Source organism: Citrobacter sp. 50677481 (assembly GCF_001463265.1).
GTDB lineage: Bacteria > Pseudomonadota > Gammaproteobacteria > Enterobacterales > Enterobacteriaceae > Citrobacter_A > Citrobacter_A sedlakii.
Genome location: NZ_LNHZ01000002.1, coordinates 57,157 through 111,556 on the forward strand (window position 1 = coordinate 57,157; position 54,400 = coordinate 111,556).

The following is a 54,400-nucleotide window of genomic DNA, read 5'->3' on the forward strand; positions in this document are numbered from 1 at the left end:
CGGCATCGATATGCGCATGGAACGGTGCGCCCAGCTCAAGGTTCAAACGTCGGCCATATTCCGCCACCGTCTGGCAACTGTAGTCAAACGCCTCGCGGTGCAGTTCTGGCGGGGAAAGCGTGGTGCTTTTCCAGTGTTCAAACTGTGCCAGCCAGCGGGAAAATACGTCGTCAAACAGGCGACAGGCGGGCATATCAGGCGCGATCGGCATCGTCGTGATCCTCCTGGCGGTAAAGCACAATCCGTTCCGGTATGACGTCGGTTTCATGTAGCGGCGCGATAACCAGCGGCGTCTCTTTTTCAAACCACTGCGTGGTGAGGGTCAGCGAGAACAGGGCGATGGCGGGGTCGGTTTCCCATTCTCCGCGCTTCTCTGCCGCCAGTGGCGTAATGCCCATGCCGTGCATCCGCTGGCGTCGCAGGATCGCCAGAAACGGCTGGCTGGCAATCAGGCTTTGCCGGAGCCAGGACTCCGCCGACAGCGTGCTGCTGTGCGGCATCAGCACGCCGAGGGTTATCCGTTCCCCGGCGTTAATCCCCGTCGGTAACATCAACGCGAAGTGGTTCTCCTGGTGGCTGAAGTGCAGCCGCAGCAGGCGACGGCGGATACGGGCAAGCTGAGTGTTCAGGTGGGTAAAGAGTGTGGCGAAGCCGGGCAGCATGTCTTGATAGTCAAACCTGGGCAGCAGCGGCAGGGTTTTCTCGTCGCTGAGGATTGCCGTCTGGCCGGTAAACAGACAGAGCGCGCGCCAGAGGTCGAGCGGGTGCGGCTTGCCGCTGTTCAACAGGCACTCCAGCAGCGGCAATGCTCCCTGCAGGCTTTGCAGCGACAGGGCCAGCCTGAGCCAGTCGGTAGTCTGCTGATTCTGCTGCGCTAACTGCATCTCCCGGCTAAGAAAAAGGATTTTTTCCCGCGCCTGTAGACAGAGGTGACGGGTATGGCGAATCAGATAGCTGCTTTCGCTCAACGCCGGCGTGGGAGCGAACCAGTCGTTTTGCCGGAAGCCGCCTTCGGTATAAACAACCTGAAGCAGCGGCAGACAGACGGAGTCGGTACGTTCGTGCTGGCTGATTAGCCGCGGCGCGGGCTGCCAGAGCGGAATGCTTTCGGGAAACTCGCCGCTGGCGAGATCGGGCAGCGGCGCGCTGTTAATGGAGCGATAGCGGGTATTCATGAGTTGCCAGATCCCCGCGCGGTTTGCCGGAGCAACGGCCAGCCAAAGCGCGTGCGCGCTGTCGGGAGAGGCTGGCAGCAGGGCGGCGCAGTCAAATTCCAGCGGCGGATCGCGGCTGATATCGTAGTCCACCGGCAGACCGTCGGGCATGATCGCTTCCAGGCGCAGCAGTCGCAGCGTTCCTGCGCACAGCGCCGCGTCATCCACTTCCATCCGGATGACGCCCCAGAAACAGGGGTTGGCGCAGTGGGCGAGGGCGGCAGCGAGGGCGTCGTTACGCAGCGACTGTAACTGAAAATGCTGGGGCAGCATCGCCATCCCTTCATACCAGCAAACCATTTCGGGAATTGCGTTCATATTACTTTCCTTGAGCAGACGCGATAACCGCCTCATCCGTCATCAACAGCAAATGCAGAGAATCCCGTTTGTCCAGCCGTAACCGGTGATCGCCTTCACTGCGGTAGCGGGCGAACAGCACCAGCGCTTCCGCCGGCGCGCCGCGAAGCGGGTTATCTTCGGCGACAAAGCGCGAACCGGGGACCAGTTCCAGAGACCAGACGCGGAGTCCGCCGGGGGCGTCGCGTAGCAACTGCGATCTGGCGTTAAACCATTGTGCCGCCGAAAGCGCCTGAATGGTGGGAACCAGCGAGGCGTCGGCAATAGCGACAATATCCACGGCGACAGGCGCGTTATCATTGGCATCGGGCGCCGTATCAATGGTGACTGCATTTAAATGCACTTGGGATTGCCACAATGAACAGGCGCAAATTTGCATGCAGAATAAACTGAATAAAATAATGTACAGCGAACGGCACAGGCTGGAAGTCATATAAAATCCTTTTATATCCCCGCTAAGAAAATAGTTAATGCAGGGAAAAGGTTTTTTGATTTAAATCATTATTTGGCACGGCATACAAAAGATAAATGTTAAATTTAACATATTCAAAGAGCGAATGTTTTCATCCCAAATTATTTTTTTTGATTTTTGTTTGTTTGTAATTTATTGATTTTTATATATTAATTTTTTGTTGATTGATTTTAATCAAATGGGAATGTCATGATGAATAAGTAAAAATTAGGTTGAAATTTATTTGTTGTTGTGTTTTTTATAACAGAAAGCGTTATTCAGGAGTCGTGCTCGCGAATTAAAAGGTGTCATATCTTTGACATCAGGAATATTTTTGCATAAAAAAGGATTGATCATGGCAGAAAGCATTCAGCATAAACTCAACAGAATAAGGCCGCCGCGCGTTCAAATTACTTATGATGTTGAAACCGGTGGTGCCATCGAGAAAAAAGAATTGCCTCTGGTTGTGGGTATTCTGGCTGATTTATCCGGCCAGCCCATTTCTCCGCCGGAAAAACTCCGCGAGCGTCGGTTCGTTGAAATCGACCGCGATAACTTTGATGACGTGCTCGCGTCCATCTCTCCCCGGTTGGCGATGCAGGTGAACAACCGTCTGGCGAACGATGGCAGCAAATTCAACGTCGAGCTGAATTTCAAAACCTTCGAAGACTTCACGCCCCTCAACATTATCAACCAGATTAAGCCCCTCCAGCGCCTGCTTCTTGCCCGCCAGCGTCTGCGCGATCTGCTGACCAAGCTGGACGGCAATGACGATCTGGACATGTTGTTGCAGAAGGTGATCACCGACAACGCCGAGCTACAGGCGCTGCGCCCGGCAACGGAAGACACTCCGGTGGATAACGCGTAACCGAAAAGGAGACGGACAATGGATAATGTTCAGGAACAGGTTGAAACCGGCGGGCAGACGGTCACGCTAAGCGTACTGGATCGTATCATTCAGGAAGGCCGCATGGCGCGCGACGAGCTACAGCAGACCTACGCGCGCGACATGCTGGAAGAGTTGGCGACGCAAATTCTTGACGAAGGCATGGTCGTGGAAAGCGACACCATCGCCATGATCAACTATCGCATTGCGCAAATTGACGAACTGATCAGCGCTCAGCTTAACGAAGTCCTGCACCACCCCGATATGCAGAAGCTGGAAGCCAGTTGGCGCGGCCTGCATCAGTTTGTGATGAATACCGAAACCAGCTCTCGCCTGAAACTGCGCCTGTTGAACGTTTCGCGTAAAGCGCTACAGGACGATCTGGAAAAAGCGGTTGAATTCGACCAGAGCACCTTGTTCAGGAAGCTGTATGAAGAGGAGTACGGCACTTTCGGCGGCAACCCCTACAGCGTGCTGGTTGGCGACTTTGAATTTGGCCGCCACCCGCAGGATGTGGCGCTGCTGGAGAAGATTTCGCAGGTGGCCGCTGCCGCTCACGCGCCGTTTATCGCCGCCGCCAGCCCGCGTCTGTTCGACATGGGATCGTTCGCCGAGCTGAGTGTGCCGCGCGATCTGGCGAAGATTTTCGAGAGCAGCGAGCTGATCAAATGGCGCTCCTTCCGCGAAAGCGAAGATTCCCGCTATGTGTCGCTGGTGTTGCCGCACGTGTTGCAGCGTCTGCCGTATGGGCCGGACACCGTGCCAGTGGAAGGGGTTAACTTTGTTGAGGACGTTGACGGGCTGGACGCCAGCAAATACCTGTGGGGCAACGCCGCCTGGGTGCTGGCTAACCGGATCACCGAAGCGTTCGCGCTCTACGGCTGGTGCGCGGCGATCCGCGGCGCGGAAGGCGGCGGACTGGTGGAGCATCTTCCGGCGCACACGTTCTCCACCCCTTCCGGCGACATCAGCCTGCGCTGCCCGACGGAAATCGCCATTACCGATCGCCGTGAGAAGGAGCTTAACGATCTCGGCTTTATCGCCCTGTGCCACAAGAAGAATACCGATACCGCCGCCTTCTTTGGCGGGCAGACCACCAACCAGGCGAAGATCTACAACACCCCGGAAGCCAACGCCAACGCGCGCATTTCGGCGATGCTGCCCTATATCCTCGCCGCCTCCCGCTTTGCTCACTATCTGAAGGTGATCATGCGCGACAAGATCGGCAGCTTTATGAGCCGCGACGAGGTGGAAAGCTATCTCAACAACTGGATTGCCGACTATGTGCTGCTGCGCGACACCGCCCCGCAGGAGATCAAAGCGCGTTATCCGCTGCGTGAGGCGCGCATCGACGTCAGCGAAGTGCCCGGCAAGCCGGGGGTTTATCGCGCCGTAGTGTTTCTGCGCCCGCACTTCCAGCTCGAAGAGCTGACTACCTCGATTCGCCTGGTGGCGGAACTGCCGCCGCCGGCCGCGGCCTGATCGTTAAGGAGATAAACCATGGATGCGATTTTTTTAAAGCTGGACAACATTACCGGCGAAAGTCAGGTGAAAGGGTTTGAGAAGCAGATCGAGATCATGTCCTACAGCCATAACGTGGCGATGCAGGTCACCAACGACGTCAGCAACACCGAGCGCACCTCCGGGCGCGCTCACGTCGGCGAATTCTCGCTGACCAAGTTTGTCGACCTCGCCACTCCGGTGCTTAACGAATACTGCTGCAGCGGGAAGGTCATTCCCACGGCGTTGCTGACGCTGTGCCGTAACGACAACGGCAATATGCTGCCGTTTATTGTCTACACCTTAAGCAACGTCATTATTTCGCACCTGAGCGTCAGCGGCGGATCCGGCGGCAAGCCGGTGGAGACCATGTCGCTGAACTTCACGAAAATTAAATGGGAAATCACCGCCCAGAAATCGGCAGGGCAGAAAGAGGGGAACTCCTCCTCCGTCTGGGATATGGCGATGAACCAGAAAGATAAATGATGATGTCGTCGTCCGTTCCGGTTGCGCTGCTCGACAGGCTGGGAGATGAGAATGTCCCGCCGCGTGAGTCGGTGCGCCGCGAACTGATCCGCCTGTTCAATGCCCGCGCCCCGCAGGAGACCGAAGAGCTGCCGCCGCTGCTTGTTTGGGGTATGCCGGAATGGCACGGACTGAATGCGGACGACGAACGGGCGCTCAGCCAGTTCTGTCGCCAGCTGCGCAGCGCGATTTTGCGCCTTGAGCCGCGGATCGTGGCGCTGACGGTGAGCGTGAAGGATGCGCGCCAGCAGACGCTGGCGCTGCATATCGACGCGCAGCTATGGAATGACGACGCGCCGCTGCTACTGGAGTTGTGCTGGCGCAACGGCAACTGGCAATAGGCGATACAAGGGAAGATCAATGGACGATCGGCTGCTTGATGATTACCTGCAAGAACTGCGGTGGCTGCGTGCGGCCAGCGGCGAGTTTGCCCGTCGCCATCCGCAGGTGGCGGCCCGCCTGCGTTTAAGCGAGTTTGACTGCCCGGACCCTCACGTTGAGCGGTTGCTGGAGGGCTTCGCGCTACAAAGCGCCCGCTTGCACCAGCGGCTGGACGACGGCTTTGGCGAGCTGAGCGAGTCGCTGCTGGAGCAGCTTTCTCCGCACCTGATGCGTCCTTTTCCCTCGACCGCGACCGCCTGTTTTACCCCCGATCCGCTGGCGGGCGACCTGACGCGCGGCTATGTCCTGTCCGCCGGAACGCCGCTCTATGCGCTGACCGCGGAGGGGAAAACGGTCTGGTGGCGCACCGCCCTGGAGCAGACCCTGTGGCCGGTGGCGATTGACTCGCTTGAATGGTGCGATGCCGCGGCCGCGCAGCATTACTGCGGGCAGCCCCACGCGCGCGGCGCGTTGCGCATTCGCCTGCGCTGCCTGGCGCCGCACCGCTTTTCGCAGTTGGCGATGACCTCGCTGCGCGTACATCTTTGCGCTTCGCCGCAGATTAACGCTGTGCTTTTTGATTTGTTCTACGCTCACGTTATCGGGCCGCGGCGCCCGCAGCCGGTGGGCGTACAGAATGCGGCGCGCATTTTGCCGTTTGATGCCGCCGCCCCCGCCAGTGGGCTGGCGCTGAGCGCGTGGATGCACTGTCCGCAGGCGCTGATGTATTTCGATTTGCCGTTGCCGCCGGGGCCGGATGACGACGCGATGACCCTGTGGATCCCCTTTGACCGCGCCCCGCAAACGGCGCTGCCTTTGCAACTGGGCGATATTCGTACCGGCTGTGCGCCGCTGGTCAACTTATTTACCCGTACCTCAGAACCGCTGATCGCCGAACATACCCGCAGCGAACAGCGGCTGGTGGCGGATCACAACGACAGCGCCATGCAGATCTATCGTCTCCAGGATCTGTGGATGAGCAGCCGCGACGCGGCGTGGCGCGTGCCGCCTTATTATTCAGCGCAGGGGCATAGCGACGCCCGCTGGTTCTGGCATGCGCGGCGCCATCGCGCGCAGGGCAATACGCTGTGGCTCACCCTGGTGGACAGCCGCTTCGACCCGGCGGAACCGCCGGAAGAGGCCAGCCTGACGGCCAGGCTATGGTGCAGCAACGGCGAGACGCCCCTGACGCTGGCGGCTGGCACGTCGCTCACTTTCGAACAGCCCGGCCCGGTGGCGCAGGTGCGTCTGCTGGGTACGCCGACAACGCCTTCCGCCCCCGCTGCGCAGGGCGACGCGCGCTGGCGGCTGGTCTCTTCGCTGGCGCTCAACCACCTGTCGCTCACCGAAGGCGAAACGGCGCGGGCGTCGCTGAAGGAGATGCTGGCGCTTTACGCTCCGTCCGGCGCGTCGCCTGCCTTCTGGCAACAGATTAACGGTATCAGCGCCCTGCGCTGCGAGCGGGTAAGCGAACATCGCGGCGGCGAGGCCTGGCGCGGCTGGCGCAACGGTATTCGGGTGACGCTGACGCTTGATCCACAGGCCTTTACCGCCAGCAGTCGCCTGTTGTTTGCCGCGATTATCGCCTGCTATCTGGCGCAAAACGCGACGGCGAACTGCTTTGTACAGTGTGTCTTACAGGATGAAGGGGAGGCGCTGCCGCTATGGCGCGATACCGGAGAAACGGCGCTGACAGTATAGCTGAGCGACTGCGGCGCGAGCCGTGGCGTTTTTCGCTCGAGCAGTACGTCAGGCTGGCTGAACTGCGCGGAGAGATCCCCAAGCTGTGCGGCGACTATAGGCTGGCCTTTGCGCCCGCGGAGATCGGCGTGCAGCGCGATGGCCGCCTGCGGGTATGCAGCCTCGGACCGGGCGGCGCCGACGGCGTGCTGCCCTACGGCTGGCTGGAGTGGCTGCAGCAGGCGACCCAGGACAAAAACGCCGCGCCGCAGGATTTTCTCAACCTGTTTCAGCGGCGGCTGATTGAACACCACTGCCGCAGCCTGAGCCTCTGGCGGCTGGCGACGCCCTATGCCGCGCGGGAGCATGCGCCGGGCTTCGCCATCATGCGCGCGCTGTGTGGCTTTGACTCGACGACCATGCAGGGGCGCGGGTCGCCCCGCCTGCTGGCGCAGAGCGGGCTGCTGGCGAACCGCAGGCGATCGACGGAGGGCTTTATCGCCCTTGCGGCGGCGATGCTTAACGTCACGTTGCGCACAGAAGCGTTTATCGGACGCTGGCAGACGCTGCCGCCCGCGTCGCAGGGGCGCACCGGCAGCCGCCTGGGCCGCGACAGCGTGGCGGGCAGACGCGCCTGGAACCAGCATGCGGCGCTGCGGGTATATCTGGATATTGCTGACGCCACGCAGTGGCGGGCATTTTTGCCCGGCGGCGAGGGGTTTCAGGCCCTCTGCCAGTTGGGGCAAATCTGGTTTGGCGCAGGCGTGTCGCTGGAACTGATGATGCGCGGCGCGCTGACGCTGGACACCACGTTAACCCGCGACCACCCGCCGCTTCTCGGGCGCACCGCGCAGCTCAGGGGGCGCGGAACGTCATCGTTCTGCAACCGACAACATCTTAAGGATTAAGGAGAACGCCGCATGGATTTAAAAGCGCTGGTACAACGACTGAACCCGATCTGCTTTCGCGCGCTGGAACAGGCCGCGGAGCGTAGCCGGGCGCAGGGACACTGGTTTGTGGAGCCTGAGCATCTGCTGCTGGCCCTGCTGGACGACGAGCACAGCGATCTGGCGTGCTGCCTCAGTGGCGCGGGGATTGCCGCCGACGCGCTGCGCGACGAAATCCGACGCGCCCTGGCGCAGTTCAAAACTGGCTGTACGCGGATGCCGATCTTTTCCATACAACTGGCAGAACTGCTGGAAGGGACGCTGCTGTTGGCCTCCCTCCGCCAGATGAAGAACGTACGTTCCGCGCTGCTGCTGCTGACGCTACTTACCCGAGAGCGCCTGCGCGCCCAGCTGGCGCTGGGGATGCCGCTGCTGCTGAAGATCCCCGCCGAAACGCTGGAAGAACAGTGGCAGAGCTGGTGTCGCGGCTCCGCTGAAACGGTGTGCGATGCGCCAGGCGAAGCCCCGGCGGTTGGCGATGAGAACGTGCTGGAACAGTACACCCATGATCTCACCCACGACGCCAGAGAGGGGCGGATCGATCCGATTATCGGGCGCGACGCCGAGATCCGCCAGTGCATTGATATTCTGCTGCGCCGTCGGCAAAACAACCCGATTCTGGTGGGCGCGCCCGGCGTCGGCAAAACCGCCGTCGCCGAAGGGCTGGCGCTGCGCATCGCTGAAGGCAGCGTGCCGCCGCCGTTGCGCGACGTGGCGCTGCTGGCGCTCGATCTCGGCCTGTTGCAGGCGGGCGCAGGGGTGAAGGGGGAATTTGAGCAGCGGCTGAAAAGGGTGATCGAGGCGGTAAAAAAATCCCCGCAGCCGATCATTTTATTTATCGACGAGGCCCACACGCTGATTGGCGCGGGCGGCGCCGAGGGCGGCAGCGACGCCGCCAACCTGCTGAAACCCGCATTAGCGCGCGGCGAGCTGCGCACCATCGCCGCCACGACATGGCAGGAGTACAAAAAGTATTTCGAGAAGGACCCGGCGCTGGACCGCCGTTTTCAGCGTATTCAGATCGAAGAGCCGGACGAGGAGAGCGCGGTGGTGATGCTGCGGGCGGTGGCCGACAGGCTGGAGGCGCATCACGGGGTGCAAATCCTGGATACCGCTATTCGCGAGGCGGTGCGCCTGTCGCAGCGCTACATCTCCGGACGTCAACTGCCGGACAAGGCCATCAGCGTGCTCGACACCGCCTGCGCGCGGGTGGCGCTGGCGCAGCATGACGTGCCGCCCGCGCTGGAAGAGATCCGTCAGCAGCAGGCGGCCATCGAAGAAGAGAGCGCGCGCCTGAACCGCGAGCTGCTGGTGGGCGTCGATCATCACGACCGGCTGTGCGAACTGGAGGCGCAGGCGCAGAAGTTACAGCTGCAGGCGCGGGAGGTGGAAGAGCGCTGGCAGGATGAGCGTCAGCGGGTCGGCGAGTTACTGGCCGCCCGCCAACGGATGCTGGATTTGAGCGCGCAGCCGGAAGACGACGAGCTGGAGCAGGCGCTGGTGGAGTGCGCGGCGCTGATCGGCAAGCTGGAAACCGCCGCCGCCCAGCTGCGCGACGAAGTGCCGCTGGTGCCGGACTGCGTGGATGCCGCCACCGTTGCGGCGGTGATCGGCGGCTGGACGGGTATTCCGCTCGGGCAGATGCTCACCGACGAAGCCCACGCCCTGCGCACGCTGGTCGAACGGATGAGCGAGCGGGTGATGGGGCAACAGGCAGCGCTGGAAACCATCGCCCAGCGGCTGCGCGCTTACCGCAGCGGCCTGACCGATCCGCAAAAGCCGGTCGGCGTGTTTTTGCTGGTGGGACCCACCGGCGTCGGCAAAACTGAAACCGCGTATGCGCTGGCCGACGCCCTGTACGGCGGCGAACGCAATCTCATCACGATTAATCTTTCTGAATATCAGGAAGCGCACACCGTCAGCCAACTGAAAGGCGCGCCGCCGGGCTACGTTGGCTACGGCAGCGGCGGGGCGTTAACCGAAGCGGTACGCCGCCGTCCTTACTCCGTGGTGCTGCTCGACGAAATCGAAAAGGCGCACCCGGACGTGCTGGAGGCGTTTTATAACGTCTTCGATAAAGGGGTGATGGAAGACGGCACGGGGCTGATTGTTGATTTTAAAAACACGGTAATGCTGGCGACCAGCAACGTCGGCGCGGAATTAATTCTCGACACGCCTGCTTCTGAATTAAATAGCGAGCGGTTTAACGAGGCGTTGCGCGAGGAGTTGTTAAAGCATTTTCGTCCGGCGTTTTTAGCAAGGATGACCACGGTGGTCTATCGGGCGCTGGATGAGGAGATATTAAAAGGGATTGTGCTGGCGAAACTGGAGAAATTAGCGCAGCGGTATTTTGTGGCGACGGGAGAGAGGTTGAATATGGATGATGGGTTGGTCGAAAGGGTGATGGAGAAATGTAAGGGAGTCGGGGCCAGAGATGTTGAGAACCTGGTGGTTGGGGAAGTGATGGGGTTTGGTTACGGTGGTGTATTATGATTAAAAAGATATATATGCCTGCTGATTATAAATACGCTATTGATTTAGCAGATATAATTATCCATACAGTAAAAAACGTTTTAAGGTATGGGGCTGGAAATCAGGTTCATTTTAATACTCCAATAACGTTTTCATACAGTAGTAAAGCGCGAATAACAACTAACTTTCCAGCTCATTATCTGGTTGATGAAACAAGGAGTATAGCAAAGGTACTATCTGCTGGAATGGGGCAAGGAAAAAGTGGAACAAGGCGTTCGGCATTGGCTGCAAAAATGGTTGGTGCTGGTAATTGTGGGGAACATGCTGATTTAGCATATGTCTTGTGTCGGGAATATTTTTCTTCAGAGTGGACTGTATGTAACGTTTCCTCAAAAAAAATGGATCATGCTTTTGTTCTTCTTTGGAAAGGGGATAATCCGGAAATGATTTATCATTCAAGAGGAACATTGCGCTATAAAAGTAGAGGGATAATTGTTATTGATCCATGGCCAATAAAAGCACAATCTGTTCTTTGGCATGATCATTTTTTATATGATCGAGGTCCAATTGACAGTCTCGTTAACTATCATTCGCGTAAAAGGTGTTTAGGGCATCGTATTTATTCAGGTGTAGATACTAATGCAAAAGTCATACAGAGTTTACGGATAGGAAGTGCAGTAGTTTCGTCTCCAATAGTTCTACAATCAAAATTTTTAGGTAAGGATAAATATTCAATTATGGTGAGAGGAATAGCTAAACAGAAAGAGATAATTGAATATGAAACATATAGAAAAATTAGATCTGAACATCTGTCTGGCACGAGTCTTAGTTACCAGTATAACCATCAGTTTGTAACAGGAAATGATGATGTTCTTATATATGACTCATATTAAGTATGGTTTATATCCATCAAATGGTTTAGGGAACCGTTATTTTTGTTGAATAATAAGGACTTCCCCATGCCCGATACCACCATTATAAAACTCACCACCCCAGCGCTAACCGATCTTACCACCGCCGCTGCGCAAGTATTCTTAATGATGCTTATAAAGGCACTTTTAATGGTCTATAATAAAACCTCATCAACGAGGAAAAAACCATGCCATTTCATATCCTGACCAAAACCGCCGCCAGCATTACCGACCTGAAACGTAACCCAATGGGGACGGTCAATGCCGGGGAGGGGGAAGCGGTAGCGATTCTTAACCGCAACGAGCCTGCCTTTTACTGCGTGCCGCCAGCGGTTTATGCGTACCTGCTGGAGCTGGCGGAAGATGCTGAACTGAATCGTATCGCCGACGAGCGTGAAGGTGGAAAGCGAATAAAGGTGTCTTTAAATGACCTATAGCCTGGAGTTTTTAGACGTGGCGCTCAAGGAGTGGCGCAAGCTTTCCCCAACTTTACGCGAACAGTTTAAAAAGAAACTGGCGGAACGGCTGGAAAATCCCCATGTTCCTGCCGCCCGCCTTTCCGGCAAATTACACCGTTATAAAATCAAGCTACGCAGCGCCGGGTATCGCCTTGTCTATCAGGTCGAGGATGAGAAGGTTGTCGTTCTTGTGATCGCCGTGGGCAGACGTGATGGTGATGAGGTTTATCATCAGGCTAACCGGCGTTAGCGCTGCTGCTGAAAAAGGAATTCCCCATGCCTAACACCACCATTATCAAACTCACCACCCCAGCGTTGACCGGTCTCACCGCCACTACCGCGCAAACCGAATCGCAACTTAACGCCTTGACCACCGCCACCGTCGCCGCAACCTCCGCCGCGCCGTTAACCCTCGATGCCGCGCTGGCGACCCATCTGACCGCCACCCTCAACAACGCCGACTATGACGGACTGATTGCCGAAGCGCACCAGCTTCCGGCGACCAGCAACGCCGATCGCTATCAGTTTGTGCTACGCCCGTGGCTGTGGTGGCTGACGCTCGCCAGCAATAACCGCGTGTTTCAGAACCTCAGTGCGCAGGAGATTGTCGAGAAGGTGTTTAAGGACGCCGGGTTTACCGACTACAAATTTCAGCTCAAGACCACACCAATAAAACGGGAATATTGCCTGCAATACAACGAAAGCGATTTTAATTTTGTCTCGCGACTGCTGGAGCAGGAGGGGATCTTCTGGTTCTTCACTCATGCGCAAGGTAAGCACACGCTGATGCTGGCGGATGATAACAGCGCCTTTCCGCCCATTGCAGGCGACAAAAAGGTGAAGTATCAGGCGGCAGCAAGCGGCACACGGGAAACCGGGGCGATTCGCTCGGTAGAGCTGCGTCTACAGGCTACTTCGCAGGGGGTCCAGAGCAGCAACTTTAACTATGAGCAGCCAAAAGCGGCGCTGTTCGCCCAGGCCGGTGAGAAGAAGGGCGGCATGCAGTATCAGCACCCCGGCAGGTTCAGTGAAAAAGCGCAGGGCGACGCGCTGGCGGCGTGGAAGGTCAATGCCCTGAAGGCGCAGGCGAAACAGCTGGTGGGTGAAAGCGACTGCGCGGCGCTGATGGCCGGACACTGGTTTTCCTTAACCGATCACGATGACAAATCCCTGAACATCGACTGGCTGGTCACCGCTGTCAGTCATGAATACGATGGTGAACGCTATCGCAACCGCTTTACCGCCATTCCAAAGGCCACGCCGTATCGCCCGCTCGCCGTGACGCCGCAGCCCTTTATGCATACGCAAACGGCGACGGTGGTCGGCAAAAGTGGCGAGGAGATCTGGACCGATAAACTCGGGCGGGTAAAAGTGCAGTTCTCGTGGGACAGAGAAGGCAAAAGCGACGAAACCAGCTCCTGCTGGTTGCGGGTGGCTACCGCCTGGAGCGGCAACGGCTTTGGCGCGCAGTTTATCCCGCGCATTGGCCAGGAAGTGGTGGTGAGCTTTATCGACGGCGACCCGGATAAGCCGCTCATTACCGGCTGCGTGTACAACGGCGCGAATGCATTGCCGTATGCCCTTCCGGCGAACCAGACCCAGTCCGGCATCAAGACTCACAGCGAAAAAGGTTTTAACGAACTGCGCTTTGACGATAAAAAAGACGCCGAGCTGCTGGCGATGCAGGCGCAGAAAGATTTCCAACTTACGGTGCTCAACGACAGTAAAACAACGATCGGCCACGACGACATTCAGAGCGTAAAAAACGATCGCACCCGCACCGTTGAAGAGGGTAACGAAACCGTCACCCTGAAAAAGGGCAACCGTGCGGTGAAAATTGAGAAGGGCAGCGACACCCTGGAGGTGAAGGACAAGCGTAGCGTGACGGTGAAGGGCGATCAGGAACATGCCATCGACGGCAACGACACACATAGGGTGAAGGGCGACTACACGCTTAACGTCGACGGCAATTTGACCATCAAGGTCAGCGGCACGCTAACCCTGGAGAGCGGCAAAACCCTGAAAGTGAAAAGCGGGGCGGATCTTAACGCCAGCGCCTCGGGCAGCCTAAAGCTGGACGCGACCAACATCGCCAGTGAAGCAAAAGCCTCGTTGACCCAGAAAGCGGCAACCATCAGTCAGGAAGCAAAAGCGACCCTGACCAGCAAAGCCAGTGCCACCCAGACCGTGGACGGTGGCGGCATGCTAATTATTAAAGGCGGGATGGTGAAGATCAACTGACGGAGACGTGATGAACGAAACGCTGGAGCTTCAGCAGGATCGTACCCGCATTCAGGCCGGGCTGAGCGGCGGCCTGCTTAACGGCGAGACGCGCATTGAAGAGCGCGGTCGACTGCTGGCGATCCTGCGTTATCAGCAGGGGTTACTGCACGGCAAAATGGAGAACTGGCACCCTAACGGACACCTGGCGCTGGAACAGGTGTTTCAGTACGGCAGGCTCCACGGCGTCGCACGCTATTATTCGCCAGAAGGAATGCTGGTGCGGGAAGAACACTGGCATGACGGCGAACTGCATGGCGAATGTCGCAGCTTTTACCCCTCCGGCGCGCTGCACCTGCGCGAGCAGTGGCAACATGGCCTGAGGCATCAGTGCAGCGAACAGTTTTATCCCGACGGCGCACGGGCGCTGCGGCAATATTATGATTGCGGGAAGCTGACAAAAGAGACTGAGCGCTGGCTGCCGGACGGTCGTGCAGTGAGTGCCGACGGCAAGCCCCAGTCGCGGTTGAGTAAATGGACCGAGCGGCTGTAATCTGACGTCCTTGTAATGGGTGGGGGAGGTGGTTGAGTTTGTTAGGGATTTTGATTTTTTGCGAGGAAGGGAAGGCGCAAAAAGAGTGGCGATGATGTTGATATGGAAGGGTTTTTTTATCTGATTGATTTTTAAATTGATTGTTGGGGGCGGGATTTTGCGTGTTGGTAGAGGCTCTGATGGAAGATGTAGGCTTGTCGCTTATAACAGATCTGACTGGTCTTACAAACAGGCCGCTCTGTGCCAGGAGCGGACATTCATAACCCTGTTGCAATTAAAGCTATATCTGGCACATTCATCAACCAGTAAACATATGTAAAACCGAACCCTCTCTACAGGAGAAGGTTCACTGTAAAAGTATCCTCGGATCTTACAGTTCCTGCGCTGTTGGGCGGAAAATAATTTCGTTTACGCCAACATCCTCCGGCTCACCTATGGCAAATGCAACCATACGGGCATAGGTTTCAGGAGGGATGCCAACCTTACCGACATAATCCTGGTTAGCAGCCTGGACATCCTTATCGCTGATATGGTCCAGTAATTCGGTTGATACCGCTCCCGGAGAAATGATCGTGGCACGGACATTGTATGTGCTAGCCTCCTTTCTTAGCCCCTCGGTCAGGGCGCGTACCGCAAACTTAGTGGCTGAATAAACTGCAGAAGTCGGAAATACAAGATGACCTGCAACCGAAGCTGTATTTATGATGTGACCGGACTGCTGGGCTTTCATTATAGGGAGCGCCGCAGCGATACCGTGCAGGACTCCTCTCAGATTGACGTCAATCATCATGTCCCATTCATTTACCTTTGCCTGATCAAGGGATGAAAGCGGCATTACTCCCGCATTGTTGATGAGTACATCAATGCGTCCCCATTTTGCCACGGCAGTATCGACCAGTTTTTTCACATCCTCCAGACGCGTGACATCAGTAGTCTGTGCCAGCGCCTCACCACCCTGTCCGTTAATATCATTCGCGATAACATCAATTCGCTCAGCACGCCGGGCCGCCAGTACGACCCGGCCACCTTGTTTTGCCAGATACCGTGCTGCAGCTTCGCCCATCCCGCTTGACGCACCGGTAATAACGATAACTTTACCTTTAATATTCTCTCTCATAAGGGTTACCTTCAGTAATTAGTTGAACACATAACGGGAATAAGCCCAGGTGAGACAAGTTGTCTGATAGCAACTGTATCTTCCTGTTTTCTAAATACCACTCCGGGCCGTTAACGACCGACAAGCTTCATACCCCCTTCCCGATAACGTTCGCCTTTAACAGGCCATCTCTCAAAAATCGCTTCTATCTGAAGATAATCATCCGGCGTAATGTTCACCTCCACGGCCCCGATATTTTCCTGCAGCCGTTCCGGCTTCGGAAAGACCGAAATGTTTAACTTTACCCTCAGAAATCAAGTCTTTTACCGTTCCGGCAACATCCTCAATAGGAACCGCCGGATCAACCCGATGCTGATAGAACAGATCAATACAGTCGGTACGTAAGCGTCTGAGCGACTGCTCGGCAACCTGCCGTATACGTTCCGGGCGACTGTCCAGTTTACCCAGGCTGGCATCACCCTCTTTCCAGCCAAATTTAGTGGCAATGATGACGTTCTGCCTGAAAGGCTGAACGGCTTCCCCCAGCCACTCTTCGTTATCTGCGCCATAAGCCTCAGCCGTGTCAAAAAATGTTATGCCCTCTTCAAAGGCCGAGCGGATAAGGTCAATTGCTACCTTCTTGCTCTGGCTGGGGCCATAGCCATAGGAGAGTCCCATACATCCCAACCCCATCTCTGAAACTCTTAATCCCATACTGCCAAGTGTCCTGTATTTCATAACTTAATCCTCACGTCTGTTTATCACTTAGCGGTTAGTAGATGCCTTGCTGATCCCAGAATGCACAGTGATGATCATCAGAAAAACGTCCTGAAACCATCGTCGCCGCTGGCAAAGCAAAAGTCATGAAGTTATCGCGTTGCGGGCTGTATCGGGACCAGGCTTGTTCGCGTGATGACATTTTTTCCATTGCAACAAAATAGCTAACCATTTCGTCCGATAATTTTTCCTGCAACGGATTTAATGTGATATGAGCTGAGCTTCCCCCATGGAATCCGGGAAACAGATACGCCAGTTCAAAGGTATGCGCCGCAAGCAGCGGGAAAGTCGTTGGGCCTACATAGGATGGTGCCGTACGATCGCTGAACTCATAAGCATATACAGTTATTTTGTCTGAGAGCGCCTGGTTCAGGGCGCGAGCCGGGCACGAGAACAAGCTGTCGGTGACCGTAGCGGCAAATGCCTCACTCGGGTTTTCATAGTCGCTGAGCGGATACTCGGCAAGAACCCTGGATTTCAGCGTGTCTCCATACTGGTGACCGATCCACTCCGGGTAGGCTTTTGCCTGCAGAGACTTACCATTCATTAACTCTGGCAAGGCCACAAAGAAATGACCTTCGTCGCGCGTCGTACCGTTAATCAGCGTGACAGGGTTAATATTGCCGTTTTTATAAGCGTCTGCCGGATGTATGGGGATGACGCTGCCATCAATGATGAGCTGGTTCTGCAGATACGGCGTCTGCATTTTCAGTATCCGCTGTGTCGGTACCGCCCTCAGGCAGCTTGAATCTTCTGGGTTGCAACCCAACGCCCGTGCAAACACTGCACCGGTCTCCTGCGCCACTTTGAGAGGATGCGGTGCGCCAAAAGCGGGGTAGCGGGACATAATGGCTGCGCCACTCATTGAGAGCACATGCTGGAACAATCCTGCCGAGCCTGGCGCGACGATATGCGCCATAACACTATTGCCGCCTGATGATTCTCCGGCAATTGTCACGTGTGAAGGATCGCCGCCAAACGCAGAAATATTTTTCTGTACCCAGCGTAGCGCAGCCTGCTGATCCATTAGCCCGTAGTTAACTGATTCATGGCCTTCCGAATCAAGTCCCGACACAGACAGGAAGCCAAACACGCCCAAACGGTAATTCAGCGTGACCACTACGGCTTTGCCCTGGGTGACCAGCTTTGAAGGGTCATAATCGGCGCCCTGGCCTACCTGAAGCGCACCACCATGGATCCAGACAAAAACAGGCAGCCTCTTATCTTCCTTACCAGAGACAGCAGGGCGATAGACGTTAAGATAAAGACAATCTTCGCTACCGCCAGCGCTGGCAAAATCACCGAGATCGGCATTTTGTGCACAACGGTTCGCCAGCGCGTTTGCTTTTCTCGGCGTGGACCATGAAGCGACGGCATGGGGCGGCTGCCAGCGAAGCTGATTGACCGGGGGCGCGGCATAAGGCAGACCGAGCCACGAAATGACACCTTCTTTTTCTGTTCCGATCACCGGGCCAGAATGCGTACGAATCAAAGTGGGATCTTTTGCCGGGGCAGAAGCACTGAACAGCCCCGCTGCGCTAATGATAACCGCTGCCGCAATTTTACTAGCGGGGGAGTGAGATTTCATACTAAATCCTGAGACTGAAAAAACATGGCAAAACTATAGAGGCTCAGCGCTAAGGAAATTAGTCGGGTAATATTGGTTAGAATCATGAAGAATTCTCATAAATTGGTCAGTGGTGGTAAGGTAAACAGGAAAGGCCGACAAACGTCTTTTCAGTCATGGCACAAAGGGGCAATGCAGATTCATTGGTCAAGAGGAGATGCCAGTGGTACGAAATAATATTAATGATTTGGCCGCATTTCTCACCGTAGCGCGGGAGCGAAGCTTCACAAAGGCGGCGGCAAAGATGAGCATCTCACAATCTGCCCTGAGCCATACGATCCGTAATCTCGAGAAAAGGCTTGGCATCCGGCTGTTGACTCGCACTACCCGTTCGGTAACCCCAACGGAAGCCGGAGAGCGTTTGTTGGAAGGGATTGGCGCGCACTTTGATGGGATCGAAGCGCAGCTTGAGGCGCTCAATGCGTTTAAAGATAAACCTTCAGGGACAATAAGAATTAACGCTCCTGATTTTGCCATCAGTTGCGTGCTGCTGCCCAAATTGCGGGAGTTTATCCCGCGTTATCCGGACGTCACCGTTGAACTGGTGCAGGATAATGGCCTATCAGATATTGTGAACGACCGATTTGATGCGGGCGTCAGAATGGGATATCAGTTAGCCAATGGGATGATATCAGCGCGTATAAGCCCGGATTTTCGTTTTGCGGTAATCGGCGCGAAATCGTATTTCGCCAGCCACGAGGAACCGCAAAAACCTCAGGATTTAATCCACCATAGCTGCATCAATTATCGTTTTCTTACCAGAGGCGGTATCTATGCATGGGAATTTGAGGAAGACGGACGGGAAATAAAAATACGGGTTGATGGCCAGCTGATTTTCAATGATATTTTTCATGTACTTGATGCCGCTGTAGCGGGGCTGGGGCTTGCCTATGTACCGGAAGACATTGCCCAGCCCTGGATTGAAAAAGGTGACGTAATAAGAGTTCTTGAGGAGTTCTCTCCCTTCTGGGACGGATTTTATCTTTATTATCCGCATCGCCATCAGGCTTCACCAGCTTTCAGTGAAGTTCTTAAAGCCTTGCGCGTACAGGATTAAGGTACGATGCTGCATTTTATATGCAGTGCCGAGCGTGGCTACAGATCTTTATATTGCTCATCGCTGACAGGTTCGAACCACTGAGCATTTTTACCATCACGAATTTAGGTCACAGTAAAATGTCGGCGGGTATCAGGCCGACTTTATTACAGGGTCTAAGGTCAGCTTCTCGCTCAAAGCTGCCTTTCAGGAAAGCTTAACGCGAGATTTTACCCGGCCCCAAGAGCGCTACTTTACGAAATAAAGCAAAACAAAGCGTTCATCTTTTGTTAGCACCGGTTTTCCTACGGATATCAATCATCCTGACATACATCTCTCTAAATTCCTTATTCTGCTTGATTACCATTTCCTTGGGCAAGGATGCACGCTCATTATTCCATTGATTAATAATATCCTCGCATTCCTTATAAGCATTATTAACAATATTCTCAGCAGGGATCGTCGTGTTAATATAGGGAATAGTATGTTTGTTCAAGCATCTGGAGATGGGAGGACCATAATCATGGTCTTCGGCATGGAGGGGAAGAGCGAAAAGCAATGTAAACAGTGTTATAAATCTCATTTTCAGTTTCCCCTTGTAGACACAATGTGACCAGAAACGTCTTTCTTCTGCGATAATATCGATTTTATGATGAATAATTAGTCGCTGAAGAAAGATATTATGCATATGCTATGACGGCTTACACAATACCAGCCAAGTGAAAGCCATCCTGTCTCAAAATCAGTATGCGAAAGTTACAATATCCGCTCCTCGCTCATATGGGACAACCATAATCACATCTCCTAACCCAAAGGAGATTGAGCATGACAACATCCCCCTGAAACAAGGGCCGTATTATTGGCCAGAAACGGCCTCTTCAGATCTCTCATATCTGGGGAATCCGTATCAGACTTGAGCTGGAAGGAAAAGTACGCGATTTAGCTCTGTTTAGCATGGCTCTGGACAGTAAACTTCGGGGCTGCTGGTTAAGCTAAAAGTTTCTGATGTGGCCTATGGGCATTCTGTTTCGGGCAGAGCGACAATGCTGCAGCAAAAAACGGGAAGCCCCGTTCAGTTTGAACTGACTAAGGGAACCAGAGAGGCTGTAGCAGCGTGGATCAAAATGGCTCATCTACGTAGTAGCGACTATCTGTTCCAGTCCCGCGTCGGTCCTTCACGACATATCTCAACCAGGCAATATAACCGTATTTTTCATGGATGGGATTAATAAGCTGGGTCTCGACGAGACTCTGTACAGTACGCATTCTATGCGAAGAACCAAGCCATATCTGATCTTTAAAAAAACGAAGAATCTTCGATTGCTCCAGCTACTGTCAGGTCACAAAAAACTCGAAAGTACAGTCCGTTATCTCGATATTGAAGTGGATGATGCCCTGGAGATATCTGAGTCTATTGAAGTTTAATTTGTCAGGGCTGCAACAGCAGCCCTGTGCCATGAGCAGACCTTGAAAGGTTACGCCCAGCTCCGAAGAACAGACTCACTTTGCTTAAAAATGGTCGTCTGAATTTCGGTTGTGAGGTTTTTACTGAATGCTTAGATTCATTTTCAATCTATTGAGAGGAAATGAATATGAATTTTGCAGAACTCCACAACCAGCACCAACCTCTTCTTATCGCTAACGTTTGGGACGCCGCCAGCGCTGTCGCAGCGCAAAGAGCAGGTTATCAGGCTCTGGGAACGTCCAGCGCAGCAATAGCGGCTACACTGGGATATGAAGACGGGCAGGGAATGCCGATTAATGAATTATTTTATGTGGTCACACGTATCCGGGCTGTCAGCAACCTGCCATTGAGCGTTGACATGGAAGCAGGGTATGGTGATTCAGCCGAAGAGATAACAGCCAATCTCAAACGCCTCGCACAGATAGGCGTATCAGGCGTAAACCTTGAAGACAGCAGAGTCGTTAATGGGGTTCGTCAGCTTGACGATGCATCTGATTTTTCCCGTAATCTGAGAGCAGTATGCAATGTGCTGAGAAGCGAAAATTATAACCTGTTTCTGAACATCCGGACCGACACGTACCTGCTCGGGCATGAAAGCGCGTTGCAGGAAACGTTATTACGGGGTCAGAGCTATAAAGCTGCAGGTGCTGACGGCCTTTTTGTTCCCTGCCTGACGTCAGAGAAAGACATCAGCCTCATTGCAGAGGCAACGGGTCTGCCTCTGAATGTCATGTGTATGCCTGATCTTCCGTCGTTCGGTAGGCTGAAACTGGCCGGGGTAAGCCGCATTTCAATGGGCAATTTTGTTCATTCGGCCATTCAGTCAACGCTGACTGATGTAATGCATACGATCCGGTCGAGTCAGACGTTTGAAGGACTTTTTGGTGATGAAAATAACCGATAAGAATTTGTGTGATACCTGGTATCAGGCATTGCTTGAACGTGCTTCAGAATATACCGGCGTGTTTTTTGTTGGCGTCAAAACCACTGGCGTATTCTGCATTTCTGTATGCCGGGCACGAAAGCCCAAACGCGAAAATGTCGAATTTTATAAAGATGCCAAATCTGCCCTGGCGGCAGGCTTTCGTCCCTGTAAGGTCTGCAGACCTGCTGAAAATGCGCACAGCGCGCCATTATTTGTTGAACAGGCGCTTGCGCTTGTCAGGCGCGATATGAAATCCCGTGTGGCTGACGCGGAGCTTCGTCAGCATGGAATCAATCCGGAGCGGGTAAGACGCTGGTTCCTGCAACATCACGGCATCACTTTTCAGGCTTTCCAGCGAATGCAGCGGGTGAACATTGCCCTGCAGGAGCTGAAAAGCGGACGAGCGGCAACGGACGTCGCGCTGGACAATGGCTATGAATCCCTGAGCGGGTTTGGTTATACCTACAAGCGGCTTACTGGAGCAGCTCCGACTCAGGCAACCCAGGTGATTGTCATTCACCGGTTTACCACGACGTTGGGGCCTATGTTTGTCTGTGCGACAGAGCGGGGAGTCTGCCTGCTGGAATTTACCGATCGCCGGATGTTAGAAACGGAATTTCGCGATATCCAGCGTTTATTTAACGCCAGAATTGTCACCGGAGAAAACAGCCATACGCGGCAGACAGTCAAAGAAATGAGCGAGTATTTTGCCGGAACTCGCCGACAGTTTGAACTCTCTATAGATGCCCCGGGCAGTGATTTTCAACAATCCGTCTGGCATGAGTTGCGTGCTGTTCCCTATGGGGAGACCTCACACTATCAGGCGATTTCACTACGGATTCATAAGCCAAATGCCGTACGTGCAGTCGCTGCTGCTAATGGTGCAAACCGGATTGCGATTGTGATCCCTTGTCATAGAATAATTGGAAAAGATGGAAAGATGACCGGTTATGGTGGTGGCATTTCTCGTAAAGAATGGCTCATTGATCATGAGAGAAGCAACATTTGATGATCTGATGGTCCCATTTAGCCAGAAACGTATGCTCTGTTTGAGGGCTTGGTTCTTGTGCCTTTCGAAGGTTTTTGCAACTAAAGGTCCGCTTTTCGCTCACAGCGGACCTTCAGCTTAGGTAACTTGCTCGCTTCGTGCCTGGAGCGGACATTGCTAATCAACGAGATATATGCAACCTGAATACGGAGCTCTTTATGGTCACCACACATGTTTTCATCGCGGTCAGTCTTGATGGTTATATCGCTCGACAGGATGGCGATATCGACTGGCTGTTGAAGCGCGATGACCCGACAGAAGATCATGGCTATGCCGCATTCATTGCGGACAAAGATTGGATCATTATGGGGCGAGGCAGCTATGAGAAGGTGCTGACTTTTGACGAATGGCCTTATGATCGACCCGTGCTGGTGCTTTCCCGGCAGCTAACCGATACCCCCGTGCCCGAGGCGCTGAAGGGAAAAGTGCAGTTTTCATGCCGCACGCCAAGGGAGGCTCTTGCTGACCTGATGGAGAAGAACGTGCACCGGGTCTATATCGATGGTGGGCAATTAATACAGTCGTTCCTGCGCGAAGGTCTGGTCTGCGCGACGAACAGCAGCAAACACAAAGACAAACTGCGGGTGTGACGAGGTGAGGGTCGTAGCCATAGTGGCAACCTCCATTGAGTAGCGGTTATTGCCACCACCGGAGTTCCTACGCTCATGGGTGGTGACCCGAACGGGGGTTGGAATACCGGCCTCAATGAATACCGGCCAGCCCGAAGGCTGCCCCGCCCGGATCACCATTATCTGACAGGGGCTAAGGTGTAAACACCACAGCCCGAAAAATGGGTGTGCCTGAGCAACGACGTAAAAAAAGACGCAAGGCGCGTCCGGTGTCGCCAATGTTGTAAACGGGACGCCAATCCCGGCTGCCGATTTTGCGACAGCGGGAAAACTATACCTGGAAACGGCGAAAAGAAGCAAGCCAGAAAAAGGGGCTGTTTGCTGAACGATCATCATCATGCGTCATAGCCCCGGTTACGTTCGGCAATGCGATCCGCCATCCATGCAGTGATTTCAGACTGCGCCCACGCCACATTTTTTCCGCCGAGGGAGATTTGTTTCGGGAAGGCTTCCCGGCTGATGAGGTCGTAAATGGTCGAGCGGGACAGGCCACACAGATGCATCACTTCGGGCAGACGGATAAAGCGTTCGTGAACGGTATCAGAAACCGGCATCAGTGGCGCGGCAGGGGCAGAAGACGGGGAAGAAAAAGCGGTGTGCATCGGGCTACCTCACAAAGTCCATACAGTGCCGGTCGTGTCCGTCCGGCTTCGGGTAGCTCACTATTTTGTGAATATTTTTACGCAGGGCAACAAGTCATTTTGCAGTGAAATCCCACACAACAAACCGTTAACAGGTGAATGGCAAACAGAGGCATACACTGGCAATCCTGTGGCAATCCTGTGGCAATCCATTGGCAATCCTTCTATTGCTTTTGTTTATATTAATTTGCTTTTTAATTACCAAAAGGTCTAAGTGAATAACTGGCTGAAAAAACAGGAGGGTGAACAGTGGTGAACAGACGGTGAACAGTCAGACCCTCAACTGTTCACCACTTATCTTACTGTATTACTTATCTTTTTCTTAAAGGTGAACAGTAGTGAATAGTTAATCGTAAAAAAACAAACAGAGTGAGGGGGGGGGCCTGCGACCTTTCTCTGGCCAGCCGGGTTTAAAGTCCTGTTTGTGCCATGTCTGCGACAACGGCAATGAATCGAGTTGTTGTCTGAGGGACGGCAGAATGGCGTCAGGTTGAAAGCACAGAGAGAACCCGACGATGAAACCAGATTTGTTTACCGCAGTAATGAAAACCATCGGCAGCACGCAGGATGAGAACATCCGCACGGCCATTGACAGCGCACTGGATACCCTTAACGAGAAATCAAACCAGAACGCAGAGGCCACGATAAATAACGCACTTGATGCGTTCAGCAAGGCCAAATCCGCGCACACGGAAAATATGCTGAAACTGAATGATATTGATGCCGCCATTACCCGCAGCGAGAAAGAGCGTCAGAACGCCCTGAATGAAAGTGCCGAAGCCGAACAAAACTGGCGTACCCGTTTTCGCGAACTGCGCGGCATGATGACCCCGGAACTGAAAGCCGAACACAGTCAGCGAGTGGCCGGTCGGGAGCTGGCGGAGGAATTCACCGCCCTGATTGATGAACTCAACGATGATAAAGCCAGTACCATGCTGTCCGCCTGTACATCAGGAGATAAGTACGTCGGCACGCATTTTACGGTGTTCTCTGCCTACTCCCGGAATGAGTGGGCGACCGTGATGAAAGACATCCCTCCCTCACTGGTGCGCGCATTTGCGTTACGTCTGCGTGAACTCGAAATGAAAGGAGAAGAACACCCTCACAACGTTCTCATTCAGGAACTGGGGGAGAATGTACTGGCGCAAAGCAGGTACTACACATTCAACATGGCGCAGGAGCCGGTAATTTCAAAAATTGGGCTTCACCGTCCGGCACTCACCGGCGTGGACATGAAGCTCTTTAAAAGCCCTGTTCTCAGAATGGCGCGGGCTAAAGAGCTGGCACAGAAGAAAAAATCGCGGGGGGTTAAGCCATGATGCGCTGTCCGTACTGCAAACAGGCTGCCCATGTCCGTACCAGCCGTTACCTGTCGGATAACGTCAAACAGAGCTACCTCCAGTGCGTGAATGTCTTTTGCTCCGCAACCTTTCGCACCATCGAGTCTATCGACGAGGTGATACGGCCACCGTCAGAAGAAAAGCCCGAACCGCCGCAGACAGTACCAGAAACACCGCCCCGAATTCTGGACTGCGCCCGCTCATCGCTGCGCCACTGATTCAGGAGAAAAGACAATGGCACGAGCACTACTGGAACAGGCCTTTGAAACCTGTCAGAAGAATAAATCGGACTGGATGAGCAGCAAGTCAGCACTGGCGCGGGCTGAAATGGCGCTGAAAGAGCTGGAGCTGACCTGCACCCGTTATGAACCGGAGGTCGCACAGGCGCTGCGGGATGATATTGACCTGAAAAAATGGGCGGTAAATCAGTCGGCCGGGCAGTACATCCGGTCACATGAGGCCGTGCAGCGTATCAGTATCCGGCGTCAGCTCCACGCCTTTATGCAGGTAAGCGGCGACGCGCTGGCCACCGCACTGGCACCGGAATTAATGCACCTCTGCGAACAACCTGACATCGTCAGAGAACGGGCTCTCGACCGGGCGGCCGCCAGTGTTCGCGAAGCGCTGTCCGTTCATGTAACCCGCGGAGGAAATATTGATTATGCAGAGGAAGATCGCGACATTCTGACAACCATCGGTTTCCGGCCTGACAGAGCATCGAGAGACGACAACCGGGCAAAATATACGCCTGAACAGAGTCAGATTTTCATGCGCCGACAAGCCGCGCAGACTCGCAAAAAATCCGCATAAAACGCCCCGAAAATACCCGTCTTTTTAATAAAAATAGCCATGCATGCCTACGCTGCATGGCTTTGCATGCAAAAACCTGAATTTTCCACACCCCGCCGCACCAGCACTGGCGCGGCCTGAGTCCCTTCATGCACCTGCATTAAAAGCGCTCTAGGAAGCGGGCAGGCGTGGCGGGGAGAGCATTGCGCGCCAAAAGGCTTGAAAGGAATTGTTCTCGGAGGCAATATTAAGATTAAATAAAACTAAAATCAGGACGATTGTATGTATGATCAGTCTTTCAATCCGCGGACACTATCACGATGCTTTAAGCCTGAGGATTTCCAGAAAAATAGAGCATTAAGTCTAGACAGTGTTAGAGAAAAAACCATTCGAGCTGCAATCGAGAGATCTAATAATGGTTTTTTGGGATATAATTTACGATCATCAGTTTTAAGAGGGAAGAAAGTATATTGGGCCGACGAGTTAGCTGATACTTTGGTCTTGAGGAAAGTTGAAAGTAATTTATCTAATTTGTATCAATTGAAATTGCCCTCTCGAACAATGATTGTTGATACATTAAATTTATTTTTATCGGAATGTTCACAGTATAAAGTATATAGATTGGATATACATTCATTTTATGAGTCTTTTAATAAAGACTATATTTTTAAAAAAATTGATGAGTTAGAACGATTGGAAATGAAAACGAAGCAACTCTTAAAGGAGTTTCTTTATTCATTCTATTTGACTGGTGGCGAAGGAATACCAAGAGGATTATCAATAAGTGCATACTTAGCAGAGTTACTAATGCATGATTTCGATAATCATCTGAAAGATGATAAGTCTGTATTTTATTATGCTAGGTATGTAGATGATATCGTTATTGTTACTAGTGGTTTTGAGGATAGTAATGCTTTTATAGAGAATGTAAAATCTATCCTTCCACCGGGACTGAGCTTTAATGAAGGGGAAAAATATTACATTAGCGATTTGATTCCAAAATATGCTAAGAAAAAAAATACCGAATCACCCACGAAATTGTTAACCTTTGAGTATTTAGGATACGATTTCAGTGTTGGAGATAAAATAGAAGAGTGCAATATAAGAGGGTTTTATAGATTAATTGAAGTTGATCTTGCACATGCAAAGGCTAATAAAATAAAAAGCAGAATAATTTATTCTATTATTGATTATAATAAAACAAAAGATTTTGAGTTGCTATGTGAAAGGCTAAAGTTTCTATCTACAAACTTTAGTATTTTAGACTCTGGTAGAGTATTAAAACGATTATCTGGTATTCATTATAATTATCCTCTCGTTGATGCCAGAACTTCAAGGCGTCTTGCTGAACTGGATTTGTTTTTAAGAAAAGCTGTATTATCGTCCAATGGTAAAGTTTTTTTTGATTTTCATGCGAACTTAAATCAATACAAAAAATATCGTTTGCTTAAAATTAGTTTTGTTAGAGGCCATGAAAAGCGTCATTTCTTTCATTACTCTGCTTTAAAAATGATGAGAATTCAAAGGTGTTGGAAATATGTCTAAAAAGAAGGAAGTAAGAGTTAACAAAAAAGATTTTAATAGGGTTCTGGTAACTGAAACCATACCTTATGAAACACCTATAATAGTGTCCAATGATGGTTTTTATAACAATGTAGTAAAATACCAAACGGCCAATGATATAGCTAAGTTATTGACTCAAAGAGTTATTCTGGGTGAAAGAAAGAAAGGCAGGTATACGATTCCATATGTCTTTAAAATTAATAAAAATGAGACAGAGTTTCGGCGGTTAGCTTTCCCACACCCCATATCTCAGATTGAAATGCGAGATTTTTATCTCCACTTTAATCAAGTGATGATTAATTTCTGTTCTAAGAGTGATTTTTCTATTCGGAGACCAGTAAAGGTTGCAAGTACTTATTACTATAAAAATTTGCTGGAAGATAAGAATTTATATAAGAGAGGGCCTATTGATACTGACAAAAACGAACTATTGACTCGGCATGCTTCATCATATTTTGGCTATCATGGTTATGATCGTTTGTATAAATTTTTTATGTCTAATGATTTCATTGACCTTGAGCGTAAATATAATACGTTATATACATTAGACGTTTCAAAATGTTTTGATAGTATCTATACTCATTCAATTTCATGGGCTACAAAAACTAAAACTTTCACTAAAGGCATGTTGGCTAATAAATCATTAAATTTTGGTGATGCATTCGATAAATTAATGCAACGTTGCAATTTTAACGAAACTCATGGTGTGATAATTGGTCCGGAAATTAGTCGTATATTCGCTGAGATTATATTTCAAAAAATAGATTTGAATGTTCAATTTAAGTTAAGGAATATTGATACACCATTAAATAAAGGTGTCGACTATGATATTCGTCGTTATGTTGATGATGTTTTTATATTTTCCAAGAATGAAGTTAACGCCGAAATAATATATAAGGTTTATGCTGATAAATTAAATGAATATAATATGCATGTGAATTTGGGTAAGGTAACAAAAAACAGTCGGCCTTTTATCACAGCAAAAACGCAAATTATTCATCATGTCAATCAAAGGATGAATGTTTTTATTGATTCATTTCTTTCATATGACGATGAAATGAAATTAATTGCTAAGCCTATATACAATAACAGGAAATTAGCAAACAAGTTTATAGATGAAGTTAAAATTATATGTTCCGAAAGAAAATCAGGATATGGTGAGGTTTCCTCTTATATTGTGTCTGCTATTTTTGAAAGAATTAAAAGATTAACTTCTTCAGTTAATCAAGCAGAAGATAAAGATATATATAATGTAATGTATGTTTTGCTTCATATTTCATTATTTTTTTTCAGAGTTGCACCTTCTGTTAGTTCGTCATATAAGCTAGCATCAATACTTATAGTAACCCTAAGATATTTTAAGGCTAAAGTCCCATCTTATAGTGATCTTATTGCATCATATATTTATTTTGAAATTGAGGACTTTCTTAAAGCCGCTAAAAATGGAAAAAAAACCATTGATAATTTGGTCAGTCTTGAAGCATATAATATTATGTATGTTATTGGAGAGTTAGATCAAGATAGATACCTATCAAAGCAGTTGGTTGAGGATGTTTTTAGTGAAGTTGATTCCTATTTTGACATAGTGTCCTGTCTGTATATTGTGAAAGATAAAAAGGTTTATGATTCACTTAAGAATAATATTATTGACGTTATAAATTCAAAGTTAATGTCAAGTGATAATATTTTAGATTATAGTGAAAAGGCAATGCTTTTTTTGGATGTTATGTCCTGCCCGTATATTGATTTAAAATGGAAAAAAATATGGTTGAAGTCAATTCTAAAAGAATTGCAAGAAGCTACTCCTAACAATAATGAAATAGATAGTTTTATAAGTTATTCTGTAGCAAATCCTTGGTTTGTGGACTGGAGCAATGTCGATCTTTTGAATTTCTTAGAAAAAAAACAATTGAAAAAAGCCTATTGAATTGCTAAGTTATTGTCAATGCAACCAATATGCCCTACACGATTTTTCGATATACTAGGGCTGATTACGGTAGGTAAGTTACACGTAACCTTAGCTACCCTATGACGCTCAAGAGCAGCAATGCACACACTAAGGGATGAGGTTGCTTCAATTTCTTTTATTTTCTACAAAATTCCCCCACCACTGCATCAGTTCTACTCTTTGTTGCAAATAGACAGAGCGATTGTATGCTCTTCTTACTTCATTCTTATCAGTATGTGCTAGTGCTGCTTCAATGACGTCTGGATTAAATCCTTTTTCATTGAGTGTCGTGCTAGCTATAGAGCGTAAGCCGTGAGCAACCAACTTCCCATTCCAGCCAGCTCTTTTTAGCGCAGCATTAGCCGTCTGGCTATTCATAGCTTGCTTTGGATTATTTCTACTTGGGAAAATATGCTCACGATGGGCACTGATAGGTTTCATCACATCCAGAATTTCTAATGCTTGTGGTGATAAAGGAACAATGTGTTCACGCTTAGCCTTCATTCGTTCGGCGGGAATCGTCCAGATTTTGGCATCGAGATCGATCTCTACCCAGCGAGCACCAGAAGCCTCAGAAGGACGCACTAGGGTCAGAAGCTGCCACTCAATAAGACAGCGAGTCGAAACAGTTAGATTTGACATGACCAGAGAACGCATCAGCTTGGGTAATTCTTCTGGTCGTAGCGTGGGCATGTTTTGCTTTTTGGGTTTCTCAAATGCCATTCCAACACCTGACGCCGGATTTGCATCAATCAGACCGGTATTAACCGCGTAAATCATTATCTCGTTAATACGCTGGACTAGGCGACGAACCGTCTCTAATGCGCCACGTGCTTTTATTGGCTCCAATGCTTCAACAATCGTTCTGGCCTTAATCTCCTGAACTGGTATCGCACCGATTGCCGGGAACACGTCTTTATCCAAAGAGCGCCAAATATCCTTTGCATAATCCTCTGTGACACTTCTGCTTTTAATCTGGAACCAGTTAACAGCCACTGTTGAGAAAATGCTGTCTAACTCAATCTGGCGTTGTTCTGACGCTTGCTCCTGTTGCTGTTGTGGATCCATGCCTTGCGCGAGCGTGGTTAAGTGCTGGTCGCGTATCTGACGAGCAGCTGCGAGTGTAAGGGCAGGGTATGAGCCGAGACTCAAATTTGTGCGGCTGCTGCTTCCCGGTCGTTGATAACGGAAGCGCCAGAGTTTTTTACCGGAGGTTTTGACGAGCAAGAACAAGCCATCACCATCATGCAGGGTGAAGTCTTTTTCGCGGGGTTTCGCTTTGAGGATTTCGTTGTTAGTGAGGGGGCGTGTAATGCGCGCCATGTCTGGATCCCTTCCATAATTGGTACACGTTTAATGGACCACAGTATAGCGTGTACCTAAACGTGTACCAATTTTCTCTGGATTTAGCCGGATGCCCTCGGACAATGACAGACACAAAAAAGCCCGTAGGGCTTGTGCCGTGCGGGCTTTCTGTACTTCACCGGACGTATCCGGATCATCATTTGGGCTGGCGTCCCTGTAATCTACTCTTTAATTATTTGATTATTAAATATATTAATTATTTGTATTTTACATTGAGGTGCAATGAAGGGATAAAAAAAGTATTGCGGCTAAAAAATAAGCACATTTTGAATGTCATGACTAACGGTGAGGAGTTGAACTCATGAGTTCAACTTCCGAAGGTGATTGAATGACTGTTAATTTAAAATAGTCAACTAAAAAAGCACTTTTTGCTAAAAAAGTTGTTGATCGTCATAAGCGATATTCGAATAATAGCCTCATCAAAACAACTATGAGGAAGTATATGAACGAAAGAAAAAGACTTATCCGCTTACCCGAAGTGTTAAACAAGACTGGTTTTTGTAAAGCGTGGATCTATCGGCTGATTAGCCGGGGTGATTTCCCTTCTCCGATCAAGACTGGTGAAAGAACTATCGCATTTGTTGAAAGTGAAGTTGACAAATGGATTGATGAAAAGATATTTTATTCGCGTAATCAAGCGGCGTAAAAATCATTACAGTACTCTATTTTATTATTTATATGATTACACCGCTTCCAGTGTAAAACGTCTCAAAATCGCTTACAGAGCGTTTTAAAACTATATATGAAAAACATAACTGATATTAAGTAAAACAGAGACTGGGGTTTAATCTGGTCTTTTTTTTGTTTTTCATCTAATCATGTTTTTAAAATATTTTTGATTTTATCTATTGACTGATGCTATATATAGATTTATATAATATAAAGATACAAAAGATTAGAAATGCTTCGTCGACTTTTAACTAATGTTAAATACCACTTCCAGAAGCCTCTAATCTGCATGATTAAACAAATTTCGCCGACTTTGACATAGATAAAATGTCAATACCATTTCCAGAAACATTTAATCTACAAAAGCAATATAATATTACCCTTGTTGTATCAAGGTCTAAGTACGAAGGACATCGAGTGTTTGGTGAAACTTAGAATATTGCGGCAGCGGTTAACCGGGATATGCGTAGCTGCCAACCTGAATCGCACAATCTAAAAAATTTACAAACAGTAGTATAGACTCTTTAGTAAAACGAGAGTTGTTTGAAAGTTTCATGATTTGTGTTTGCGTGGGTCGTGGGGGAAGTATCAGAATGGAAACGTTCTGAATATTTTCAAGACGCAATGAGCATCTCCTATCTCTCTTTTTTAGCCTTTTTGGCGTGGGGGGTAGGGGGGGAATGCTTAAAGAAAAACTATTTCCTCCTTCGGAGGAAAACTACTACGGCTGAAAGCCGCCCCGCTAAAACACAAACCCTCAAACCTTAAAACCAAAAACTTTTAAATTAATTAATTAGTACTACTAGTACAAAATTTTTTAATAAAAATAAAGGTTAACCCCCCAGATGGGTAAATATAAAAGGTAAGGTGCTATTTCATGAGGCACTAATAGAAATATAAGTAATGTCAGATTACTGATAAAATAAAAAAGAAGTCGGATTACGCCAACTTCTTTTTAAAGATGAAATGGTATTGGAGTGAAATTAATCTAACAACCCGCGAGAAGCTTTGCTTGCTGTTTGTCTAAAGGTATAGCGTTCAACCACATCACCTTTAAACCAGATCTCAAGTTCTTTCATGTGCGCTGTGCTGCTATTCTTCAATAACGCTAATCCCGGTATGTAATTTGAAATCTGAGATTCACCGGACATAACGGAATATCCCCACATTTCTTTACCATCGTTAGTTTCTTTAGTCTGAGGTTCCCCATAAAGATGAAGGATATCTTGTTGAGTAGTTTTACCTTTGATAATTTTTGAGGCTATATTTTGCTGCGTTTCGTCTTTAATAGATTTGTTTCCATAAACAGTACAACTTGCCAAAGGAAGAATAATGAATACTGCCGTAATAAGTTTTTTCATATCAACTCCGATGATAAATAATAATAAAAAATAAAGTTATAAAACATATTTATTAAAAATGAGGAGCCAGCGATCGCAGATCTGCTGATTGGTCGATGATGTTTTGTTTTTCATTGGTAGATTGATTTTCCATGAAGGATTTTTTATATCATCTGTCAGTATAAAAATACCGGAACGCTGATTAGCTAACATTTGCTCATTGCTGTTAGCTCCAGCGGACTTTATCATAGAGTTTAGATTATTACCTGTGTTATAAATTTTTCCGGCTTCGGATAGCGTATAATTTATTTCCCTGATGCTGTCGTATTTGAAAGTGCTGTCCTTATCTGTATTGAAAATACGTACTGTGTGTTTTTTAGTATCAATGACTACACCGGTATTTTGACATTCATATGAGAGGACATCCCCATCTAATACCTCTGTATAAGTATTGAGGTATCTTCTTTTTTTAGGGCCAAAGTAAAAAACTTGGCAGAAGATCAGGATAAAAATCACTGCCCAAAAAAGAAAAATAATGTTTTCTGTTTTCATAAAATTTCATTCCTCATAGAGCGATTGTTTTTAGCTTAATCATGAAGATACCAAGGTGAGTAGCCCGGTCTTCCACGCTCCGAGCATACCATGAGGAGGGCTACTCTCAAGCAAAATGATCGTTATTACAGATCGATTAATTAATATTGATAGGTTTTGACGATTAAAATGGGTTTATCGATCGATGTATTAATTGTTTTAATCGATCGATTTGTTAATTGTGATAGTTTTAAGCTATCATTATATCGATTTTGATCGATATAAACGATACGATGTCAGGTGAAAATAAACCTATACTATCAATTGGTTAAAGTAAATATAACGCTGAGTCATTCATTGGGGATAAAAAATGAGTAAAATACTTAGCGCGGTATTGGTCGGTTTCTTCTGTTCTCATATGCTTCACGTTCTTCATTGAATCGCTGTTCAGTGAATGATATTGACTGTTTTGCCGTATGAAGCTTATTTCTAAACTCACTTTTTGACTGTGTTTTATTATCTTGAGAAAGTTCAGGAACGGCAGCGCCACTCATCAGATAAGCTTTTTTCTTCGCTGCTACTTCTTTATTTTCTAAATCTTCTAACTCTTCTTTTTGTGCTTCTGTTAAGTGTAGATTCTTATCTACTTTCTCATCGGTTAAATTAATATTTGATGTTGAACCTATCGCTGCTGCTGAACTGCTTTTACTATTATTTTTAGTAGTGTGAACTTTGATTTCATTATCAGCATTAAAATCTGCTTTATCTTCTTTATTGAGTTTAGATTGAAGATATTCACCAACTTCGCCGAGTTTATTTTGCGGGTTGTTTTCATTGCCTCCCTGTGTAGCATCTTGCAAAGATGCGGCAGGGGAGGAAGCTGGAGCCAGCGGCGAGGGCTTAGGCTGTTTCTGTTCAATGTGGTTAAGTGCTTTTGCCTCTTGTGATACTTTCACTCCTTGGAGCATGTCAAAGCGTGCTTGTCGCTCTGGATTGCGGCTATGTCCTCTATGGATAGTCGGCGGTCTGTCTAAGCTGATAGCCTGCGCCTCTTGCTCAACCGTTCTGAGAGGGGGGAGGATAGCGTCAAGCTCTGCTTTTTGTTCTTTCAGTGAACGATGATCAATACGCGCATCGATGCCAGCCTTTTGCATGTGCTCGTTCGCTGTGTCTGCCCAGCTCTTGCGCCATTCTTGTAGCTGCTCTTTGCTGTTCCATTCTCTGACCTTTTGCCCGAACCCTGCACCGTCAGGAGTAAGGCGGCGAGTAGTTAGCATTACGTGAAAATGTGGGTTGTCGCTATTGAGCTTGTGAAAAGCTATATCAGCAATCATTCCATTTTTTACAAAATGCTCTTGGCAAAAATCTTTTGCTAACGCCTTTTTTTGTTCGTCTGTCATTTCGACAGGAAGCGCAATATTAAACTCGCGTGCTAACTGCGCATCTTTTCTTTTTTCGTTTTTTTCTATCGTGTTCCATAAATATGCAGGCTTTAAAAAATTACGGTCTGCGCTTTCAGGTATTAATATCACACTGTCTGAAATACCTTTCTTTTTGCTGTAGTCGTGGATCTCTCCTGTGTGTTCGTCCGTTAACTTCTCGCCGTGGCGATAAGCTGCCGCAGCTACGCTACTATGCCCCTTACTGCGTGTTATTGTTTGAGCGCTCATATGAAATATTGCCATTGTTTCTATCTCCTGATATTGAAAGCAAATACTTTTTAAAACAAGCAAAATATATTTGCTTTTTTAAAAAGCGATTAAGTAATATTGAGCATAAAGCGAATATAACTTTTTATTTTTATGCGTTAGTAAATCCCCATTTATGGGGCGCGCACATTCGAAGAATGTATAAGTGCGCTATTGTAGTTTTTAGCAAAACTAAAATAGCCGCCGCACGTGAGCCTTTTATCTGAAAAATGCGTTCTAAAAACAAAAAAATATATATCGCGCTTTACTTAAATAAATAATTATATTACTTAATATATATAACAGAAATTACAAAAAATAAAAGAGGTGGAACATGAATGATATTGATAAAAAAATTGAAGTGGCAGCGTCTGATCTTCTTAAGTTGATTATTCAAAAACTACAGGATGAAAATACAGATATTGTTTATAGGACAAGCTTATTTATAACTTACAATCTTCTTTCTCATGAGAATGATTTTACTGTTGTTTATGACATGTTAGGAGGAGAACTATAATGATTGGGAATGATGATTACGACTATTATGATAATGAGTATTTGAATGATAATACTGTGGAAATTTCTTTGAGTTGTGAAGATTATGAATATAGAGAAGATTCTTTAAAAGAAAAAGATATTGAAAAAAGGTCTGTTTTACAGAATATGATTGAGTATAAAAACGAATTCACATTGTTCGGAAATCTATATGAGATGTCCGGCGTGATCGGATTTACATTAGTGTTATTGGTAGGGTTTATTTTAACTTTACCAATTTTATTGATCAGTGGATTGATTGCTTTTTTTATTACGATAAAAGAAAAGAGAGGTTCAAAAAATGGCGTTTAATATAGAAAAATATAATAAAGTAAAAAAAGAAATTGAGCAAAGAGCAAACTTATTGAATAGAATGGAGCAAGAAATGAAGGCAGAAGAAAGGAAAAAAGATGCGACACGTAAAATAAAAGTCGGCGCTGAACTAATAAGAATAGTTAGAGAAAATAACATCGAGACATTAGATTTTGCGAATGATATTTCTTTGTTAGTAGGAGCGTTAACTAATAATCTAATACTGAAAAGAATAAACGATCAGCGTGAGTTCTTAAAAGTTGAAGGCGATAAAAGATTGAATGAATGGAAGCTAAAAAACAACAAGAAAAGGAGTAAAGCAGATGAATAACTTAAGACCTAACCCGAACCCTCGAAAAGAGGGAACGGCGGATATGATGAACCGCCTAAATTTCTATGATACGTCTTTTACTTGCTTACATTTTTTAATGATAGATTTTGATAATGACATGCAAGAAATGAAAAGAAAAAAAGATTTTCATCCGCTCCAGCTTTTGAATAAGCACGATAGAGCAAGCTTGGATTTAGAAGTGCGAAATATTATTAGAATATCACTTGCTAGTAAAATGTTAGATATTCAAAGCGAAGAGCTTTTAAGCGCTGATTTATATTTTCATAAAAAGGATGAGTTAGATATATGTGAAGACGCGCGAATAATAGGTTATGTGTTTAGAGAATTTGTAAAACAAAGAATAGAAACAGCGATTAAAAACATTGAAGAAGAGAGAAATATATGAGCCTATTATCATTATTAGCAAAAGCAAAACCAGCAATAGATGACGGTGGGGCTAGTTTTATGGGGCCAGCGATGGGGTTTTTTGTTGCTGCTTTCTTAGTTGCTATTATTGCTTCTGTTGTTTCAAGTGCTTTTGCTTCTGCTAGGAACTCTGCTGATGTAAGTATAAGCAACGCAAAAAAATATCACGTAGCATTAATAAAAGAACAATATAGAAGGAAAGGCGGAGGCTGATATGTATTATTTAATATGTGTGGTTTTTATGGTTGTATTTTTTATTGTTTGTATGTTGTCGGTGATGTATTCCGCTGAAATATATCAATGGCAGCATTATAGTGCCTATAATTTTAAGCATTGGTTAAAATACGGGAAAAGGAAAAAAGATCATGAAGGAGAGAGAATAAAAAAGGAAGATAAAAAAATGACAATAGATAATATATTGAGGCTTCTACGAAAGTACAAAATAGACTTTGATCCTAATGAGTTAGTAAAAGAAAGTTTTAATATTAAATTAAAATACTATAAACTTATATTATCCGAAAAGGAAAGATTGAGAGAGAATAAAAGATTAGATGCTGAGTTAAAACAAAATATGAAAATAGAGGCTGATGAATTTGACGCTGAAAAGTTTCAAAAAGAAGCAGATGAGCGTTATAAGTTATTCATGGAGCGCCGCAATGTCTCCAATAAGGCTAAATGACAACTCCTGTATTTAGGACGTCAAGCAGAATGGAGTGGAGGGCTCTTTTAAGCTGGCGCTATTGTTCTTGTTGAAAAACTCTGAGTATAAATTATCTTATTATGTGAACGATAGAAATAAGCCGATCGTTTAAGATAGAGATCGGCTTTCTTATTGAAGAACTATAATTTAATATCAAGATTTTTTATAATTTTTAATTAATCATATTTATTAAGCCCGCGAGTCAGGTTTTCATGTAAGCTAGTGAAATCAACGTGCTCATCTAATATTTCATAGAGTTTCATTACAAACTCTTCTTCACTAATCTTTCTGTCCTGCATGAAAGCAAGTATCTTACGGTAAAGCCTTTTCCCGTCATTATCTTCTTTATAAAATTCTGGAGAGTTTGTTTTGAACTCGTTTTCTTCACGCTGATAGGCAATTAATAATTTATCTATGGGATCAACATCAAAAAATCTATCATTTATTTCTTTTTTTATCACTTTATTGGGGGTTGTTATTAATATGTTTCTTAGATATTTCTCAACACTGTTTACTGGTAAGAAAAATTTTTTTAGACTCTTATATTGCTTTGGAATAGATCCAGCGACGTCGCCATCAAGTACGCTTATTATTGTTTTTCCGACCCCTAACACATTTTTATCCGACAACTCATAGTGCAATTTCAAAACATTAAACCAACCGCCGACGGGCATTACATTCACTAATCTACTGTTATTCAACTTTAGTTTATCAATCGATCTTTTAATAATTATTTGTGCTAATTTATCTTCTACCAGCAATAAGTAATCAAACCCATCATGCGTATATACATCGCGAATTGCATAACCGGGATAACAAGGGTTGACTATGTTAAAGCAGTTTTGATCGTTTGAGTCAAATTCAAGTTTGAAAATATTATTAGGGGATATTGAGCGTATTACTTCTGGGGAGTGAGAAGTAATAATAACTGTCAGATTGTCAAATTCTGACACCAACTTCTTCAATAAATCTAAAAGATTTGTAATTGCTATAGGGTGTAATGCCAACTCAATTTCATCAATGAGCATCAATATTGGTTTGTTTCTTGATAAAGATCTTCGAACCAATGAGTTATAAATAAAATGTAATAATGATATGGTTAAACACTCTCCTGAGCTCATTCTATATTGACTTATAATAGAATCTCCACCATTCATAAAGTATGGCGTGTTTTTTAACCCTAATTTTTCTCTGATGGTTTTATTTTTAACTCGCTTAAGGTCTGAATAATGCTTCTTATCTGAATGGAGTATTTGCCCAAGATGTTCTACGACGTATGAATCCGAAACTACAATCTCATCTTCTAAAATTTTACCCTCTTCTACAAGCTCATCAACATTTTTTGAATCAATAAAACGCATTCCATAAAAAAGGCTTCCTTCATATGTGCCATTAAATCTTATCGAATTAGGGAATGTATCTGATTTCCAAAAGCCATCTTCGCAATACCACCTATCAGTCTGCCCATTAAATGTAAACTCTACAAATGATTCATCGCTGAAATCCTGTTTTTTAAGTAATCCTAAGTTATGTCTTGATACCAATTGAGCAAGGCATGACATAATAGTACTTTTGCCAGTGCCATTATTGCCTACTATAGCATAAACGCCATTTTCGATGGGTAGTTCAAGCAATCCATTAGGAATTCCTTTTATCTTATGTATAGTCATCTGAAGTATATTCATAGATATTTTTCCACAGAAAGTTACTGTATGTATTGTTTAAGTAGACTTCTAGACAGGGGGTGAACCCTAAAAAATTGACAGATTAAATTTCTTTATAACATAGTTTATGCTTTGTTTCATTATGCAGCAATAGACTTATATTTTTTTATTTGAACATAATCACCCCACCATTGCATTAACTCTATCCGTTCGGCTAAATATTCTGCACGGTTATAAGCCGCAATGATTTCATCTTTTTTAGAGTGAGCGAGGGCTGCTTCAAGAACTTCAATCCTAAACTTCCCCGCTTCTTCGGCTGCTGTTCTGGCAATAGAACGCATACCATGTGCCACCAGTTCACCGCCAAAACCCATGCGGATGATCGCTGCGTTAGCTGTTTGCTCGTGCATATGGCTAAGAGGAGCTTTGATGCTGGGGAAAACCCACTCACGATGACCGCTGATTGGTTTCATGGATTCAAGAATACGCATAGATTCTTTACTCAATGGAACCTTGTGGGGCCGTTTCATCTTCATGAACTCAGCGGGGATGTTCCAGAATCGGTTCTCTTCGTCGATGTCAGTCCAACGAGCACGGACAGCCTCCCCGGGGCGAACCCATGTAAGAAGTTGCCATTCAATTAGCTGGCGTGTTTCTAAGCGTATAGATGCGTTTGCTAAAGCTGCTATGAACCTTGGTAACTCGCTGGGGGGGAGGGCTGGCATGTTTTGCTTCTTTGGCTTGCTGAAACGCTGTGTGAGGTTATCAGCAGGGTTGAACTCAATAAGCTCTTCTGTGGCCGCATAACGGAAAATTTCGTTCAGTCGGGAAATTATACGGCGTAGAGTTTCAAGAACACCTCTTTGCTCGATAGGGTCAAGATGTTGTTTCAACATCTTAGGGCGGATCTCTTTAATAGGAATATCCCCCAAAGTTGGAAAGATGTTTCGTTCAAGGCTACGCCAGATATCCTTAGCATGATCTTGCGATATGCCTGATGTTTTAATTTTTTCATCAAGCCACTTTTTCGCCACTGTTTGGAATGTGTGTTCAGTGGCATCTTTGAGCGCTTGGGCTTTTTGCTCATTGTGGGATTGGGGATCGATACCCTGTGCAAGCAAAGAGAGGTATTCATCCCGGAGCGCTCTTGCCTGCGCAAGAGTCAGGTAGGGATAGAACCCAAGACTCATTTTGGCCCGTTTCTTGGTTAAAGGAACGGTATAGCCGAGGTGCCAGATTTTTTTGCCACTTGGTTTGATACGCAGGAACAAGCCATCTCCATCCCATAGCGTGAACTCTTTCTCTGTGGGCTTGGCCTTTTTGATCTCTGTGTCAGTGAGTTTTGTTGCTACCTTCGGCATTTTTGCTCCCTCGTTTTTACTCCCTCATCGACGAGGGATAATAGGAGGGTGCCATAAGGAGTGGTTTCTAGCAATTCTCAGTAGACTTCACTGGACATGAAAAAGGCCGCAACCCCTTGTGGAATGCGGCCTTAGTAGACTTTAGTAGACGTCATTTTACTAAAAAGTGGTGGAGCTGGCGGGAGTTGAACTCGCGTCCGAAATGTATTTAACTCATTGAAAATAAACAATTCTCTTGCTGCTATATACCTCAAGTGCATTTTACGTGCATATTGAGGTATGTCTAACGTCCTGATTCTGTCCAACATTTTGAAATATTTCCCCCGCTACAGCGAGGCTGAAATCGCGGTTTTACCGTCATATTCAGCCAGGTATTTACCGTAGTTGCGGAATATCATTTCCGGCCCTTTGTGGCCCATCTGTCCGGCAAGCCAGAAGAGGTTAACGCCCTGGCTAATATGCTTGGTGGCGAATGTGTGCCGCGTCTGGTACGGGTTACGATAGCGCACGCCAGCTTTTTTCAGTGTCGGCACCCATGCTTTTTTACGGATAGCGTCGGCGTTCGCCCAGGGTTCTCCCGTTTTCGGGTCGCTGAATATGAACTCACTTTTCATAAAGGTGTATTGCTTCTGCGCCTGCAGGGCCGCCAGCGCCTCACTGTTCAGATCCACCTTACGGGTACCGGCTTTTGTCTTGGTGCCTTTAAGTACCCCTACGACACTGGCCGCCTGAACGTGGGCTGTGTTCGCGATGGTGTCGAGATCAGGCCAGCGCAGCGCGCACAGTTCGGAGCTCCGCAGACCGGTATTGAAAGCAAAGCGGAACAGGTTTTCCCATTCCGGGTACCTGCAGCTCTGGTAAATGGCGAGGGTTTCCGCTGGCGTGAACGGGTCAACCTCGTAATCGTCGGCGCTCGGGCTGCTGTCGATCACGTGGTACCGGCTTGCGCTGACGAGGGTTACCGGGTTAATGGTCAGCAGGCCATCCGTAACAGCTTCATCGATGGCGCTGCGCAGAAACGAAAGGTTATTCCTGGTCGTTTTCAGCTTTGTTTTTCGGCTGGCTATCCAGTTTTTAAGGACCGCTGGCGTCAGTTCTGACACGTGGAGTTTATGCAGAGCTGACAGCGCCGACAGGCATTTTTCATAACCGTTGATAGTCGACGGGGACAGGTTGCGGTTCTGGCAGATTTTCAGGTACTCGTCCAGGTAAGACTTTATATTTTTGGTTTTCTTTACTACCCCGAAAAGCTCCAGCTTTTTGGAGTTTGGGAAGTATTTCGCATAATCGAATGTGCCACTGACGATCTGGTTTTGTATCTCCCCGAGCAGGCGCTCGGCGTACTTCACACCGCGCGCGTTTGCTTCCATTTTGGAGAGGGGCTCCCGGCACAGAACCCCTTTGTATGTGAAAGTGATAACCAGAGTGTCGCCAGTTTTATGCTGGCGGATAGTTACTCCTCTTGGGAGAGATAATGATCCTTGTTCTTTCTTGCCCACTTTGAAACCTCCGTTAAGTCAATCCAGCGTTCTTTAACGCCATCGACTTTTAATACATGTACTCCCTCCTTCCATAACCCCCTTTGTATCCGTTTGTTAACGGCTTCTACCGTTTCCCCCGCGTCCCTGCAGTACGTAGAAAGGGGTACACAGTCAAGACTCATGACTGACCTCCCGCCCGAAAGCCTGGGCATTTTCCAGTTCATTAGCTGCATAAATCAGGGCGTTGTGATGTGAGCGAAAACCACCATCGAGTTCGCGAGCAGCTCTGTCGCGCAAGATGTCGATCGCTGACTGATAATCTTCACCCACAGGGGCTGTTTTCATCGTTTCAAGCTCGATAATCTGCCCATTTTTATACATATCCATCAGCAATCCGAATTGTGAACGAGCGGACACGATCAACATGTACCGAATGCTATTTGCGAACATATTGGTGTCTTCATCGTGCAGCAGATCCTCAACGTCATTACCTCCAGTGTTTTGGAATAACGTAAGGTACGGGCGCATCCATTCAGGTACGGTATAAATCTCTTTTGCTGATTTGCTCATTGTGCTGTCTCCTTTTCAGCTTCAATAATGCTGTCGACCATCATCATCAGAGAGCCGGCCATGTCGTCGTAGTCGGTCCATGCGCTACTTTCGAAGAACTGAGCAGCGACTACCGGCGCGAGCTGACTTACAAGATACTGGCGATAAGTCATGCCCTGAGGAGAATCAGTGCGAGGGCATGGGTAAGCTGGTTGTTGTCCCGTTTTCATAATCAACTCCCGAAATCCATCAAAAATTTGTACTCAATCAGCGAGCCGAACACGACGGCCACCAACAACAGGCCAAACAGCAGGGAAAGGAAAAGCGCTTTCATTTTCTGTCCTTCAGTTTGCTGTATCGTTCATGGCTCATTACTTCCCAGTTCTGGCCGCCGTCTCGGGACAGCAGCCGCCAGCGGCGATTAACCCTCAGGCTCAGGTTTCCGGAGCCGTGCATACGGCAGGGATGAATCCGCCTGGCTCTGAACTGGCGGAGGACATGGACCGCCTGCAGGTGCACCCACTCAGGAATTCGTATCGCTGTCAGGGCCATTGTCCTTCTCTCCTGCAGGTGGGGTGATCGTGTAACCGGCGCGTTCAGCCATCCATAAAAAAGTCTCCAGCGATGCTGTAACCTCGCCGTTCTGAACCGGGCGCGCGTGGATAACTTTCCCGTTCTCGATTGTCAGCACGATATTTACTGGTTCGTGCGTGATAATTGGTGTTTGATCACTCATGGCTTGTCTCCGCTGTGACTGATTTTTGTTTCTTGGCGAACTCGACCAGCTCAGCAATGAGATCGTCGATTAATGCCTTTCCGCTTTCTGTCAGGAACTCACCGCTGCCATTCACATCTACGGCGTTGCTGTAAATTCCTCTGATGGCTTTTACGCCGTCAATATTCCCGTATTCACTGAGAGCCAACTTTTCGAATCGTCTCAACAGACCATCAAGCAGTATTTCTGTTAATTCGACGGTGTTTATTCCCCCCTTAGGCATATTAATAATGATGCAGGTGCTTCCGGTTTTACGCTGGTGGCGTAATAACGCACTCTTTAAAATTCGTCGGCGATACGTAGTGATTAAATTATCCATTTAATACACCTTTCGTTGTGCATCTTCATTTGCTAATACGATCCTTTCCTCTTCCTCGGTCCAGCTATATACCGACCCGGCAAGGTCATAAGCCAGACCTAAAAGGCCGTCAAGTTGATGGCAGTCAAAATCCTTATGGTGAGCGTGAATTGTTTGCATGAGGAAGTTAAGTTGTTCAGCTTTAATATTCACACCTTGCACGTCTTGGCGATCTTGTGTTGACATGATTTATCTCCCGTATGCTTTCCTAAGATATAAATTCGCGATATCCCAGTAACCGGCTGAACAAAATAACTTTGCAGTCTTAAAGGCGTTGATGTTTATCATGTTTTTTCCTAAAAAAGTGTATGGAATCCCCTCAGCAATAAAGCTGTTATTTATTTAGGAATCTAAAAAAAACTAAGCGTTGGATCTAATGGCTTGCTCTTCAATTAACCAGGCACAAACATCCCCGGTTAACTTGCTTAATAAAGATGCAATGGCCTCGATTTCTGAATCATCCATTTTATTTGGATATGCCTCCATCATTAGGCAGATTATTTCTGCCTGATGAGCTTTTTCTTTTGCTTGTTCTAACGAGAATTCATGAGCCATGATTACCATCCTTTAATCCGGAAAGGTATGATGCTGCTTGAGAAATTTTATTTGTTGCCATTCCAATTTCAGCAAGGTCAGCGATGATACAGGAAAGGTTTAATATCTTTTCTTTGCTGATTTCTTTATCTTCAGCAATGGAAAAAATGTTTAAGCTAATATGGTTTATAGCTTCAAAGATAGACACTGTTTTAGTATCGCAATCTGATGCAATATCGCCATAATCAATACTTGAACAATCTTTGCTGTAGCGAAAATCTGGTATATCAACAAGCTGATATAATTTTTTGATTGTAGGGTTAGTCGTCATCTCACTAGTTCCGTTATTTGCCGATGAAATGAATAATACTAGATGTTTTAGTATCTGCAATACTAAAAGTATAGTTTTGTGTTGGTTGAATGCTTACTTGTTGAAATGTAAAGAAATAAAAAAAGCCTGTCGAGAGGACAGGCTTTGTACTGTTAGTAGCTAAATCAGAGCCACATCATAGCTTGAACAACGACACCGATGATCCTGCAATTGCCGTTGATTGGGGTGAGAGGATACTGAGGATTCAATGGCTTGAGGTAAGTTTTTCCAGCGTCAATTACAAGCTTTTTAAATGTCGCTTCGTTAGCGTCGGTAAGCTTGGCAACAACTAAACTCCCATTGATTGGCTCTTTTCCTGTGTCGACTAAAACGTACATGCCTTCAGGTATGCTCATACCAACAGGAGAAGTCATTGAGTCTCCCTGGACTTTTAACCAGAACCCTTGACCTTCAATGTGTGCATCGGAATCGTACCATTCATCAATGTCTTTGAGTGTGTACGGTTCTATAGCCTCACACCATGCTCCAGCACTTACCCAGCTAATAAGCGGGTATGTCCCTCGCGGCTTGGCCGGGCCATGATAAGTAACGTTTGATACCTGAGATAACAGCTCAGCTTCTTTAGCAAGAGCGGGGCTGAAACTCGAAATCGGCTCATGAAGCAGTTTCGCAAACTTTGCTGCAACTGGAAGATTCAGTGGGTTTCGCCCATTCAGGTAGTGACCGACCGCACCTTGAGATATGTCCAGTTCGTCAGCCATATCAGCCTGCGTGATCCCTAACTCCTTTTTCTTCGAGTCATACAAAGCTTTTAGACGCGTTGCGTCTTGAAGCTGCTCTGTGGTCAATCTGCTTTTCTTTTCCATGGGCTGATTTAATACCAAAAGTTTGATTATGTCTCCTACCTATAGTACCCTTTATTTTAATACTTTTAGTAGTATTTAATCGTAGAGGACGTATGAACCAGATTACTCTTAAGGAATACGTGAAAGAGCACGGCCAGGTAAGAGCTGGCGCAGCGCTCGGAGTAACGCAAATTGCCATAAGCAAAGCATTAAGAGCCGGTCGGGAAATCTTTGTTGTGATTTCTGAGGAAGGGACTGTTTCAGCTTTTGAAAACAAAGCATTCCCATCTAAGCGGCGAAGCGATGAAACCAGAGCCTGAGTTACTCAGCATCTTACCTTCCGATTTTAGCCAAGCGGATGCCGAGTGGATTAAGCAGCAGTTACTTAGCCTGACACCAACTGCACGACAAAAAGCTATCCAGCGTTATGCAGCTGTGTATCAGGAGACGTTCGAGGCTGAACCCGTTTCGTACCGCAAGGAGAACCGGGCAAGGCATGAAGCGAACACAAGGCTTCGCCTGTTTGTGAGAAATCAGGGCAGAGCTTTACAGGGGTATACCGCCGAACCTCCCCTGGCTGGATCGCAATCGCGCTCCTCATTGTTTCGGGTTTAAAGGTACCCGAACAGAGCAGGGTTAAAGGTGCCTGTTCAGGTTGGCAACCAACTGACCCAACTCCTCATATGTACTAGGAAGGTAGTACGTTTTTATGGGGAAGAGGGAAAGGGGGGTAAGGGGGGATTGGGTGTAGGGGCAGGAATAGGGTCTTTTCCAACAGGAGAGATCCATTGGTTAAGTAGATCACTGTCTTAAGGGCGCAATTTAAAAAAACGCCTGTATCAGCAAGGCAGTACAGAGCGCTCAGGCGCTGAGAAACGAAAAAGGGTTCTTCCTGGAAGAGTGATTTTTCAGAGGAGCTGAATCAGAAGGGAGGCTGGCAGCCTTTGGGGAGGCCACCAGCCATGTGAGGGGGAATCCATGAAAACCACATCACAAAATGATTATCTCATCAGCACGGGGGCAGCACAATGGAGCTGACGATCACGCCGAATTTTGCACAGGAACGAGCGCTAAATATGTTGCGCCGTGACTGGAAGGCAAACGACACCTTCATGGTGTACTCGCCAACCGGAAGCGGTAAAACGGGTTTGGCCGCCTTTATCGTCGCCGGGTTTGTCAGCCGTGGGATGCGCGTCCTGTTCTGTGCACCGTACACCATTCTGATCGGTCAGACGGCTAATCGGTTCGTGGAGTATGGGTTACCGGGGGATGAAATCGGTTATATCTGGGCGGATCACCCGAACTACGATCCGGACCGTAAAATTCAGATTGCCAGCGCCGACACGCTTATTCGTCGTGTTTTTCCTGAAAATATTGATTTGCTGATTATCGACGAAGCACATCTGCGTAAAAAACGCATCCTCAAGGATATCGAACGTCTGCGCGGCAAAGGCGTAAAGGTGATTGGCCTGTCGGGTACTCCGTTTTCCCCGTTCCTTGGCAAATACTATGACCGACTGATTAAGCCGACCACCATCGGCGAGTTAATCCAGCGTGGCGATCTGAGTAAATACGAATTTTACGCGCCAACTAAGCCGGATCTGAAAGGCGTTAAAACCAAAGCATCGCTTGAGTACGGGAGCGATTACAACGAAACGCAGCTGGCTGAAATCATGTGCGGCTCTACGCTGGTGGGCGACATCGTACAGAACTGGCTGGAGAATGGCCGGGATCTGCCTACCATCGCTTTCTGCGTCAACGTAGCCCACGCCAATTACCTGACAATCCAGTTTAACTTGGCGGGTGTTAACGCTGAGGTAATGACCGCCGACACTCCAGTGGATGAGCGGCAGACCATCATTCACCGCTTCGAAACTGGCGCCACAAAAATCATCGTTAGTGTGGGCGTTCTGGTGGCCGGCTTCGATAGTGACGTTCGTTGCATCATCTACGCTAGGCCAACAAAAAGCGAAATTCGCTGGCTGCAGGCGCTCGGTCGTGGCCTGCGCACCGCACCGGGTAAAGAGTCCTGCCTCATCTTCGATCACAGCGGCACCGTGCACCGTCTGGGTTATCCGGATTCAATCGAGTACGACGATCTTCCCGGTAAGTCTGACGGCATGGAGGAAAGCGCGCGCCGCGCAGCTGAGGAACGGGCCGAAAAGCTGCCACACGAATGCTCTCAATGCCATTACATGAAGCCAGCTGGCGTCTATGTATGCCCGAAATGTGGGCATAAGCCGCTGGGCGGTGAGGATGTCGATACCGACACCGGCCGCAAACTCAAAAAGCTGGGTAAAAACCAGCATCAACCCACGAAGGCAGAAAAACAGGCCTGGTGGAGTCAGATCAAATTCTATCAGCGCCAGCGCGTATCGCAGGGGAAAAAGCCCGTCAGCGATGGCTGGTGCGCAAACACCTTTCGCGAACGGTTTGACGAGTGGCCTAACGGGTTGAGCGATTTCCCGATGGAGATCACGCCGACCGTCTCTAATTTCATCCGGCACAAATTGATTGCGTATGCGAAAGGGCAGGAGAAGGCAAAGCGCCTGCTGGAGGCATCAGGAACGGCAGCCCCATCCTCAGTACAGCAAGCACAGAAAGCGATTAGCGATATCAAACAGCAGTTAGGAAAACGAGCATGAAGACGGCAGAAGCGGCAAAAGGTCAATGGGCAATGATTTTTGAGCACTTCGGGTTACCTCCCATTAATGCCAGAAATCACTTTAAAGGCGAATGTCCGGTATGTGGTGCGCGGGGAAAGCTGCGTATTGATGACCGGGACGGCCGGGGAACATGGATCTGTACCTGCGGCAGCGGTGACGGAATGAAGCTTGTCACTCTGACACAAGGGAAGCCATTCAATGAAATTTGCAGGGAAATAGACCAGCTGATTGGTAATAACTTTACCCGCGAAGCGTTCCCGCGCACTTCAGATGCAGTAAGTGCCCGTGATCGGGTTCTGTCCAAATTTTCGAAACTGGTCAACCTGAAAGGAACTACCGGGGCGGATTATCTGCAGGCCAGGGGAATTTATCAGCTCCCACAAGAGGCGGTGAAGTTCAATGATAAACAACGCTACGGCGGTAAGGTTTACCAGTGTCTGTATTCACTCGCAACTGACGACAAAGGCGAGCTTTGCTATCTGCACAGAACCTTACTGGACGGCAATCAGAAAGCCCAACTAAGGGATTCTTCCGGAGCGAAGCGCCAGAAATCTCTTCAGGACGAAAGCTATCTGGATCATGCCCGTTCAGTCGCTATTCGCATGTTCCCGGTAGCGACGACCCTCGGAATTGCCGAGGGTATCGAAACGGCTCTTTCCTGCAAGCAGCTGTACAACGTTAACACCTGGGCCACCATGACCAGCGGATTCATGAAGAAATTCCGTGTTCCTGCAGGTGTGAAAAATTTGATTATTTTCGCAGATCGAGACGTAAACAGCGCCACCGGATTGGCTGCGGCCACGGAATGCGCCCATGCCAACTTACTGGCAAAAAATGACCTGGAAAAAATCAGCATCTACTACCCGGATAACGGGGATTTTAACGACATGCTCATGAACGGCGATCAGGTTCGTGAGGTGGTTTTCTTCAAGAAAAAGGCGGCTGCGTAATGCGTACTGATAACAACGAACATAAAGCACTATTCACCATCCCGACGGCAGCGCACAGCTCCGCCCTCGCAAACATCAAGCCTCTGCCCGAGCAACGGAGAATCACCGGGCATAAGCAGACTGACGCTTATCTTTGGGTGCTGGAGGTGATCCGTCTGAACGAACCAGCACATCTGGACGCAGCCGAAGCCGCGCTGGAGAAAATTGAAATCTCCCCAAAAGAGGCCGAGGAACGTTACGCGCGTTATTTGCTGGCGAATGGTGGCGATCCTTTCCAGGTTGCCTTCGGTACCATCGCATGGATAACCCGACCCGGGTAATCAAGAACGCCCGGGAGAACATCAAAAAAGCAGCATCAGTCAGGGCCACGTTCGGCAGCTATGAGGCAGCTCTCGAAGATGTGGAGGCCGAGCGAGTAATCAAGTCTTCCCCGAAATTTATCGACGATCACCGTTGGGGATGGACTCCGGCCGAGAAGAAAGCTGGCAGCATTAACGGCAGCCGTATGAACGAAATTGATGAACAGCGCCTGGCATTTGTTGATGGATATCGCGATGTGTTGCCTGAGCCTTTTACGCTGTCCGATGTTGTTCGTGAATTTATTTACTGGGACTGGCTCTATAGCGTTCGCCACACTTCAAGCCAGGAGCTGGGCGATGAATTTGGTTACTCCGAGCATCACGAATCCGTATATGACCGCGAGCGCTACCTTGAAAAGTTGCTGGCAACCATCAAACCCGTAACGCGCGTCGAAGCCGTGGAGGTATGTCGCTGGTTTCTTGACAGTGGAAAGGACGAATTTATGGAAAACCACGGCGCGGCGGTGATTCTTAACCTGGTAGGGGAGTGTGAAGAATGAAACTGGAGGCATCACTAAAACACTTTAGCCCTCAGGGTATGCACATCAGCGACGACGTGAAAGGAACCTCTCCGGATAGAATCACCGGCACCGATGTTATGGCGGCGATTGGTACCACCAGCAGCCGAGCGCGGTTTGGTCTGGCTGCCTTCTTTGGTAAGACCGGGATCAGCAAAAGCGATGAGCAACTGGCTGTACAGGCTCTGGCGCGTCATGCAATGGAATCAGCGCCCAGGAATGTACGTAAAGCAGCAGCAGGCGAGTTTGGCTGGTGCATGCTGGTGCTCGCACAATTCGCCTTTGCCGAATACTCCCGTTCAGCGGAAACCAGCGTGACGTGTCACAGCTGCAGCGGCAGCGGATTAACCTCTCAGTATGAGGATGTGATCAAACATCCTGGAGTCTTCAACTCTGACGGAATGGAAATCGTACCGCCGAAAATCAAGCACGAACTGGTCAAGCGTAAATGCGCGGCATGTAACGGTAAAGGTGAGCTGCTGGCCCGATGCCGTTGCGGCGGCAAAGGTGAGGTGCTCGACCGAAAAGCCACAAGCGAGCGCGGCGCGCCGGTGTTCAAAACCTGCGAGCGCTGCAGCGGAAACGGATTTTCTGGGGTGCCGTCTACTGCAGCCTATAAAGCGATACTGAAGCGAGTCCCGGATCTGCACGTCAGAACGTGGACCCGTAACTGGAAACCGTTTCTGGAGGTGCTTGTCGACGTCTGCCACAGGGAAGAACAAAAAGCAGACTCGGCGTTTCAGGACGCAACGAGCTTTCGTGATGATGTGAACAAAATTTAGCATATTAGCGACTTAAAACTTGATTTTGTCCGAACTTGTCGTGTATGCTTCAAATCGTAGGTTATTGCGCCTGCACGAAATCAAACCCGCCTCCGAGCGGGTTTTTTTATGGCCGTAACAGGGAAGAGCATTGGGCTTATGGGCGTTCTGCGTCGAGGGCCACCCTTCGGGGGAAAGAGTGACGATAACCCGTCACAGTAGGCTCAGTGCTCTCCCCGTTACGGTTAATTGCAGTCCCCAGAGACAAGCCGAAGATAAGCATCGGCAACCGTAACCAATCACTCCCGAACCAGGTCAACACGAATGAATACATTCATCATTTGTGCATCCGGCCCATCTCTCAATAAATCAGATTGCGAACTGATCTCCGGATCGGGGCTGCCGGTTATTGCTGTTAACTCCACCTGGCGAGCCGTGCCTGATTGTGAATACATTTACGCGGGGGATCTGCGCTGGTGGGATGCAAACATCGATGTTCTGCCGTCCTCCGCCTCTCGCTGGACCTGTAATTACCGGGCTCATAAACGCTATGGGCTAAATCTGTTTGATACAGATACCCGGTGGGCCTTCAACTCCGGGCAGCGCTCGATTCTGTTTGCTGCCAGTCAGGGGGCGAAAAACATCATCCTATTAGGGTTTGACTGCTCCATTAATGGCGGTAGTCACTGGCATGGTGATCACGTCGGGCTGGATAATCCTACAGCAGAGAGTGTCACGCGATGGCGCGGGGAGTTTGCCAATACCGCCAGAGCGCTGGCCGGTAAGGTGAGTATCATCAACAGTAGCCGCCAGACAGCGCTTAAGTGCTTCCGGCGTCTCGGCCTCAATGAGGCTTTACGCGAGGTGGCATGTTAAACGTTCCTCTATTCATTGAAGGCATGCTGGGCATGGGTGACAACATCTACCAGCGCGCTTTCGTTAAGCAGTTGCCAGCCGGTACTTATATCCGGACCGCGTGGCCCGAACTGTATGAAGATTTGCTCGTTCTGCCAGTTCGCAGTTTTACAACGCTCCGCACGCAGCGCAAAAACGAGTACCGGACGCAGGCCGCTTTTCACCTGCCGCCAGATATGCGGCAGACAAAACGAATTTTCTACGGTCCGGATCATCTACGACGCGGTTCAATATTTGACGCGATGCGCCAGCAGTTTGGCACCGAGCCGTCAGAACTCGACTTGCCCTCTTACGGACCCGCTGAATTTACGTCTGAAAAGCCGATCGCGGTAATTCGTCCGGCTACTGTTCGCAGTGAATGGCGCAGTGACTCCCGTAATCCTGATCCGGAGTACCTGTTGCAGGCATCCCGGCTACTGAGAAAGCATTTCTGTGTAATTAGCGTGGCTGACCTGCAGGAGGGGGAGGAGTGGACCGTCGGCGAACTTCCCGAAGCAGATCTGCGCATGCACTCCGGCCAGCTCAACTTCAAATCGCTGATGCGCCTGATTGAGCATGCCGCCGTGGTGGTTACGCCGGTGGGCTGGGCGCTTCCTGCTGCTATTGCCTATAAAACGCCGGTATACATTGTCGCTGGTGGGCGGGGTGGTCACAACGCCCCGGAAATCGTAACCGATCCGGCGATGGACCTTTCTCGTGTTGGCTGGGCAATTCCCGACAATTACTGCCGCTGTGAAGCATGGGATCACCACTGCGACAAGCGGATTTCAAATTTCTCCGATAAATTCGAGGCCTGGCTCCATGAAGTCGTTTTATCAGGAACTGGAAAGCGGGCTGGTATTTTTACCGGAGCTGGGGATCGGACGTTACCCCGTTCCGGCATCACGCCCGTATGACGAGCAGTATTTCGCAAAGTATCAGCAGTTGGCTGACACCGAAACGGGCAGAGCTTTAACGCAATCCCGTATTGAGCTGGTGGATCGCCATTTTCACGGCCCTGTTCTCGACGTTGGTATCGGTGCCGGTCAGTTCGTCTCTACCCGACCGGGAACGCTTGGGTATGACGTTAATCCGGCCGGTATTGCCTGGCTGAACGAGCGGGGCGCATTCGCAGATCTCTACGCCAATAAGTGGCGAGCACTGACGATGTGGGATGTACTGGAACACATCGACGAGCCGGAGCTGGCGGTACAGCAGGCCAGTGAATACGTTTTCGTGTCGATCCCGATTTTCACTGATGCCGGAGACATTCTCCGCTCCCATCATTTCAGAAAGAACGAGCACATCTGGTATTTCACTGATGAAGGTATCAGGCGCTGGTTTGCAGAGCAGAGCTTCACCTGCGCAGAGCAAAACACAATCGAATGCCAGTTAGGGCGTAAGGGCGTCGCTTCGTACGCTTTCCGCAGAATTTAATTTCCCATTTCATCACACAGCACCCCGAACCCGGAGGTGTGGAATGCAACGTATGAACCCAACAAATGGACACGACTTACCGTATTGGTGGTCGGCTGCTTTAGGGGTGTTCTCTTTGCTCAGCCTACAGGATTACGTATTTATTATCGGTGCCCTTGTATCGGCATTTTTCACGATAAAAACCTACTACGCAAAGCGCAAAGAAGAGCGTGAGCGCATGGCAGAGGAAAGGAAAAGAACCCAACTGCTGGCGAACTACTTATCAGATGTAGGTAAAAAACCACACTCCGATCGTCCGGCTACCGCCGAGGTGGTAACGGAGGCTATGCGGAGAATTTCTAGTGGCACAGTTGAAACTGAGTAAGAAAAGTGGAGCTGCCGGAATTGTTTGCTCGGTAGCTACGATTATCGCAATAGTGCTCAACGCTGGGCATGTTCGGACCAATGAGCGCGGTCTTGAACTCATCGGCAACGCGGAATCATGTCGTCGAGATCCTTATATTTGCCCGGCTGGTGTGCTCACTGATGGCATGGGCAACACCCACGGGGTTAAACCCGGCACAGTTAAAAACGACCAGCAGATCGCGGCGGAATGGGAAAAAAATATCCTCGATGCTGAATCCTGTGTTAACCGGTACGCCAACGGCAGAAATCTGTCTGATGATACTTTCAGCGCTGTAGTATCGGTCACGTTCCGTGCTGGGTGCGGCAATATGCGGAGCTCGACAATGTTCTCCCTGTTCCGAAAAGGTGACCTTAAGGCGGCGTGCTACGAATTTCCTCGCTGGGTTTACGGTGGCGGCCGGGTTCTTCCTGGGCTGGTTACTCGCGCAGGTAAAGAGGAAGCTCTCTGTCTGGACGGTCTGAAATGATCACCATAGCCGATATCAAAGCCTCATGGCGTCTGATACTGCTGGTGGCCGTCATTGCAGTAGTCGCCGTGCTGTGTGTCCTGCTGGCAAACAGCCGCTCTGACGTAGCTACGCTGAAGAGTGATAACGGCGTTCTGCGCAGTGACAACGCCCTGCAGGGGACGGTTATCGCTGCTCAGGCTTTCAACTTCAACCGGTTTAACCAGGTTGCCGAAAACGCCAGCCGACTAAACTCGCTGATTGATGCCAGCTCCGATAAAACCGTTATCGAGTATCGGGAGATCCTCCGCCGTGAAAAAACCTGTGATCTGCCTGTTCCTGCTGATGTCTCTGGTGGGCTGCTCAGCTACGCGAACAGTTTACGTGCCAGCGCAGTGCACACCGATTCCGGGGACGCTGACGCAGCCGGTGATAGCGCCACTACCACCAGCGCGCTGACGTATTGCCAAGCTGTTCTCTGGATCAAGCCGCTGCTGGCCGCTATCGAAAAAGCGAATAACCAGCTGGCTGGGATACGTGAAATAGAGAAAACCAGAGCCTCGCAATAGAGGGGCTTTTTTCTGCGCCTCGTACGCGCATTTCAGAGAGTCTTTCAGTAGTGAGCCTGAGGAGCATCGTTAAAGGTGGCGACCTCTCTCGGGCGTTGCTCCTGTACGACAGGCTCACACCTTAAAGGAAACGCAATGAAGAAATTTTTCACTGATGCAGCA

The 54,400-nt window shown here is 48.6% G+C and carries 63 protein-coding genes and 5 pseudogenes (2 of these 68 running past the window's edge); 42 read left to right on the top strand and 26 right to left on the bottom strand.

The window, feature by feature from the left end; genetic code table 11:
- The 3 genes in view from APU02_RS02645 to APU02_RS02655 are tightly spaced (at most 1 nt apart) and all read right to left on the bottom strand, a layout consistent with a single transcriptional unit that may run on beyond the window.
- Positions 1-211, bottom strand: the 5' portion of a protein-coding gene (locus tag APU02_RS02645) for a DotU family type IV/VI secretion system protein (RefSeq protein WP_060569167.1). It extends 536 nt beyond the left edge of the window; the window shows 211 of its 747 coding nt (coding positions 1-211); the start codon lies at positions 209-211; the stop codon falls past the left edge of the window.
- Positions 195-1,532 carry a type VI secretion system baseplate subunit TssK gene (gene tssK / locus APU02_RS02650; protein ID WP_060569168.1) on the bottom strand — a complete coding sequence of 446 codons (1,338 nt, stop codon included), beginning with the start codon at positions 1,530-1,532 and terminating at the stop codon, positions 195-197. Before tssK ends, APU02_RS02645 begins: the two co-directional genes overlap by 17 nt.
- Before the next feature lies 1 nt (position 1,533).
- The gene (locus APU02_RS02655; RefSeq protein ID WP_239692840.1) at positions 1,534-1,914 is read right to left on the bottom strand and encodes a T6SS protein Cts2N; all 381 of its coding nucleotides are present in this window, start codon (positions 1,912-1,914) and stop codon (positions 1,534-1,536) included.
- 463 nt (positions 1,915-2,377) lie between these two features.
- Between APU02_RS02655 and tssB the strand changes: the two genes are divergently transcribed.
- From tssB to APU02_RS02715, 12 genes are all read left to right on the top strand, one after another.
- Complete coding sequence (gene tssB, locus APU02_RS02660; protein ID WP_042289041.1) at positions 2,378-2,890, top strand: type VI secretion system contractile sheath small subunit; 513 nt, start codon at positions 2,378-2,380, stop codon at positions 2,888-2,890.
- A gap of 18 nt (positions 2,891-2,908) precedes the next feature.
- Complete coding sequence (gene tssC / locus APU02_RS02665; protein WP_042288401.1) at positions 2,909-4,390, top strand: type VI secretion system contractile sheath large subunit; 1,482 nt, start codon at positions 2,909-2,911, stop codon at positions 4,388-4,390.
- A gap of 18 nt (positions 4,391-4,408) precedes the next feature.
- Complete coding sequence (locus APU02_RS02670; protein WP_042288398.1) at positions 4,409-4,894, top strand: Hcp family type VI secretion system effector; 486 nt, start codon at positions 4,409-4,411, stop codon at positions 4,892-4,894.
- Entirely contained in the window at positions 4,894-5,274 is a 381-nt protein-coding gene (tssE, locus tag APU02_RS02675) for a type VI secretion system baseplate subunit TssE (protein WP_060569239.1), read from the top strand. Before APU02_RS02670 ends, tssE begins: the two co-directional genes overlap by 1 nt.
- A 19-nt stretch (positions 5,275-5,293) precedes the next feature.
- Entirely contained in the window at positions 5,294-7,015 is a 1,722-nt protein-coding gene (gene tssF, locus APU02_RS02680; protein ID WP_060569170.1) for a type VI secretion system baseplate subunit TssF, read from the top strand.
- The gene (locus APU02_RS02685; protein WP_060569240.1) at positions 6,979-7,902 is read left to right on the top strand and encodes a type VI secretion system baseplate subunit TssG; all 924 of its coding nucleotides are present in this window, start codon (positions 6,979-6,981) and stop codon (positions 7,900-7,902) included. Before tssF ends, APU02_RS02685 begins: the two co-directional genes overlap by 37 nt.
- A gap of 12 nt (positions 7,903-7,914) precedes the next feature.
- The gene (gene tssH, locus APU02_RS02690; RefSeq protein WP_060569171.1) at positions 7,915-10,434 is read left to right on the top strand and encodes a type VI secretion system ATPase TssH; all 2,520 of its coding nucleotides are present in this window, start codon (positions 7,915-7,917) and stop codon (positions 10,432-10,434) included.
- Positions 10,431-11,306 (top strand): hypothetical protein, encoded by an 876-nt coding sequence (locus tag APU02_RS26440; protein ID WP_131729028.1) that lies wholly within the window; start codon positions 10,431-10,433, stop codon positions 11,304-11,306. The genes tssH and APU02_RS26440 overlap by 4 nt, the downstream gene beginning before the upstream one ends.
- A gap of 206 nt (positions 11,307-11,512) precedes the next feature.
- Entirely contained in the window at positions 11,513-11,761 is a 249-nt protein-coding gene (locus tag APU02_RS02700) for a hypothetical protein (RefSeq protein ID WP_016155558.1), read from the top strand.
- Positions 11,751-12,032 carry a type II toxin-antitoxin system RelE/ParE family toxin gene (locus APU02_RS02705; RefSeq protein WP_060569173.1) on the top strand — a complete coding sequence of 94 codons (282 nt, stop codon included), beginning with the start codon at positions 11,751-11,753 and terminating at the stop codon, positions 12,030-12,032. Before APU02_RS02700 ends, APU02_RS02705 begins: the two co-directional genes overlap by 11 nt.
- A 26-nt stretch (positions 12,033-12,058) precedes the next feature.
- Entirely contained in the window at positions 12,059-14,023 is a 1,965-nt protein-coding gene (tssI, locus tag APU02_RS02710; RefSeq protein ID WP_060569174.1) for a type VI secretion system tip protein TssI/VgrG, read from the top strand.
- A gap of 10 nt (positions 14,024-14,033) precedes the next feature.
- Entirely contained in the window at positions 14,034-14,555 is a 522-nt protein-coding gene (locus APU02_RS02715; RefSeq protein ID WP_042288386.1) for a hypothetical protein, read from the top strand.
- Between the two features lie 370 nt (positions 14,556-14,925).
- On the opposite strand, the gene APU02_RS02720 is transcribed toward APU02_RS02715, so the two are convergent.
- From APU02_RS02720 to APU02_RS02730, 3 genes and pseudogenes are all read right to left on the bottom strand, one after another.
- Positions 14,926-15,672: an SDR family oxidoreductase gene (locus APU02_RS02720; RefSeq protein WP_060569175.1), complete on the bottom strand. Its 747-nt coding sequence runs from the start codon at positions 15,670-15,672 to the stop codon at positions 14,926-14,928.
- Between the two features lie 249 nt (positions 15,673-15,921).
- Positions 15,922-16,389 (bottom strand): annotated as a pseudogene (locus APU02_RS02725) (aldo/keto reductase); the annotation flags it as partial.
- A gap of 34 nt (positions 16,390-16,423) precedes the next feature.
- Positions 16,424-18,016 (bottom strand): carboxylesterase family protein, encoded by a 1,593-nt coding sequence (locus tag APU02_RS02730; RefSeq protein ID WP_060569176.1) that lies wholly within the window; start codon positions 18,014-18,016, stop codon positions 16,424-16,426.
- A gap of 202 nt (positions 18,017-18,218) precedes the next feature.
- Between APU02_RS02730 and APU02_RS02735 the strand changes: the two genes are divergently transcribed.
- Positions 18,219-19,112 (top strand): LysR family transcriptional regulator, encoded by an 894-nt coding sequence (locus APU02_RS02735; RefSeq protein ID WP_060569177.1) that lies wholly within the window; start codon positions 18,219-18,221, stop codon positions 19,110-19,112.
- 259 nt (positions 19,113-19,371) lie between these two features.
- Here APU02_RS02735 and APU02_RS02740 read toward each other — a convergent pair whose 3' ends face one another.
- Positions 19,372-19,674, bottom strand: coding sequence for a hypothetical protein (locus APU02_RS02740; RefSeq protein WP_072197066.1), 303 nt, complete (start codon positions 19,672-19,674; stop codon positions 19,372-19,374).
- 272 nt (positions 19,675-19,946) lie between these two features.
- On the opposite strand from APU02_RS02740, the pseudogene APU02_RS02745 reads away from it, so the two are divergent.
- The 4 genes and pseudogenes from APU02_RS02745 to APU02_RS02760 all read left to right on the top strand — a co-directional run.
- Positions 19,947-20,516: pseudogene (locus APU02_RS02745) on the top strand (tyrosine-type recombinase/integrase).
- A 167-nt stretch (positions 20,517-20,683) separates the two neighbouring features.
- Entirely contained in the window at positions 20,684-21,460 is a 777-nt protein-coding gene (locus tag APU02_RS02750) for an isocitrate lyase/phosphoenolpyruvate mutase family protein (RefSeq protein WP_060569179.1), read from the top strand.
- Positions 21,444-22,490 (top strand): methylated-DNA--[protein]-cysteine S-methyltransferase, encoded by a 1,047-nt coding sequence (locus APU02_RS02755; RefSeq protein ID WP_060569180.1) that lies wholly within the window; start codon positions 21,444-21,446, stop codon positions 22,488-22,490. The genes APU02_RS02750 and APU02_RS02755 overlap by 17 nt, the downstream gene beginning before the upstream one ends.
- A gap of 197 nt (positions 22,491-22,687) precedes the next feature.
- Positions 22,688-23,074 (top strand): annotated as a pseudogene (locus tag APU02_RS02760) (dihydrofolate reductase family protein); the annotation flags it as partial.
- Here the strand turns inward: APU02_RS02760 and APU02_RS24800 are convergent.
- Together APU02_RS24800 and APU02_RS02765 are read right to left on the bottom strand one after the other, a co-directional pair.
- Positions 23,069-23,497: pseudogene (locus APU02_RS24800) on the bottom strand (ash family protein); the annotation flags it as partial. The pseudogenes APU02_RS02760 and APU02_RS24800 overlap by 6 nt on opposite strands.
- Entirely contained in the window at positions 23,494-23,760 is a 267-nt protein-coding gene (locus APU02_RS02765; protein WP_000556587.1) for an AlpA family transcriptional regulator, read from the bottom strand. The pseudogene APU02_RS24800 and the gene APU02_RS02765, both read right to left, overlap by 4 nt.
- A gap of 554 nt (positions 23,761-24,314) precedes the next feature.
- On the opposite strand from APU02_RS02765, the gene APU02_RS02770 reads away from it, so the two are divergent.
- From APU02_RS02770 to drt3b, 5 genes are all read left to right on the top strand, one after another.
- Positions 24,315-25,118 carry a hypothetical protein gene (locus APU02_RS02770; protein WP_060569181.1) on the top strand — a complete coding sequence of 268 codons (804 nt, stop codon included), beginning with the start codon at positions 24,315-24,317 and terminating at the stop codon, positions 25,116-25,118.
- The gene (locus APU02_RS02775; RefSeq protein ID WP_060569182.1) at positions 25,115-25,357 is read left to right on the top strand and encodes an ogr/Delta-like zinc finger family protein; all 243 of its coding nucleotides are present in this window, start codon (positions 25,115-25,117) and stop codon (positions 25,355-25,357) included. The genes APU02_RS02770 and APU02_RS02775 overlap by 4 nt, the downstream gene beginning before the upstream one ends.
- Before the next feature lie 16 nt (positions 25,358-25,373).
- Positions 25,374-25,949, top strand: a complete 576-nt coding sequence (locus APU02_RS02780) for a phage polarity suppression protein (RefSeq protein ID WP_060569183.1) — start codon at positions 25,374-25,376, stop codon at positions 25,947-25,949.
- Positions 25,950-26,210: 261 nt separating this feature from the next.
- On the top strand, positions 26,211-27,473 hold the full coding sequence (gene drt3a, locus APU02_RS02785; RefSeq protein WP_060569184.1) for an antiviral reverse transcriptase Drt3a: 1,263 nt from the start codon (positions 26,211-26,213) through the stop codon (positions 27,471-27,473).
- Positions 27,466-29,418, top strand: a complete 1,953-nt coding sequence (gene drt3b, locus APU02_RS02790) for an antiviral reverse transcriptase Drt3b (RefSeq protein WP_060569185.1) — start codon at positions 27,466-27,468, stop codon at positions 29,416-29,418. Before drt3a ends, drt3b begins: the two co-directional genes overlap by 8 nt.
- Before the next feature lie 147 nt (positions 29,419-29,565).
- Here the strand turns inward: drt3b and APU02_RS02795 are convergent, their stop codons facing one another.
- Positions 29,566-30,762: an integrase domain-containing protein gene (locus tag APU02_RS02795; RefSeq protein WP_060569186.1), complete on the bottom strand. Its 1,197-nt coding sequence runs from the start codon at positions 30,760-30,762 to the stop codon at positions 29,566-29,568.
- A 484-nt stretch (positions 30,763-31,246) separates the two neighbouring features.
- Between APU02_RS02795 and APU02_RS02800 the strand changes: the two genes are divergently transcribed.
- Complete coding sequence (locus tag APU02_RS02800) at positions 31,247-31,450, top strand: AlpA family transcriptional regulator (protein ID WP_060569187.1); 204 nt, start codon at positions 31,247-31,249, stop codon at positions 31,448-31,450.
- A gap of 1,006 nt (positions 31,451-32,456) precedes the next feature.
- Here the strand turns inward: APU02_RS02800 and APU02_RS02805 are convergent.
- The 3 genes from APU02_RS02805 to mobQ all read right to left on the bottom strand — a co-directional run bounded on the left by APU02_RS02805 (position 32,457) and on the right by mobQ (position 35,029).
- The gene (locus tag APU02_RS02805) at positions 32,457-32,834 is read right to left on the bottom strand and encodes a hypothetical protein (RefSeq protein ID WP_060569188.1); all 378 of its coding nucleotides are present in this window, start codon (positions 32,832-32,834) and stop codon (positions 32,457-32,459) included.
- A gap of 36 nt (positions 32,835-32,870) precedes the next feature.
- A complete protein-coding gene (locus APU02_RS02810; RefSeq protein WP_060569189.1) occupies positions 32,871-33,365 on the bottom strand; it encodes a DUF4755 domain-containing protein in 495 nt (164 codons plus the stop codon).
- 362 nt (positions 33,366-33,727) lie between these two features.
- Positions 33,728-35,029, bottom strand: coding sequence for a MobQ family relaxase (gene mobQ / locus APU02_RS02815; RefSeq protein ID WP_060569190.1), 1,302 nt, complete (start codon positions 35,027-35,029; stop codon positions 33,728-33,730).
- A 337-nt stretch (positions 35,030-35,366) separates the two neighbouring features.
- Between mobQ and APU02_RS02820 the strand changes: the two genes are divergently transcribed.
- From APU02_RS02820 to APU02_RS02845, 6 genes are read left to right on the top strand one after another with little or no spacing between them, the layout of a single operon-like run.
- Positions 35,367-35,549: a hypothetical protein gene (locus APU02_RS02820; protein WP_060569191.1), complete on the top strand. Its 183-nt coding sequence runs from the start codon at positions 35,367-35,369 to the stop codon at positions 35,547-35,549.
- A complete protein-coding gene (locus APU02_RS02825; protein ID WP_060569192.1) occupies positions 35,549-35,878 on the top strand; it encodes a hypothetical protein in 330 nt (109 codons plus the stop codon). The genes APU02_RS02820 and APU02_RS02825 overlap by 1 nt, the downstream gene beginning before the upstream one ends.
- The gene (locus tag APU02_RS02830) at positions 35,868-36,209 is read left to right on the top strand and encodes a hypothetical protein (protein WP_060569193.1); all 342 of its coding nucleotides are present in this window, start codon (positions 35,868-35,870) and stop codon (positions 36,207-36,209) included. The genes APU02_RS02825 and APU02_RS02830 overlap by 11 nt, the downstream gene beginning before the upstream one ends.
- Positions 36,202-36,615 (top strand): hypothetical protein, encoded by a 414-nt coding sequence (locus APU02_RS02835; RefSeq protein ID WP_060569194.1) that lies wholly within the window; start codon positions 36,202-36,204, stop codon positions 36,613-36,615. Before APU02_RS02830 ends, APU02_RS02835 begins: the two co-directional genes overlap by 8 nt.
- Complete coding sequence (locus APU02_RS02840; RefSeq protein ID WP_048212951.1) at positions 36,612-36,848, top strand: hypothetical protein; 237 nt, start codon at positions 36,612-36,614, stop codon at positions 36,846-36,848. The genes APU02_RS02835 and APU02_RS02840 overlap by 4 nt, the downstream gene beginning before the upstream one ends.
- Before the next feature lies 1 nt (position 36,849).
- The gene (locus tag APU02_RS02845; RefSeq protein WP_060569195.1) at positions 36,850-37,314 is read left to right on the top strand and encodes a hypothetical protein; all 465 of its coding nucleotides are present in this window, start codon (positions 36,850-36,852) and stop codon (positions 37,312-37,314) included.
- Between the two features lie 197 nt (positions 37,315-37,511).
- On the opposite strand, the gene APU02_RS02850 is transcribed toward APU02_RS02845, so the two are convergent.
- The 13 genes from APU02_RS02850 to APU02_RS02910 all read right to left on the bottom strand — a co-directional run bounded on the left by APU02_RS02850 (position 37,512) and on the right by APU02_RS02910 (position 45,254).
- Positions 37,512-39,020: an AAA family ATPase gene (locus APU02_RS02850; protein ID WP_060569196.1), complete on the bottom strand. Its 1,509-nt coding sequence runs from the start codon at positions 39,018-39,020 to the stop codon at positions 37,512-37,514.
- 119 nt (positions 39,021-39,139) lie between these two features.
- The gene (locus tag APU02_RS02855) at positions 39,140-40,360 is read right to left on the bottom strand and encodes an integrase domain-containing protein (protein ID WP_060569197.1); all 1,221 of its coding nucleotides are present in this window, start codon (positions 40,358-40,360) and stop codon (positions 39,140-39,142) included.
- A gap of 326 nt (positions 40,361-40,686) precedes the next feature.
- The gene (locus tag APU02_RS02860) at positions 40,687-41,859 is read right to left on the bottom strand and encodes a DUF3596 domain-containing protein (RefSeq protein ID WP_060569198.1); all 1,173 of its coding nucleotides are present in this window, start codon (positions 41,857-41,859) and stop codon (positions 40,687-40,689) included.
- Positions 41,814-42,023 (bottom strand): hypothetical protein, encoded by a 210-nt coding sequence (locus APU02_RS26815; protein WP_000050710.1) that lies wholly within the window; start codon positions 42,021-42,023, stop codon positions 41,814-41,816. The genes APU02_RS02860 and APU02_RS26815 overlap by 46 nt, the downstream gene beginning before the upstream one ends.
- Positions 42,013-42,411, bottom strand: a complete 399-nt coding sequence (locus APU02_RS26650) for a hypothetical protein (RefSeq protein WP_192841972.1) — start codon at positions 42,409-42,411, stop codon at positions 42,013-42,015. The genes APU02_RS26815 and APU02_RS26650 overlap by 11 nt, the downstream gene beginning before the upstream one ends.
- Positions 42,408-42,620: a hypothetical protein gene (locus APU02_RS02880; protein WP_060569199.1), complete on the bottom strand. Its 213-nt coding sequence runs from the start codon at positions 42,618-42,620 to the stop codon at positions 42,408-42,410. Before APU02_RS02880 ends, APU02_RS26650 begins: the two co-directional genes overlap by 4 nt.
- A gap of 100 nt (positions 42,621-42,720) precedes the next feature.
- On the bottom strand, positions 42,721-42,942 hold the full coding sequence (locus APU02_RS26820; protein WP_023325729.1) for a hypothetical protein: 222 nt from the start codon (positions 42,940-42,942) through the stop codon (positions 42,721-42,723).
- Positions 42,914-43,126: a hypothetical protein gene (locus APU02_RS02885; protein WP_023150192.1), complete on the bottom strand. Its 213-nt coding sequence runs from the start codon at positions 43,124-43,126 to the stop codon at positions 42,914-42,916. The genes APU02_RS26820 and APU02_RS02885 overlap by 29 nt, the downstream gene beginning before the upstream one ends.
- A complete protein-coding gene (locus APU02_RS02890) occupies positions 43,119-43,484 on the bottom strand; it encodes a hypothetical protein (protein ID WP_060569200.1) in 366 nt (121 codons plus the stop codon). Before APU02_RS02890 ends, APU02_RS02885 begins: the two co-directional genes overlap by 8 nt.
- Positions 43,485-43,709, bottom strand: a complete 225-nt coding sequence (locus APU02_RS02895; RefSeq protein ID WP_060569201.1) for a hypothetical protein — start codon at positions 43,707-43,709, stop codon at positions 43,485-43,487. It abuts the gene before it with no gap.
- A gap of 174 nt (positions 43,710-43,883) precedes the next feature.
- Positions 43,884-44,078, bottom strand: coding sequence for a hypothetical protein (locus APU02_RS02900; protein ID WP_060569202.1), 195 nt, complete (start codon positions 44,076-44,078; stop codon positions 43,884-43,886).
- Positions 44,068-44,388, bottom strand: a complete 321-nt coding sequence (locus APU02_RS02905; protein ID WP_060569203.1) for a hypothetical protein — start codon at positions 44,386-44,388, stop codon at positions 44,068-44,070. Before APU02_RS02905 ends, APU02_RS02900 begins: the two co-directional genes overlap by 11 nt.
- Positions 44,389-44,552: 164 nt before the next feature.
- A complete protein-coding gene (locus APU02_RS02910; RefSeq protein ID WP_060569204.1) occupies positions 44,553-45,254 on the bottom strand; it encodes a LexA family transcriptional regulator in 702 nt (233 codons plus the stop codon).
- Positions 45,255-45,346: 92 nt separating this feature from the next.
- On the opposite strand from APU02_RS02910, the gene APU02_RS02915 reads away from it, so the two are divergent.
- The 13 genes and pseudogenes from APU02_RS02915 to APU02_RS02975 all read left to right on the top strand — a co-directional run.
- On the top strand, positions 45,347-45,553 hold the full coding sequence (locus APU02_RS02915) for a Cro/CI family transcriptional regulator (RefSeq protein WP_060569205.1): 207 nt from the start codon (positions 45,347-45,349) through the stop codon (positions 45,551-45,553).
- A complete protein-coding gene (locus tag APU02_RS02920) occupies positions 45,537-45,848 on the top strand; it encodes a hypothetical protein (protein WP_060569206.1) in 312 nt (103 codons plus the stop codon). Before APU02_RS02915 ends, APU02_RS02920 begins: the two co-directional genes overlap by 17 nt.
- A gap of 413 nt (positions 45,849-46,261) precedes the next feature.
- Positions 46,262-47,878, top strand: coding sequence for a DEAD/DEAH box helicase (locus APU02_RS02925; protein WP_060569207.1), 1,617 nt, complete (start codon positions 46,262-46,264; stop codon positions 47,876-47,878).
- Positions 47,875-48,849, top strand: a complete 975-nt coding sequence (locus APU02_RS02930) for a toprim domain-containing protein (protein ID WP_060569208.1) — start codon at positions 47,875-47,877, stop codon at positions 48,847-48,849. Before APU02_RS02925 ends, APU02_RS02930 begins: the two co-directional genes overlap by 4 nt.
- Positions 48,849-49,708 (top strand): annotated as a pseudogene (locus APU02_RS02935) (helix-turn-helix domain-containing protein). The gene APU02_RS02930 and the pseudogene APU02_RS02935 overlap by 1 nt, the downstream one beginning before the upstream one ends.
- Positions 49,705-50,508 carry an antitermination protein gene (locus tag APU02_RS02940; protein WP_060569209.1) on the top strand — a complete coding sequence of 268 codons (804 nt, stop codon included), beginning with the start codon at positions 49,705-49,707 and terminating at the stop codon, positions 50,506-50,508. Before APU02_RS02935 ends, APU02_RS02940 begins: the two are co-directional and overlap by 4 nt.
- Before the next feature lie 303 nt (positions 50,509-50,811).
- Positions 50,812-51,363, top strand: coding sequence for a hypothetical protein (locus tag APU02_RS02945; protein WP_060569210.1), 552 nt, complete (start codon positions 50,812-50,814; stop codon positions 51,361-51,363).
- Positions 51,357-52,298 carry a hypothetical protein gene (locus tag APU02_RS24820; protein ID WP_072197065.1) on the top strand — a complete coding sequence of 314 codons (942 nt, stop codon included), beginning with the start codon at positions 51,357-51,359 and terminating at the stop codon, positions 52,296-52,298. The genes APU02_RS02945 and APU02_RS24820 overlap by 7 nt, the downstream gene beginning before the upstream one ends.
- Complete coding sequence (locus tag APU02_RS02955; protein ID WP_060569212.1) at positions 52,204-52,818, top strand: methyltransferase domain-containing protein; 615 nt, start codon at positions 52,204-52,206, stop codon at positions 52,816-52,818. Before APU02_RS24820 ends, APU02_RS02955 begins: the two co-directional genes overlap by 95 nt.
- Before the next feature lie 43 nt (positions 52,819-52,861).
- On the top strand, positions 52,862-53,182 hold the full coding sequence (locus APU02_RS02960; protein WP_060569213.1) for a hypothetical protein: 321 nt from the start codon (positions 52,862-52,864) through the stop codon (positions 53,180-53,182).
- Positions 53,160-53,690: a lysozyme gene (locus tag APU02_RS02965; protein ID WP_082636765.1), complete on the top strand. Its 531-nt coding sequence runs from the start codon at positions 53,160-53,162 to the stop codon at positions 53,688-53,690. Before APU02_RS02960 ends, APU02_RS02965 begins: the two co-directional genes overlap by 23 nt.
- Positions 53,687-54,238, top strand: a complete 552-nt coding sequence (locus APU02_RS02970; RefSeq protein WP_060569214.1) for a hypothetical protein — start codon at positions 53,687-53,689, stop codon at positions 54,236-54,238. Before APU02_RS02965 ends, APU02_RS02970 begins: the two co-directional genes overlap by 4 nt.
- Before the next feature lie 135 nt (positions 54,239-54,373).
- A protein-coding gene (locus APU02_RS02975; RefSeq protein ID WP_060569215.1) for a hypothetical protein crosses the window boundary here: on the top strand, positions 54,374-54,400 show its 5' portion. It continues 402 nt past the right edge of the window; 27 of the gene's 429 nt are visible here — the first part of the coding sequence; it begins with the start codon at positions 54,374-54,376; its stop codon lies beyond the right edge, outside the window.

What these genes read in the sequence shown, in the direction of transcription:
- tssK (WP_060569168.1), bottom strand. Translation starts at nt 1,532, where the DNA reads ATGAACGCAATTCCCGAAATGGTTTGCTGGTATGAAGGGATGGCGATG.
- tssB (WP_042289041.1), top strand. Translation starts at nt 2,378, where the DNA reads ATGGCAGAAAGCATTCAGCATAAACTCAACAGAATAAGGCCGCCGCGC.
- tssC (WP_042288401.1), top strand. Translation starts at nt 2,909, where the DNA reads ATGGATAATGTTCAGGAACAGGTTGAAACCGGCGGGCAGACGGTCACG.
- APU02_RS02670 (WP_042288398.1), top strand. Translation starts at nt 4,409, where the DNA reads ATGGATGCGATTTTTTTAAAGCTGGACAACATTACCGGCGAAAGTCAG.
- tssE (WP_060569239.1), top strand. Translation starts at nt 4,894, where the DNA reads ATGATGTCGTCGTCCGTTCCGGTTGCGCTGCTCGACAGGCTGGGAGAT.
- tssF (WP_060569170.1), top strand. Translation starts at nt 5,294, where the DNA reads ATGGACGATCGGCTGCTTGATGATTACCTGCAAGAACTGCGGTGGCTG.
- APU02_RS02685 (WP_060569240.1), top strand. Translation starts at nt 6,979, where the DNA reads ATGGCGCGATACCGGAGAAACGGCGCTGACAGTATAGCTGAGCGACTG.
- tssH (WP_060569171.1), top strand. Translation starts at nt 7,915, where the DNA reads ATGGATTTAAAAGCGCTGGTACAACGACTGAACCCGATCTGCTTTCGC.
- APU02_RS26440 (WP_131729028.1), top strand. Translation starts at nt 10,431, where the DNA reads ATGATTAAAAAGATATATATGCCTGCTGATTATAAATACGCTATTGAT.
- APU02_RS02700 (WP_016155558.1), top strand. Translation starts at nt 11,513, where the DNA reads ATGCCATTTCATATCCTGACCAAAACCGCCGCCAGCATTACCGACCTG.
- APU02_RS02705 (WP_060569173.1), top strand. Translation starts at nt 11,751, where the DNA reads ATGACCTATAGCCTGGAGTTTTTAGACGTGGCGCTCAAGGAGTGGCGC.
- tssI (WP_060569174.1), top strand. Translation starts at nt 12,059, where the DNA reads ATGCCTAACACCACCATTATCAAACTCACCACCCCAGCGTTGACCGGT.
- APU02_RS02715 (WP_042288386.1), top strand. Translation starts at nt 14,034, where the DNA reads ATGAACGAAACGCTGGAGCTTCAGCAGGATCGTACCCGCATTCAGGCC.
- APU02_RS02720 (WP_060569175.1), bottom strand. Translation starts at nt 15,672, where the DNA reads ATGAGAGAGAATATTAAAGGTAAAGTTATCGTTATTACCGGTGCGTCA.
- APU02_RS02730 (WP_060569176.1), bottom strand. Translation starts at nt 18,016, where the DNA reads ATGAAATCTCACTCCCCCGCTAGTAAAATTGCGGCAGCGGTTATCATT.
- APU02_RS02740 (WP_072197066.1), bottom strand. Translation starts at nt 19,674, where the DNA reads ATGAGATTTATAACACTGTTTACATTGCTTTTCGCTCTTCCCCTCCAT.
- APU02_RS02750 (WP_060569179.1), top strand. Translation starts at nt 20,684, where the DNA reads ATGAATTTTGCAGAACTCCACAACCAGCACCAACCTCTTCTTATCGCT.
- APU02_RS02755 (WP_060569180.1), top strand. Translation starts at nt 21,444, where the DNA reads ATGAAAATAACCGATAAGAATTTGTGTGATACCTGGTATCAGGCATTG.
- APU02_RS02765 (WP_000556587.1), bottom strand. Translation starts at nt 23,760, where the DNA reads ATGCACACCGCTTTTTCTTCCCCGTCTTCTGCCCCTGCCGCGCCACTG.
- APU02_RS02770 (WP_060569181.1), top strand. Translation starts at nt 24,315, where the DNA reads ATGAAACCAGATTTGTTTACCGCAGTAATGAAAACCATCGGCAGCACG.
- APU02_RS02775 (WP_060569182.1), top strand. Translation starts at nt 25,115, where the DNA reads ATGATGCGCTGTCCGTACTGCAAACAGGCTGCCCATGTCCGTACCAGC.
- APU02_RS02780 (WP_060569183.1), top strand. Translation starts at nt 25,374, where the DNA reads ATGGCACGAGCACTACTGGAACAGGCCTTTGAAACCTGTCAGAAGAAT.
- drt3a (WP_060569184.1), top strand. Translation starts at nt 26,211, where the DNA reads ATGTATGATCAGTCTTTCAATCCGCGGACACTATCACGATGCTTTAAG.
- drt3b (WP_060569185.1), top strand. Translation starts at nt 27,466, where the DNA reads ATGTCTAAAAAGAAGGAAGTAAGAGTTAACAAAAAAGATTTTAATAGG.
- APU02_RS02795 (WP_060569186.1), bottom strand. Translation starts at nt 30,762, where the DNA reads ATGGCGCGCATTACACGCCCCCTCACTAACAACGAAATCCTCAAAGCG.
- APU02_RS02800 (WP_060569187.1), top strand. Translation starts at nt 31,247, where the DNA reads ATGAACGAAAGAAAAAGACTTATCCGCTTACCCGAAGTGTTAAACAAG.
- APU02_RS02805 (WP_060569188.1), bottom strand. Translation starts at nt 32,834, where the DNA reads ATGAAAAAACTTATTACGGCAGTATTCATTATTCTTCCTTTGGCAAGT.
- APU02_RS02810 (WP_060569189.1), bottom strand. Translation starts at nt 33,365, where the DNA reads ATGAAAACAGAAAACATTATTTTTCTTTTTTGGGCAGTGATTTTTATC.
- mobQ (WP_060569190.1), bottom strand. Translation starts at nt 35,029, where the DNA reads ATGGCAATATTTCATATGAGCGCTCAAACAATAACACGCAGTAAGGGG.
- APU02_RS02820 (WP_060569191.1), top strand. Translation starts at nt 35,367, where the DNA reads ATGAATGATATTGATAAAAAAATTGAAGTGGCAGCGTCTGATCTTCTT.
- APU02_RS02825 (WP_060569192.1), top strand. Translation starts at nt 35,549, where the DNA reads ATGATTGGGAATGATGATTACGACTATTATGATAATGAGTATTTGAAT.
- APU02_RS02830 (WP_060569193.1), top strand. Translation starts at nt 35,868, where the DNA reads ATGGCGTTTAATATAGAAAAATATAATAAAGTAAAAAAAGAAATTGAG.
- APU02_RS02835 (WP_060569194.1), top strand. Translation starts at nt 36,202, where the DNA reads ATGAATAACTTAAGACCTAACCCGAACCCTCGAAAAGAGGGAACGGCG.
- APU02_RS02840 (WP_048212951.1), top strand. Translation starts at nt 36,612, where the DNA reads ATGAGCCTATTATCATTATTAGCAAAAGCAAAACCAGCAATAGATGAC.
- APU02_RS02845 (WP_060569195.1), top strand. Translation starts at nt 36,850, where the DNA reads ATGTATTATTTAATATGTGTGGTTTTTATGGTTGTATTTTTTATTGTT.
- APU02_RS02850 (WP_060569196.1), bottom strand. Translation starts at nt 39,020, where the DNA reads ATGAATATACTTCAGATGACTATACATAAGATAAAAGGAATTCCTAAT.
- APU02_RS02855 (WP_060569197.1), bottom strand. Translation starts at nt 40,360, where the DNA reads ATGCCGAAGGTAGCAACAAAACTCACTGACACAGAGATCAAAAAGGCC.
- APU02_RS26815 (WP_000050710.1), bottom strand. Translation starts at nt 42,023, where the DNA reads ATGAGTCTTGACTGTGTACCCCTTTCTACGTACTGCAGGGACGCGGGG.
- APU02_RS26650 (WP_192841972.1), bottom strand. Translation starts at nt 42,411, where the DNA reads ATGAGCAAATCAGCAAAAGAGATTTATACCGTACCTGAATGGATGCGC.
- APU02_RS02880 (WP_060569199.1), bottom strand. Translation starts at nt 42,620, where the DNA reads ATGAAAACGGGACAACAACCAGCTTACCCATGCCCTCGCACTGATTCT.
- APU02_RS26820 (WP_023325729.1), bottom strand. Translation starts at nt 42,942, where the DNA reads ATGGCCCTGACAGCGATACGAATTCCTGAGTGGGTGCACCTGCAGGCG.
- APU02_RS02885 (WP_023150192.1), bottom strand. Translation starts at nt 43,126, where the DNA reads ATGAGTGATCAAACACCAATTATCACGCACGAACCAGTAAATATCGTG.
- APU02_RS02890 (WP_060569200.1), bottom strand. Translation starts at nt 43,484, where the DNA reads ATGGATAATTTAATCACTACGTATCGCCGACGAATTTTAAAGAGTGCG.
- APU02_RS02895 (WP_060569201.1), bottom strand. Translation starts at nt 43,709, where the DNA reads ATGTCAACACAAGATCGCCAAGACGTGCAAGGTGTGAATATTAAAGCT.
- APU02_RS02900 (WP_060569202.1), bottom strand. Translation starts at nt 44,078, where the DNA reads ATGGCTCATGAATTCTCGTTAGAACAAGCAAAAGAAAAAGCTCATCAG.
- APU02_RS02905 (WP_060569203.1), bottom strand. Translation starts at nt 44,388, where the DNA reads ATGACGACTAACCCTACAATCAAAAAATTATATCAGCTTGTTGATATA.
- APU02_RS02910 (WP_060569204.1), bottom strand. Translation starts at nt 45,254, where the DNA reads ATGGAAAAGAAAAGCAGATTGACCACAGAGCAGCTTCAAGACGCAACG.
- APU02_RS02915 (WP_060569205.1), top strand. Translation starts at nt 45,347, where the DNA reads ATGAACCAGATTACTCTTAAGGAATACGTGAAAGAGCACGGCCAGGTA.
- APU02_RS02920 (WP_060569206.1), top strand. Translation starts at nt 45,537, where the DNA reads ATGAAACCAGAGCCTGAGTTACTCAGCATCTTACCTTCCGATTTTAGC.
- APU02_RS02925 (WP_060569207.1), top strand. Translation starts at nt 46,262, where the DNA reads ATGGAGCTGACGATCACGCCGAATTTTGCACAGGAACGAGCGCTAAAT.
- APU02_RS02930 (WP_060569208.1), top strand. Translation starts at nt 47,875, where the DNA reads ATGAAGACGGCAGAAGCGGCAAAAGGTCAATGGGCAATGATTTTTGAG.
- APU02_RS02940 (WP_060569209.1), top strand. Translation starts at nt 49,705, where the DNA reads ATGAAACTGGAGGCATCACTAAAACACTTTAGCCCTCAGGGTATGCAC.
- APU02_RS02945 (WP_060569210.1), top strand. Translation starts at nt 50,812, where the DNA reads ATGAATACATTCATCATTTGTGCATCCGGCCCATCTCTCAATAAATCA.
- APU02_RS24820 (WP_072197065.1), top strand. Translation starts at nt 51,357, where the DNA reads ATGTTAAACGTTCCTCTATTCATTGAAGGCATGCTGGGCATGGGTGAC.
- APU02_RS02955 (WP_060569212.1), top strand. Translation starts at nt 52,204, where the DNA reads ATGAAGTCGTTTTATCAGGAACTGGAAAGCGGGCTGGTATTTTTACCG.
- APU02_RS02960 (WP_060569213.1), top strand. Translation starts at nt 52,862, where the DNA reads ATGCAACGTATGAACCCAACAAATGGACACGACTTACCGTATTGGTGG.
- APU02_RS02970 (WP_060569214.1), top strand. Translation starts at nt 53,687, where the DNA reads ATGATCACCATAGCCGATATCAAAGCCTCATGGCGTCTGATACTGCTG.